General features: G+C 32.2%; 42 protein-coding genes (1 of these 42 running past the window's edge). 19 read left to right on the top strand and 23 right to left on the bottom strand.

Features of this window, described 5'->3' with window-relative positions:
- From BLU40_RS12360 to BLU40_RS12390, 6 genes are all read right to left on the bottom strand, one after another.
- Nucleotides 1-3,320 (bottom strand): Ig-like domain-containing protein (locus BLU40_RS12360; protein ID WP_217633397.1); only part of this gene is annotated, 3,320 nt, incomplete at its 3' end.
- Nucleotides 3,321-3,803: 483 nt separating this feature from the next.
- A complete protein-coding gene (locus tag BLU40_RS12370) occupies nucleotides 3,804-5,390 on the bottom strand; it encodes an OmpA family protein (RefSeq protein ID WP_090123972.1) in 1,587 nt (528 codons plus the stop codon).
- A gap of 12 nt (nucleotides 5,391-5,402) precedes the next feature.
- A complete protein-coding gene (locus BLU40_RS12375) occupies nucleotides 5,403-6,305 on the bottom strand; it encodes a PorP/SprF family type IX secretion system membrane protein (RefSeq protein ID WP_090123974.1) in 903 nt (300 codons plus the stop codon).
- Between the two features lie 75 nt (nucleotides 6,306-6,380).
- Nucleotides 6,381-19,766 (bottom strand): T9SS type B sorting domain-containing protein, encoded by a 13,386-nt coding sequence (locus BLU40_RS12380; protein ID WP_175454788.1) that lies wholly within the window; start codon nucleotides 19,764-19,766, stop codon nucleotides 6,381-6,383.
- Nucleotides 19,767-20,163: 397 nt separating this feature from the next.
- A complete protein-coding gene (locus BLU40_RS12385; RefSeq protein ID WP_245729947.1) occupies nucleotides 20,164-20,904 on the bottom strand; it encodes a helix-turn-helix transcriptional regulator in 741 nt (246 codons plus the stop codon).
- A gap of 117 nt (nucleotides 20,905-21,021) precedes the next feature.
- Nucleotides 21,022-22,362 carry a serine hydrolase domain-containing protein gene (locus tag BLU40_RS12390; protein WP_090123978.1) on the bottom strand — a complete coding sequence of 447 codons (1,341 nt, stop codon included), beginning with the start codon at nucleotides 22,360-22,362 and terminating at the stop codon, nucleotides 21,022-21,024.
- Nucleotides 22,363-22,458: 96 nt separating this feature from the next.
- Here BLU40_RS12390 and BLU40_RS12395 point away from each other — a divergent pair, with 96 nt between their 5' ends.
- Nucleotides 22,459-23,673, top strand: coding sequence for an aminotransferase class V-fold PLP-dependent enzyme (locus tag BLU40_RS12395; protein ID WP_090123980.1), 1,215 nt, complete (start codon nucleotides 22,459-22,461; stop codon nucleotides 23,671-23,673).
- Nucleotides 23,674-23,747: 74 nt separating this feature from the next.
- Here BLU40_RS12395 and BLU40_RS12400 read toward each other — a convergent pair whose 3' ends face one another.
- The gene (locus tag BLU40_RS12400; RefSeq protein WP_090123982.1) at nucleotides 23,748-24,380 is read right to left on the bottom strand and encodes a ribonuclease H1 domain-containing protein; all 633 of its coding nucleotides are present in this window, start codon (nucleotides 24,378-24,380) and stop codon (nucleotides 23,748-23,750) included.
- Nucleotides 24,373-24,942, bottom strand: a complete 570-nt coding sequence (gene purN, locus BLU40_RS12405; RefSeq protein ID WP_090123984.1) for a phosphoribosylglycinamide formyltransferase — start codon at nucleotides 24,940-24,942, stop codon at nucleotides 24,373-24,375. Before purN ends, BLU40_RS12400 begins: the two co-directional genes overlap by 8 nt.
- A 171-nt stretch (nucleotides 24,943-25,113) precedes the next feature.
- Here purN and BLU40_RS12410 point away from each other — a divergent pair, with 171 nt between their 5' ends.
- From BLU40_RS12410 to pyk, 5 genes are all read left to right on the top strand, one after another.
- Nucleotides 25,114-25,350, top strand: coding sequence for an acyl carrier protein (locus BLU40_RS12410; RefSeq protein ID WP_089380648.1), 237 nt, complete (start codon nucleotides 25,114-25,116; stop codon nucleotides 25,348-25,350).
- Nucleotides 25,351-25,357: 7 nt separating this feature from the next.
- Nucleotides 25,358-26,608, top strand: coding sequence for a beta-ketoacyl-ACP synthase II (gene fabF, locus BLU40_RS12415; protein WP_090123987.1), 1,251 nt, complete (start codon nucleotides 25,358-25,360; stop codon nucleotides 26,606-26,608).
- Between the two features lie 14 nt (nucleotides 26,609-26,622).
- The gene (gene rnc, locus BLU40_RS12420; protein WP_090123989.1) at nucleotides 26,623-27,363 is read left to right on the top strand and encodes a ribonuclease III; all 741 of its coding nucleotides are present in this window, start codon (nucleotides 26,623-26,625) and stop codon (nucleotides 27,361-27,363) included.
- Between the two features lie 82 nt (nucleotides 27,364-27,445).
- Nucleotides 27,446-27,901 carry an IPExxxVDY family protein gene (locus tag BLU40_RS12425; protein ID WP_090123992.1) on the top strand — a complete coding sequence of 152 codons (456 nt, stop codon included), beginning with the start codon at nucleotides 27,446-27,448 and terminating at the stop codon, nucleotides 27,899-27,901.
- Nucleotides 27,902-27,903: 2 nt separating this feature from the next.
- Nucleotides 27,904-29,340 (top strand): pyruvate kinase, encoded by a 1,437-nt coding sequence (gene pyk, locus BLU40_RS12430; protein ID WP_090123995.1) that lies wholly within the window; start codon nucleotides 27,904-27,906, stop codon nucleotides 29,338-29,340.
- Nucleotide 29,341: 1 nt separating this feature from the next.
- On the opposite strand, the gene BLU40_RS12435 is transcribed toward pyk, so the two are convergent.
- The 3 genes from BLU40_RS12435 to BLU40_RS12445 form a co-directional block, all read right to left on the bottom strand.
- The gene (locus BLU40_RS12435; RefSeq protein ID WP_090123998.1) at nucleotides 29,342-30,427 is read right to left on the bottom strand and encodes a DUF2891 domain-containing protein; all 1,086 of its coding nucleotides are present in this window, start codon (nucleotides 30,425-30,427) and stop codon (nucleotides 29,342-29,344) included.
- Nucleotides 30,428-30,431: 4 nt separating this feature from the next.
- Nucleotides 30,432-30,779, bottom strand: a complete 348-nt coding sequence (locus BLU40_RS12440) for a hypothetical protein (protein ID WP_090124001.1) — start codon at nucleotides 30,777-30,779, stop codon at nucleotides 30,432-30,434.
- A 91-nt stretch (nucleotides 30,780-30,870) separates the two neighbouring features.
- Nucleotides 30,871-31,425, bottom strand: a complete 555-nt coding sequence (locus BLU40_RS12445) for an HNH endonuclease (RefSeq protein ID WP_090124004.1) — start codon at nucleotides 31,423-31,425, stop codon at nucleotides 30,871-30,873.
- A 189-nt stretch (nucleotides 31,426-31,614) separates the two neighbouring features.
- On the opposite strand from BLU40_RS12445, the gene BLU40_RS12450 reads away from it, so the two are divergent.
- Nucleotides 31,615-31,956: a single-stranded DNA-binding protein gene (locus tag BLU40_RS12450; protein WP_090124273.1), complete on the top strand. Its 342-nt coding sequence runs from the start codon at nucleotides 31,615-31,617 to the stop codon at nucleotides 31,954-31,956.
- Between the two features lie 65 nt (nucleotides 31,957-32,021).
- Here BLU40_RS12450 and BLU40_RS12455 read toward each other — a convergent pair whose 3' ends face one another.
- From BLU40_RS12455 to BLU40_RS12465, 3 genes are all read right to left on the bottom strand, one after another.
- Nucleotides 32,022-32,555 (bottom strand): hypothetical protein, encoded by a 534-nt coding sequence (locus tag BLU40_RS12455; RefSeq protein WP_090124007.1) that lies wholly within the window; start codon nucleotides 32,553-32,555, stop codon nucleotides 32,022-32,024.
- A 1-nt stretch (nucleotide 32,556) separates the two neighbouring features.
- Nucleotides 32,557-33,249: a peptide chain release factor H gene (prfH, locus tag BLU40_RS12460; RefSeq protein ID WP_090124009.1), complete on the bottom strand. Its 693-nt coding sequence runs from the start codon at nucleotides 33,247-33,249 to the stop codon at nucleotides 32,557-32,559.
- Between the two features lie 110 nt (nucleotides 33,250-33,359).
- Nucleotides 33,360-34,751 carry an RtcB family protein gene (locus BLU40_RS12465; RefSeq protein WP_090124012.1) on the bottom strand — a complete coding sequence of 464 codons (1,392 nt, stop codon included), beginning with the start codon at nucleotides 34,749-34,751 and terminating at the stop codon, nucleotides 33,360-33,362.
- A gap of 902 nt (nucleotides 34,752-35,653) precedes the next feature.
- Between BLU40_RS12465 and BLU40_RS12470 the strand changes: the two genes are divergently transcribed.
- From BLU40_RS12470 to ppnP, 8 genes are all read left to right on the top strand, one after another.
- On the top strand, nucleotides 35,654-37,384 hold the full coding sequence (locus BLU40_RS12470) for an OmpA family protein (protein WP_090124276.1): 1,731 nt from the start codon (nucleotides 35,654-35,656) through the stop codon (nucleotides 37,382-37,384).
- A gap of 68 nt (nucleotides 37,385-37,452) precedes the next feature.
- Entirely contained in the window at nucleotides 37,453-38,298 is an 846-nt protein-coding gene (locus BLU40_RS12475) for a vWA domain-containing protein (protein WP_139170962.1), read from the top strand.
- Nucleotides 38,299-38,362: 64 nt separating this feature from the next.
- Complete coding sequence (locus BLU40_RS12480) at nucleotides 38,363-39,058, top strand: hypothetical protein (protein ID WP_090124019.1); 696 nt, start codon at nucleotides 38,363-38,365, stop codon at nucleotides 39,056-39,058.
- A gap of 53 nt (nucleotides 39,059-39,111) precedes the next feature.
- Complete coding sequence (locus BLU40_RS12485; protein WP_090124021.1) at nucleotides 39,112-39,585, top strand: hypothetical protein; 474 nt, start codon at nucleotides 39,112-39,114, stop codon at nucleotides 39,583-39,585.
- 5 nt (nucleotides 39,586-39,590) lie between these two features.
- On the top strand, nucleotides 39,591-40,211 hold the full coding sequence (locus BLU40_RS12490) for a hypothetical protein (protein WP_090124024.1): 621 nt from the start codon (nucleotides 39,591-39,593) through the stop codon (nucleotides 40,209-40,211).
- Complete coding sequence (locus tag BLU40_RS12495) at nucleotides 40,193-40,990, top strand: sensor histidine kinase (RefSeq protein ID WP_090124026.1); 798 nt, start codon at nucleotides 40,193-40,195, stop codon at nucleotides 40,988-40,990. The genes BLU40_RS12490 and BLU40_RS12495 overlap by 19 nt, the downstream gene beginning before the upstream one ends.
- 1 nt (nucleotide 40,991) lies before the next feature.
- The gene (locus BLU40_RS12500) at nucleotides 40,992-41,735 is read left to right on the top strand and encodes a LytR/AlgR family response regulator transcription factor (RefSeq protein ID WP_090124029.1); all 744 of its coding nucleotides are present in this window, start codon (nucleotides 40,992-40,994) and stop codon (nucleotides 41,733-41,735) included.
- A 58-nt stretch (nucleotides 41,736-41,793) separates the two neighbouring features.
- Nucleotides 41,794-42,075: a pyrimidine/purine nucleoside phosphorylase gene (gene ppnP, locus BLU40_RS12505; protein WP_090124032.1), complete on the top strand. Its 282-nt coding sequence runs from the start codon at nucleotides 41,794-41,796 to the stop codon at nucleotides 42,073-42,075.
- Nucleotides 42,076-42,108: 33 nt separating this feature from the next.
- Here ppnP and BLU40_RS12510 read toward each other — a convergent pair whose 3' ends face one another.
- From BLU40_RS12510 to metG, 3 genes are all read right to left on the bottom strand, one after another.
- Entirely contained in the window at nucleotides 42,109-44,202 is a 2,094-nt protein-coding gene (locus tag BLU40_RS12510; protein ID WP_090124035.1) for an ATP-binding protein, read from the bottom strand.
- Nucleotides 44,203-44,419: 217 nt separating this feature from the next.
- Nucleotides 44,420-46,573: a Tex family protein gene (locus tag BLU40_RS12515; protein ID WP_090124036.1), complete on the bottom strand. Its 2,154-nt coding sequence runs from the start codon at nucleotides 46,571-46,573 to the stop codon at nucleotides 44,420-44,422.
- Between the two features lie 233 nt (nucleotides 46,574-46,806).
- Nucleotides 46,807-48,918, bottom strand: coding sequence for a methionine--tRNA ligase (gene metG / locus BLU40_RS12520; RefSeq protein ID WP_090124037.1), 2,112 nt, complete (start codon nucleotides 48,916-48,918; stop codon nucleotides 46,807-46,809).
- A gap of 102 nt (nucleotides 48,919-49,020) precedes the next feature.
- Between metG and BLU40_RS12525 the strand changes: the two genes are divergently transcribed.
- Both BLU40_RS12525 and BLU40_RS12530 read left to right on the top strand, forming a co-directional pair.
- Nucleotides 49,021-49,917, top strand: a complete 897-nt coding sequence (locus BLU40_RS12525) for a S66 peptidase family protein (RefSeq protein WP_090124038.1) — start codon at nucleotides 49,021-49,023, stop codon at nucleotides 49,915-49,917.
- A 97-nt stretch (nucleotides 49,918-50,014) separates the two neighbouring features.
- A complete protein-coding gene (locus BLU40_RS12530; RefSeq protein ID WP_090124039.1) occupies nucleotides 50,015-50,374 on the top strand; it encodes a YraN family protein in 360 nt (119 codons plus the stop codon).
- Here the strand turns inward: BLU40_RS12530 and BLU40_RS12535 are convergent, their stop codons facing one another.
- From BLU40_RS12535 to BLU40_RS12545, 3 genes are all read right to left on the bottom strand, one after another.
- A complete protein-coding gene (locus BLU40_RS12535; RefSeq protein WP_090124040.1) occupies nucleotides 50,375-50,863 on the bottom strand; it encodes a TlpA family protein disulfide reductase in 489 nt (162 codons plus the stop codon).
- 2 nt (nucleotides 50,864-50,865) lie between these two features.
- The gene (locus tag BLU40_RS17790) at nucleotides 50,866-52,488 is read right to left on the bottom strand and encodes a LysM peptidoglycan-binding domain-containing protein (RefSeq protein ID WP_245729948.1); all 1,623 of its coding nucleotides are present in this window, start codon (nucleotides 52,486-52,488) and stop codon (nucleotides 50,866-50,868) included.
- A gap of 64 nt (nucleotides 52,489-52,552) precedes the next feature.
- Nucleotides 52,553-52,906 carry a hypothetical protein gene (locus tag BLU40_RS12545; protein ID WP_090124041.1) on the bottom strand — a complete coding sequence of 118 codons (354 nt, stop codon included), beginning with the start codon at nucleotides 52,904-52,906 and terminating at the stop codon, nucleotides 52,553-52,555.
- 127 nt (nucleotides 52,907-53,033) lie between these two features.
- Here BLU40_RS12545 and BLU40_RS12550 point away from each other — a divergent pair, with 127 nt between their 5' ends.
- The gene (locus tag BLU40_RS12550; RefSeq protein WP_090124042.1) at nucleotides 53,034-53,552 is read left to right on the top strand and encodes a CvpA family protein; all 519 of its coding nucleotides are present in this window, start codon (nucleotides 53,034-53,036) and stop codon (nucleotides 53,550-53,552) included.
- Between the two features lie 48 nt (nucleotides 53,553-53,600).
- Nucleotides 53,601-54,707 carry a TlpA family protein disulfide reductase gene (locus BLU40_RS12555; protein ID WP_090124043.1) on the top strand — a complete coding sequence of 369 codons (1,107 nt, stop codon included), beginning with the start codon at nucleotides 53,601-53,603 and terminating at the stop codon, nucleotides 54,705-54,707.
- Here the strand turns inward: BLU40_RS12555 and BLU40_RS12560 are convergent.
- The 3 genes in view from BLU40_RS12560 to BLU40_RS12570 are tightly spaced (at most 4 nt apart) and all read right to left on the bottom strand, a layout consistent with a single transcriptional unit that may run on beyond the window.
- Nucleotides 54,704-55,456, bottom strand: a complete 753-nt coding sequence (locus tag BLU40_RS12560; RefSeq protein WP_090124044.1) for an SH3 domain-containing protein — start codon at nucleotides 55,454-55,456, stop codon at nucleotides 54,704-54,706. The two genes, BLU40_RS12555 and BLU40_RS12560, sit on opposite strands and share 4 nt — an antisense overlap.
- Nucleotide 55,457: 1 nt before the next feature.
- Entirely contained in the window at nucleotides 55,458-57,242 is a 1,785-nt protein-coding gene (locus BLU40_RS12565; protein WP_090124045.1) for a BatD family protein, read from the bottom strand.
- A 4-nt stretch (nucleotides 57,243-57,246) separates the two neighbouring features.
- Nucleotides 57,247-57,671, bottom strand: partial view of a tetratricopeptide repeat protein gene (locus BLU40_RS12570; RefSeq protein ID WP_090124048.1) — the 3' portion only. The gene runs 391 nt beyond the window's last position; the window shows 425 of its 816 coding nt (coding positions 392-816); the start codon falls outside the window, past its right edge — the gene reads right to left on this strand; the stop codon is at nucleotides 57,247-57,249.

A 57,671-nucleotide genomic window follows, 5' to 3' on the forward strand; every position in this document is an offset into this window, starting at 1 on the left:
TCTACTGTTACTGGNGTATTGATTGTTGTTACTGCTGTTTCATCATCTGCAACTGGTGGCTCTTGTGTCAATGTAATATCAACTTGTCCTTCATCAGTTAATCCGTCTTCATCTTCTACAGTATATACAAAACTAATTGGATCTGTACTGTCTGCTGGGGGTGTTACTACCAACTCTCCTGATGTTAAAGTAACTTCTGTTCCATCTGCTAATGTTACTGTTGCTCCTTCTGTAATTGGTGTTCCATTTACTTCTGTGATCACTAAGTTTGAATCGTCTCCATCTGGATCTACATCTCCTTCTAATACATCTACGGTTACTGGTGTATTGATTGTTGTTACTGCTGTTTCATCATCTGCAACTGGTGGCTCTTGTGTCAATGTAATATCAACTTGTCCTTCATCGGTTAATCCATCTTCATCTTCTACAGTATATACAAAACTAATTGGATCTGTACTGTCTGCTGGTGGTGTTACTACCAACTCTCCTGATGTTAAAGTAACTTCTGTTCCATCTGCTAATGTTACTGTTGCTCCTTCTGTAATTGGTGTTCCATTTACTTCTGTGATCACTAAGTTTGAATCGTCTCCATCTGGATCTACATCTCCTTCTAATACATCTACTGTTACTGGTGTATTGATTGTTGTTACTGCTGTTTCATCATCTGCAACTGGTGGCTCTTGTGTCAATGTAATATCAACTTGTCCTTCATCAGTTAATCCGTCTTCATCTTCTACAGTATATACAAAACTAATTGGATCTGTACTGTCTGCTGGGGGTGTTACTACCAACTCTCCCGATGTTAAGGTAACTTCTGTTCCATCTGCTAATGTTACTGTTGCTCCTTCTGTAATTGGTGTTCCATTTACTTCTGTGATGACTAAGTTTGAATCGTCTCCATCTGGATCTACATCTCCTTCTAATACATCTACTGTTACTGGTGTATTGATTGTTGTCACTGCTGTTTCATCATCTGCAACTGGTGGTATTTGTTCATAAGTTATTGTTACTGTTGCTTCATTAGAAACTGTCCCGTCATCATCTTCAATAGTATAATTTATTGGAGTTGGGTTTCCAATATAACCATCAACAGGGTCGAAAGTTATATTACCTGCTTCATCTAACGTCCAAGTTCCTTGGCCTGAAACAACTAAAGTATCAAAATCTCCATCTCCAGTTGTATCAACTGCTCCAGTTGTAGTAATAGAAACTGTACTAGCATCTAGCGTTCCATTTGGATCTGAATCAACACCTGAACCATTATCTTCAAGAACATTTATGGTAACATTTTCTGTAGTATCATTATTTAAGCTTTCATCGTTTTGAGCAACTGGAGTACATTCTGAACTAGCAACATCATCATCTGTTGAACTTACATCATTTTGACCTCCAGAAACTAAACTTGGAACTCCGTTTGAATCAACACCTCCTGTAATTTGACCTAAACCATCTAATTGTGCTGTTGTTACACTTGCATTACCTTCCAAAGCATCAGGACAACCATCGTTATCACTATCGTTATCAAATTTATCTGGAATTGAATCTCCATCAGAATCTTGGCAAACTAAAGGGTCGGTATAAATAAATACTTTTCCATCAGCTGCATCTCCAGTAGAGTTACTAATAACTTTTAAAGATGCAATACTTGAACCTACTGGTCCTAATTCTGAAATATTATATACGGCAATTTTTATTTCTTGACCATTTTCTGCGAAAACATTTGTTGATAAATAATTTGCTGAATTAGCCACCAAAACAATTTGAGAACCTAAATAAGCTCCACTTGGATCATAAGCTTCAATTATTGTATTGTTATTTCCACCTCTTTCAGAAATAAATAAAAATGTATCCCCTCCAATTAAAAGTGGGTTATTATAATAAAGGTTATAATAATCAGAAGCTACAATACCTCCATCTTGTTTTTGAAAATGATTTACATTTCTATCTTGAAAAGCATCAAGTATTAAATTATTCCAATCAGGATTTGAAATATTATCTCCTGTTGGGCCTGTATTACCGTTTACATTGTTTGTTACTTCATATACATGATTTTGGTTAGCAGTTGCAAAACCTTCAGCATAACCATCTGGAACAACAAAATCTGTATAAGATTTTCCATCTATTGTTATTGCGTCTAAAATTGCTGAATTATTCCATCCAGTTCCTGTAAAAGAAAATTGAGTGTTTGTTGTTGTAAAAGGTCCAGTATTTCCTATAGTAGCGTTACATTCTTCAGTATCCAAAATACCATCATTATCATCATCTAAATCACATCCGTCAGGAATATTATCATTATCATTATCTGCATTATCATCAAATCCATTACAAATATCATATTCATTAATAACTCCATCTCCATCATCATCTAAAGGGTCAAAACCTGTAGCAGTTACAATTGTACCTAAACCACCGTGAACATCTGCACCAGTAGTAGTAGTACTAGGGAAAGAATTATAATCTACTAAGTCATAACTATCATTAACATCATCTCCAAAAAAAGAAACACCATAAAACGGTTGATTTGGTAAAATACCTAAATCTGAAAAAGTAATTATAGAAACTCCCATTCTTTCCGTGGAACTTCTAACATACGTTGGATAGTTATCGCTATTGGTATCTTCATAAAAAGCATATTTTCTCCCTGGGTTATATGACGAAACGTTAGGATTTCCATATGATGAAGAATTTATTGTTTTTAAAGGTCCAAAAGAACTAGGGTTTCCATTACTATCTACACTTAAGATAGCTGCAACTTTATATGGATTATTACCACTTTTTTCTGTTGCTAAAAACCCATTCAAATCTAAATCAGCACTATTGCCAATTGTTAACGCCTGGTAAATAACATCAATTCTTTCTATATTCTGAGGCCCTTCATCTCCACTATTATTTCCTGTGTTTTTAAATACATCAAGAGCTCCAAGATTGACATCCGAATCTCTTAATAATGATGTTAAATCAATATTACCCGGAACTCCAGGTAATCCAGGAAGCAACACACTTGTATTTCCAGAATGCTCAATAAAAAAACTTGCTTTATTTCCTACAACATTAACTCCGCTACTATTTGGAGTTAGATCTCTCCTTCTAATAGTATAACTTTGACTTGGAAAAGGTATTGTAAAAACACGCCCACTATACGTCACTGTTTCAATACTAACATTATCACCTTGACCAAAATTGTATGTACTATAAGAGTCAACATCACCAATTGACTGAGAACTAATTGTCCAACTCTCTACAGGACTCTGTGCTTTTATTCCTACAAAAGAAACTCCAAGTAAAAAAATAATTGCTATTACTAATTTATTATTCATCATATAAAAAATTATATTTCTATCTTCTTAATTTTATTTTTACTAACTACTTTTTGACACATAGTTATTCTAATTAGTCACATTATTAACAATAATAAAATGATTATTACGTTTAGAGTTTACTCTAAAATTTTTACTATAAAAATGGTCTGCTACAAATTACTTAATATTTAAATTTTTGAATTTTTTTAATTCTTTTTAGAAATCATTTAAACTCATAATTTGTTTAATTGGATTAGTATTGCAAAAATATATTTTTTTTGATTTTATTATTATTAAATAAACAAATGGATGATAAAATTTAACCTTTAACACCATTTTAACACTAACTTGTACTTTTGAAATTAATACTAATATTTTTACGTTTTTTTCGGATAAAATATGCATTCATATCTTATTTCACGCTCTTTATAAATAAAAAGAGTCTTACTTGTACAAGTAAGACTCTTTTTATTTATAAAGAAAATTAAATCTTTAAAAGTATATCTATTTAATCACATCTGGATTTAATATCACAAATTCTGTTCGTCTATTTAATTGATGTGCAGCTTCTGAACATTTTACATCATTTGAACATTTATTTACCAATTGTGTTTCTCCATATCCTTTTCCTGAGATATTTGCTGCATCTACTCCTCGATCTATTAACCACGCTAATGATGATTGTGCTCTTCTGTCTGATAATGCCCAATTATACTTGTCTGGTGCTCTACTATCGGTATGTGAACCTAATTCTACCTTCAAACCTGGATACTTCTTCATTATACGTGCTACTTTCTCCAACTCTATAGCGGCATCTTCTCTAATAAATGATTTGTCTAAATCAAAGTAAATTGGATTGATATTAATCATCATTAAGCCTCTAATCTTCACAAATTCACTTGGCGCTAATGTTAAACCTAAACTTAACTCTAAATCTTGTACTTCTGAGGTTGTAAATTGCTCGGTATCTTCTGTATAATCTTTCTTACTTCCTATTATCTTATATGCTTCTCTACAATCTACATTAAATTTAAATGTTGCAAAATCGTCTGCTATTACACTTTCTATAACTTCTCCTTGAGCATTGTATAAATCTACTTTTGCTCCTGGTAATAACGCTTTGGTTCCGCGCTCTCTTACTACTCCTTGGGCTATTTGATTACACTCAAATGATATTGGCTCTAATTCTTTAAAGTAATAAATATCATCATCGCCTTTTCCCCCTTTTCGGTTCGATGAAAAATGCCCATCTCGTTTTCCTTCTCTAAATACTAAACTAAAATCATCTTTCTCTGTATTGATTGGGAATCCTAAATTTCTAGATTCTTCTATACCTTCACCTCCTAATATCTTAGTTACATAAATATCTAAGCCTCCTTTTCCGTCTTCATATCCATTGGATGAAAAATACAATACATCATTCGCATCTATATATGGAAACATCTCTTTTTTTCTTGTATTTACATTTGGACCTAAATTCTTAGGCGTTCCAAAACTACCATCGCTATGGATATCAACAACATAAATATCTGTTTGACCTAATGATCCTGGCATATCTGATGTAAAATACAACTTGTCTTCCTTTGCATTTAATACCGGATGTCCTGTTTGATAATTATCACTATTAAATGGCATAGCCTCAATATCAGTCCACTCTCCTTCATCTCCTATCTGTGCTCTATACAACTGAATCAAGTTCATTCCTGTTGTATCTTTCTTAAACTTCTTATCTAAATAATTGTTTCTTGAAAAGTAAACTGTCTTTAAATCTTTTGTAAATGTTACATTAGATTCATGATACTTGGTATTCAAAGTCTTAGAAAATCGCTCTATCTCTGTAAGTTCTCCTTCTGAAGTTACAGCTCCTTTATACAACTCTAAAAAAGGTTGCTTGTTAAAAACCCATACGCGTTTGCGTACAGCTTTATCTCGTCTACTTGATGCAAAAACAGCTTCATTCTCTCCATAATAAGAAACTCCAAAATCAGAGTACTTTGTGTTTTGATCAATATTCTTTATTGTATAATTAGCCTCTTGCGCGGTTACCATTCCAACACAAAAAACAAGTAATATAAGGGTAAGTTTTCTCATCTTTATCGCTTTTTAGAAGAATCTTGGACTCTTTAAGTTCTTTCTATTAAAATTAAATAATAACATAATCTCATGACTTCCTGAGTTAAAATCTCCAAAACGTGTAATCGTATGGTCATAGGCATAACCTATTCTAAAATCTTCATTTACTTGAAATCCAACCATACCACTTATAGAATCATCTAATCGGTGTGATAGCCCTACTTCAAACTTCTCATCTACTAATAAATTTGCCGAAAGATCTACTGATAATGGTGCGCCTGCTGTAGCTTTTATCATAGTTGATGGCTTTAACTTTAAATTATGAGCTATATTAAACACATAACCTGATGTTAAAAAGTAGTGCATCTTCTCTGATGCTGAACTAATAACTCCTCCATCTTTTTCTAAATGACGGGTCTCTAAAAAGTTGGGTGCAGATAATCCTAAGTAAAACTTATCTGTATAATAATAGATACCTGCTCCAAAGTTTGGTGATGTTTCGTTTATTGGAACATTCAACGGATCTGGATCAACCATAATGGTTTCTCTTACGTCTAAAAGAGTTACACCGGCTTTAAGTCCAAAGGCTAACCTTCCTTCTTCTGATGTGTGTATCGTGTAAGATAAATCTACATAAATGTTGTCTTCCTTTACGGGACCAATCTCATCGTGGATAATTGACAATCCTCCTCCTAAATTATTACCCAATGGTGTGTGTGCATTTAAAGTAACCGTTTGAGGAGCGCCTTCAACTCCTACCCATTGTGTTCTCCCCAATAATCCTATACTCCCTATTCCCATAGAACCAGCATAGGCTGGGTTCAATACATTCATATTGTACATGTATTGTGTGTATTGCGGATCTTGCTGTCCGAAAACCGTGCTCGCGGACATCAAAACTAAAACGCTTAAAAGTATTTTTATTTTTTTCATAAACCTAGTTTAAAATATGATTTAGAAGAGAGAAAAGAGTTTTTACAGCTCTTTCCTCTCTGTTTTTTACTGTTTTTATTTTCTTAAATATATCCAACCTGTTTGAGGCTTACGCTCATCGTTGTTAAAGTAAATCGTATAGAAATATGTTCCTGCTGGTAACATATCTGAACTTAAGTTCCAACGACCATCTGAATATCCATCCCACCAAGTAGGTGTCGTATTCTCATTTCCATTGTGCTTATATTCATAAACTATATTTCCATATCTATTTACAATCTCCATACTAAAGTTTGGATACAATACTTCTAAATGTTCTATCTCAAACACATCATTAATACCATCTCCATCTGGTGTAAACCCTTCTGGAATAGTTAATAGTACTATTGGAGCTGTTGCAATCTCTGCCATATCGTCTTCGTAGATATCTCCATTACCTGGTGTAGAGTCTATATCTAACTCATTGGCTGCTGTTACTTCTGCTTGGTTTAACCAATCTCCATATGGCTTCACATACGCCGTTACAACTAACGTTTCTGTGTCTCCATTTAATACTGTACCTACATTCCATAATCCTGTAGTAGCATCATAAGTTCCTACCGTAGTAGTGGCACTTACAAAGTCATATCCTGATGGTAACAAGTCTAGCACTTGAACCCCTGTTGCCGTACTTGGACCTACATTCATTAAATTGATTGTAAAGTCTACATTTGTTTCAGCTACTGGCTCTAAATTGTCAACATCTTTTGTTAACTCTAAATCTGCTACTTGAACTGGAGCTAATGTAATACAAGATTCATCATTTGTGGCATCAATATCTACCTGATGAACACCCGCTACTAATGCACAGTTGGTATAGCTTGTTGCATCGCCGTCTGCTTCTACAATAACATCTATTAATAACACTTCTGTATCATTAGACTCAATCTCGCCTACATTCCAAATTCCTGTAATCTCATCATATGTTCCTACTGTTGAACTGTAGTTTACAAATGTGTATGATAATGGTAATAAATTATCTAATACCGTTACCTCTGTTCCATCTAATGGTCCATTATTTGTTAACTGTATTTCAAATGTAATTACATCTCCTACATTAGGTGTCATATTACCATCTACAACTGTTTTTACAATTGCTAAGTCTAACTCTGCTACTGGTACCGTTGCTGCACAGTCATAATCGTCTTCTGTTGCATCTCCATTACCCGGTGTAGAATCTACATCGTCTTCATTGGCTGCAATAATCTCTGCACAGTTTTCATATTCTCCACTTTCTAAAACTAAAACATCTACTAATAAGACAGCTGTATTACCAACTTCTACATTTCCAATGTTCCATAATCCTGTTGGTGGATCATAAGTTCCTATTGTTGAACTATAGTTTACAAAGTCATATCCTGATGGTATTAACTCTGTTACCTGAACGCCTGTTGCCGTAGTTGGCCCTTCATTTATTACTCTTATTTCAAAAGTAATTTGATCTCCTACTAATGGTGCCGTTACATCATCAACAATTGTTTTTGTTAAACTTAAGTCGATAACTGCTACTGGTACTACACTTACACTTCCTACGTTGTTCGATGGGTCTGGATCTTCTTGATCTGATAGCACCGGACTTGTTGTATTGGTAATTGTTGCTCCAACAGTTCCATCATCAATGCTTGCCATAATTGTTAAGCTTGCCGTTGCTCCTGATGAAAGCGTACCGATCATCCATTCTCCTGATCCACTATTAAAAGCCCCGTATGCTGTTGTTGAACTTACATAAGTAACCCCTACTGGTAAATTATCTACCAAACTAACACCTGTTGCTGTATCTGGTCCATTGTTTACAACCTCGATAACATAAGTAATGACATTTCCTTCATTTGGAGTGGCATCATCTACCGTTTTTGTAACTGCTAAATCTGCACTTGTTACATAAACTGTTTCTTCTAAATCATCTCCATCTGTTGTTGGATCTGCTTCATTTCCTGCTGCTGGAGTAGTAACATTGGTAATGTTATTTCCTGCCTGAGCTGCATCAACTTCAGCATTTAATATCAACACTGCTGAACCGTTTATTGCTACATCTCCTATACTCCAAACTCCAGATGTATCTGAATATGTATTTACTGTTCCGCCTGTTGCTATATGACTTACATAAGTTAACCCTGCTGGTAATTGATCTGCTAACATAACTCCTGTTGCTGGACTTGGCCCATTGTTTACAACTGTTAATGTAAACTGAACTACATCTCCAACATTTGCCGTGGTTTGATCAACTACTTTCGTTGTTACTAAATCTGCAATCGCTACTGGTGTAGTTGTTGCCTCATCATAATCATCTTCACTTGGATCATTATTTCCTGGTGTTGATGTTGGATCTTCTTGATCTACTGAGGTTACTTCTGCTGTATTTGTATAATCTCCTGTGGCATTTACAATTGCTGAAATAACCAAGGTCTCATTCATTGTTGCCACTACCGATCCTACATTCCAAGATCCTGTAAACGCATCATATGTTCCTACTGATGCTGTTGCACTTACAAAGGTATATCCTGATGGTAATTGATCTACAACATTTACTCCTGTTGCATCGTTCAATCCATTATTGGTTAACGTAATAGTAAAGTTTACAGTATCTCCAACATTTGGTGTAGCTACATCAACTTCTTTTAATAGCGTTAAATCTGCACTTTCATTTACTTCTACAGTAACTATAGCTGTATCACAATTTGTAGGGTTCAACTCCTCACAAATTTGATATTCGATATCATAACTTCCGCCTGGTGTTCCCGGTGGTACACTTATAATCCCTGTTACTGGATCTATAACTGGAACTGGTGCTCCTGGTGTTACTGGTACTGCTGGTGTTACCACTGCAATTGTTACATCATCTATCAATACTGGAACACCATTTAAAGTGTCTGATCCACTTCCATTGTCTGAAAGTACGTTTCCTACATCTGGATCTCCATTATAACCATCTATATCTGTTACTAAGTCATTTACAGCATCTATTGGTGCTGGTTCTACAACTACAGTTACTAATGCATCATCACAGTTTGTTGGATTCAACTCCTCACAAATACTATACGTAATTGTATAAACTCCTGCCGGTGTGCCTGCTGGAACACTTACTGTTCCCGTTGTTACATCAATCTCTGGAACTGTTGCTCCTGGTGTTAATGGTACCGCTGGTGTTGTTACTGTTAAATCAACAGCATCTATATCAACCGGTACTCCATTCAACGTGTCTGCTCCAACTCCATTGTCTGAAAGTACATTTCCTACATTAGAACTTCCATCTAAACTATTTACTGGACTTGCACTGTAATCATCATCTTCTGCTAAAATCTCTGCAGCTTCTACAATCACTGTTACAGTAGCAATAGAACAATTTGTTGGGTTTAATACCTCACATATTTCATAGTCTAACTCATATGTTCCTGCTGGTGTACCTGGCGCTACATCAACTGTTCCATCTCCATTTAAAGTCAATGCCCCTTCTGGATCTGCTGTTACCAATGTTAAAGTAACATCTGATGGTACTACTGGAGCTCCATTCAACGTATCATTATCAAATACATTGACAACTCCAACTTCTCCCTCTAATCCATTTACTGGACTTGCTGGTGCATCATCTACCGCATCTATTACTGGCGCTTCTACTTCTACCGTTATAATAGCTGTATCACAATTTGTTGGATTTAAATTCTCACAAATCGTATACTCAATAGTATAAGTGTCTGCTGGCGTACCTACTGGTACACTTACAATTCCTGTTACCGGATCTAATAACGGCACCGGTGCTCCTGCAATTGAAGCTGCTGGTGTGTCAATGGTAATAGCTACATCTGATAATACTACTGATACTCCATTTAACGTATCATTGTCTAAGGCATTTCCTACGTTTGGCTCTCCATCCAATCCATTTACTGGACTCGAACTGTAATCATCATCTACCGCATCAATTACTGGTACATCTACCGCAATAGTTACAACTGCTGTATCACAATTTGTTGGATTTAACTGCTCACAAATTGTATACTCTATCTCATAATCTCCTGCTGGTGTACCTGCTGGCACACTTACATCTCCTGTTACTGGATCTAAACTTGGTACTGGGTCTCCTGGATTAATAGGCGTTGCTGGTGTATCAACTGTTATATCAACCTCTGTAATATCTGTTGGTACTCCATTTAACGTATCCTCTCCATCGCCATTGTCAGACAATACATTTCCGGCAACTGGTGTGCCATCTAATCCATTTCCGCCATCTATTAAATCATCCTCTGCAACTATAGGTGCTGCATCAACAGTGATTGTTACTGTCGCTGGATCACAATTTGTTGGATTTAATAACTCACAAATCGTATAATCAACAATGTAGTCTCCTGCTGGTGTACCTGGTGGAATACTTACAATTCCTGTTGATTCATCTATTAATGGTACAATACCCGTCACTGGAACTGCGCCTGTTCCATCATCAAATAACATAGATGTATCTGAAACATCTATAACTACTTCTGAAACATCTGTTGCTACTCCGTTTAAAGTATCATATCCATTGTCATTATCTCCTAAAATATTTCCTGCATCTGGTGTTCCGTCTAATCCATTTCCTCCTGCTATTACATCATCCTCTGCAACTATTGGAGCTGCCTCCACAACTACCGTTACAACTGCTGAATCACAATTACCTGGTGGTGTCGGTGTTAAATTATCACAAATCGTATAATCTATCGTATAAGTTCCTGCAGGGGTTCCCGCTGGTACACTTACATTTCCTGTTGCTGGATCAACCTCTGGTACTGGTGCTCCTCCTATCGAAACTGCTGGTGTGTCAACTGTAATGGTTACATCACTCGCTAAAGCTTGAACTCCATTTAACGTGTCAACACCATCTCCTGTATCACTTGTTAAAATATTTCCTACTAAAGACTCCCCTTCTAATCCATTTACCGGACTTGAACTAAAGTCGTCATCTTGTGCTAAGATCTCTGATGGTTCTACAACTACAGTTACTAATGCATCATCACAGTTTGTTGGATTCAACTCCTCACAAATACTATACGTAATTGTATAAACTCCTGCCGGTGTGCCTGCTGGAACACTTACTGTTCCCGTTGTTACATCAATCTCTGGAACTGTTGCTCCTGGTGTTAATGGTACCGCTGGTGTTGTTACTGTTAAATCAACAGCATCTATATCAACCGGTACTCCATTCAACGTGTCTGCTCCAACTCCATTGTCTGAAAGTACATTTCCTACATTAGAACTTCCATCTAAACTATTTACTGGACTTGCACTGTAATCATCATCTTCTGCTAAAATCTCTGCAGCTTCTACAATCACTGTTACAGTAGCAATAGAACAATTTGTTGGGTTTAATACCTCACATATTTCATAGTCTAACTCATATGTTCCTGCTGGTGTACCTGGCGCTACATCAACTGTTCCATCTCCATTTAAAGTCAATGCCCCTTCTGGATCTGCTGTTACCAATGTTAAAGTAACATCTGATGGTACTACTGGAGCTCCATTCAACGTATCATTATCAAATACATTGACAACTCCAACTTCTCCCTCTAATCCATTTACTGGACTTGCTGGTGCATCATCTACCGCATCAATTGGATCTGCTTCTACAACTACGGTTACTGTAGCATCATCACAATTTGTTGGTGTTGAATCTTCACAAATGGTATAAGCAATTGTATATGTACCTGCTGGTGTACCTGCTGGTACACTTACATCTCCTGTTACTGGATCTAATACTGGTACTGGTGCTCCTCCTATTGAAACTGCTGGTGTATCTATTGTAATATCTACTGCTGCTACTGTTGCTACAACTCCATTTACTGTATCATCTCCCGATGGCATTAAACTGTTATCTAATACATTTCCTACTGCTCCTCCTAAATAACCTAGAACTGGTGAACCACTAAAATCATCATCTGTAGCTTCAATAGTTGCCTCTACAACTACCGTTACTGTTGCCGTATCACAATTTGTTGGGTTTAATACCTCACAAATTGTGTAATCTATCATATAACTACCTGATGGTGTATTTGCCGCTACACTTACTGTACCGTCTGCATTAACTGTTAATGGACCTGTTGGTGTGCTGGTAATTGCAACATCTGCTGTTGTAATACCGCCTACATTATTTAACGTATCATCATCTAAAACATTTGCACCTGGCACTAATCCTCCTACTAAACCATCTACAGGTGTTGATGAATAATCATCATCTTCTGCATTTATTACTGCTGCTTCTACAACTACCGTTATTGTTGCTGTATCACAATTGCCTGGTGGCGGTGGATTTGGTGTTAAATCATCACAAATCGTATAATCTATAGTATACGTTCCTGCTGGTGTACCCGCTGGTACCGATACATTTCCGGTTGCTGTATCTACTACTGGAACTGTTCCCATTGCTGGTACTGCTCCTGTTCCATCATCAAACATCATAGTACCTGTAGTAATCGTTACATCACTCGCTAAAGCTTGTGAACCATTTAAGGTATCAACACCATCTCCTGTATCACTTGTTAAAATATTTCCTACTAAAGACTCCCCTTCCAATCCATTTACTGGAGTTGAACTAAAGTCGTCATCTTGTGCCTCTATTGTTGCTGGTACTACTGTGATTGTAGCTATTGCTGTTTCACAGTTCCCTGGCGTTGGTGGGCTTACAGTATTTAAATTCTCACAAATAGTATATGGATATGAATAAACTCCTGGTGTTGTTCCTGGTGCTATGCTTATAGTTCCATCTGCATTCATTGTAATGCTTCCATCTGTTGGTGTTGGCGCAGTTCCTGGTGTCAACGTAATATCTGATGGGTTGATTGAACTTCCATTCAATGTATCATTGTCTAATACACTTGTGGTTAGTCCTCCATCTATACTGTTAATTGGTCCAAATGGATCATCCGTAGCAACTATCGTTGCTTCTTCCACAACAACCGTTACTCTTGCTGGATCACAATTTGTTGGATTTAACTCCTCACATAAATTATAATCTATCGTGTAAGTTCCCGCAGGTGTGCCTGCTGGCACACTTACAACTCCTGTTGTCGCATCTAAACTAGGTACTGGCCCTCCATTAATAGAAGTAGCGGCTGCTGTTACCGTAATATCTACCTCATCTAATTCTGCTTGCTCCCCATTTAATGTATCTGCATTTGCTCCATTGTCTACTAAAACATTTCCTACATTTGAATCTCCTACTGCTCCATCTACTGGCGTTGACGTATAATCATCATCCTCTGCTAAAATTACTGCTGCTGTTACTCGTACAAAAACACTTGCCGATGTACAATTTGTTGGGTTTGCAATCTCACATATAGTATATGGTATCGTGTAATCTCCTGCTGGTGTTCCCGCTGGGACACTTACAGCACCAGTTGCTGGGTCAACTAAAGGTGCTAAACTACCTGCTGGAATTGCTCCTCCATCTACCGTTGGTGCTACTGGGAAACTTACTGTTACCAATCCTATTGCTACTGGCGTGCCATTTAAACTATCAGCACCCAAACCATTATTTGGTAAAATATTTCCTAATGTAGGATTACCTTCATATCCATTTACTGGTGTACCTGTAAAATCATCATCTCTTGCTAAAATTACTAAGTCTGCTACAACTATAGTCGCATCCAAAATATCCCCTGTAGTATCAGTCGTATCGGTATAAGTCCCTGCTGCTGCTGTTGTACTATTTGTTACTGAACTTGCTGCTGCACTTGTGTCAACAGTTGCCGTAATATTTAATGTCGCTGTCGCTCCATTTGCTAAATCTCCTATCAACCATTCTCCTGTTGAATCGGTATAAGCTCCTGATGAATCATCACTCACATAACTTACTCCTGATGGTAAAACATCTGTCAAAGTAACTTCTTGATCTCCACTTGGACCATCATTTCTTACTGTAATTGTATAAATAATGGTATCTCCTACTGATGGAGATGCTACATCTACAACCTTAGTAGTTACCAAGTCCGTTACACAATCTGTTGATGTATATGGAATTAATAATACATCTGATCTACATCCCGTAACAGTATTTTCTACCGTAGCATATAAAGTTCCTGTTCCTGCTGGAAATAATTCCGTTGATGTCCAAATACCACTCGTATTAGGTGCATTCGCCTCTGTGGTTAATGCTGCGTTTTTCCAAACTTTGATAACTTCATTGGCTGCTAAACTGTTGCCAAATGTTACCGTCATATATTCATTTGAACATACATCTACCTCACTTGAATCTATTACTGGCGCTTCTGGTGATGGGTTTACAGTTACATCAACTGTATCAACTGATGTACAACCGCCCGGACGCGTAATGGTTACCGTATAACTAAACGTAGTTACAGATGCTAAAGATGCTCCCGAATACGTAAAGTTTGGTTGTGCTGTATTTAAATTGTCTAAATATGCTTCTTCTACTGCACTTGCTCCTGTCCAAGAATATGTGTAATCAGGATTACTTACTGCTCCCAACTCTACACTATCATAGGTCTCACATACTGGAATGTCTGATCCTGCAACGCCCTCTAAAACACTTGGAGAACCCATATCTACACTTGCTGGTAAACAAATACAAGGATTATCATCCACATTCATAACCAATAAAATGTTACAAGCTTGACTTGGTGTTGCTGTAAACTGAATACTTTCTGTTACTGAACCTCCTGCTGGAATTGTTGCTGTTATATCATGACTTCCTAATTCTAAATCACCAATATCATAAACTCCATCTCCATTTGCATCATAAAATGCTTTTATAACTGATGGTGGCGTTACATCTACTGCTGAACTATTATCTATTGTAAAACTAGCAGTTATTAATTCATTTGCAAAACTAACACTTGCAAGTGCCGAATCTAAATTAATTGCAACTGCTGCTTTGTTAATATCTAAATTTTCTCTTGTACTTCCTGTAGAAATTAAACTTGTTCCACAAGCTGTACCTCCACATGTACCTCCAGGAGTTTGATCTACATAATTAGTAAAACTAACTTCTGCATTCTCTGCACAATAGCCAGCATCTGGTATTATATCAAAATTAAACTCTGTAATTTCAGTATCTCCTAACCCTGCTGGATATTGTATAACTAATTCTGAATCTGTAGAACTTACTAAAGTTACCACGTTTACACCAACATTTACAAAACTTCCACCTACGTAAGTAACTCCTGTAGGTAAATTAACTCTACCATAATCATTCGCACCTGTTGTTGCTCCTGGTACTGCAGGCAACTCAGAAATTGTAGTTAGAATATTTATTGTTTCCTGCGCTGAGCAACCGTCAATATGTCCTCCATTAGGATCAGCTAATCCTGGTAATGTTATTGTTGCTAAAGCATCATAAGTTGCTGACAATCCATTTACTTGAATTCCATTTGTTAAAGATCTACTTCCATTTCCAACACTTGGTTCTCCACAAGTTCTATCTCCATTTACAATAAATGACAATGCAGAATTTGAAACGTAATCACAAGTTGTTTGTAAAGTGAAACGAACATTTGCTGATCTATCACTTGGTGTTGCACCAACTGCTCCTGTTCCTGGTATTCCTCCAAATGGAGTTAAGGCTGAATGTGTAATGTTTACAGAGTATGTATCTGTTCCTGTTACAACAGAAGAAGTAACATCCTCCCAATTTCCAGATCCCGAAGGATATTCAACTTGAACTTGATTAACATCTAAAGCCGCTACCCCATTAAATACTTGAACTGAAGCAACAGCGTCAACTACCGTACCTGGTTGTGCACTTAGATATTCAACATCTACTACAAACGGATCACACATATTTACTGCACCCATTGGTTGAGCTGTAATACTTTGCTGAATTTGCGCTAAAGCAGGCTGCAATGTTAACTGAGTTGAGTTATCATAACAAGCTGCAGTAACTGAAGAATAATCTGTTGGGTAAGCATCGCAATTCCAACCTAAACTAAAGTCTACAGGAATATCTGTACAACTCGTATACGTTGCTTTTACTCTAATATTTTTAGATTGAGAAACATTTAAGCCTCCAATTTCAATATATGAATTCCCATTTATTTCAACTACGTTTAATGCTACAGGACTTAAAGGCGCTGTAATATCATCAGCACCTGTTACAGTAATATTTGTTGTTTGTGGAACATAAATCCAATTAAAACCAACATCACCACCTATTGCACTTGTATTTGCAACATTTATATCAAATTCAGCTTCAGGACTATGCCCAACTACTGTTGAACTTATCATTGGTTGAATAATATATGTAGGTTTTAAATAATCTAAATTAACAGAAGGTGTTCTTGTTAATAATTGACTTGGAATTGGTGTATCTGTATATGCTAAATGCTGAACTATTGTTGTTGCTTCAACCGCAGGTAACGGAGAACCACCTTCTTGCAACTCACAACTTCCTTTAACCGTTACATGCATTCTATAAGACCCCCCAGACCTTTGGTCCATATCTATATAACCATTTGCTCTGTTTGGTGTTATAGTATACGTATTTACGCCTACTGTACCTAGAGCTGGTGAAATATCTAACTGTCCGGCACTTAAAGAAAAAGTACCCATATTAGTATATTGGTCAATAGCACTAATACTTAATCCATCTGGTATTGTTAACACCGTAGATTGTATCATACTTACTGGTCTATACTCTCCTGGATGTAATTTACCTGCATTTTCCTGAATATAATCATTATACAATGATAGTTTCGGTTCTTCACAATATTTAAAAGTTTCATTATAACTACCATATGGGTGATTTCTTGGTTTTAAATACCCTACTTGATCTCCCCAATCAAAACAACTTATTGTCTCATTTGCAACACCATCATTATCATTATCATTTGCTAAACCAGAAGTTGTACCTGTTAGCGTCTCTTCAACTTGATATCTTCCTCTAAACCCAGCAAGTATATGATAGTTTTGATTATAAGGTTTATCTGTGTTAAAACGATACACAAAATTCACTTCAAAAGTATCAGTATCATTTAAGTTACTTGCAAGTGCAAAAGACAAATTATACCTTAAACTATGATTAGTTGCCGAACCAGTAATAACTGGGGGATGTGAAACATTATCAAAAGGAATTTCGGTTCCTCCATTTATTTTCACAGTACCTCTCAAAAATTCAATATCATCAACCCCTGTTCCTGCTGTACCATCTGTTATATATGTTTGAACAAAATACAAATTATCTGATTCTAAATTACTCATAAAACCAGTAGTTTCAACCATCATTTCATCACCTGCTAAATATTTATCTAATTCATACATTGGTGAACCGTCAATATTTGTAGCTGTTAAATCAACCTTTGAAGTCATAGAAGGATCTGCCCAACCTGCTGTAATTCTATAAGCGTCAAGTCCTGTAATATTTGGACCTTGACAAGGGGGATTACATGAATGTTCTATTATAGGTTCAAAATCACCACAATGGATATCATATTCAAGTAAAGGATTAGTAGCCCCACCTGTAAGTCTTAATTTTGTTTCGTAACTTATATTAATAACGGTTTGAGTACCTCCAAATAACAATTCAGTACAATCCATCACCAATGGAAAAGGAAAATTACCTGAGTAATAACCACTAGCATGCGATAAATCTGTTGTTGTATAGGTAATAATATTAGTACCTGTACCATTATCAACCCCTGGCACATATGAATCACTTGGATCTATAACTTGACTAAAGCCAGGAGGCATAGTTCCTGTATCAAATCCCACAACACTAATACCCCTTGGAGCAATAATTGAAACTTCAAACTCACTATCTGTATTATTATTAAAGAAAGCATGTCCATTATGAGTAAAATTTGAAAACATTTTCGGTTGTAAAGTTACATTAAAAGGAACCCCTTCTAATATATCTGTATCTTGTTCAAAAGTAGTAGCTACTCCTCTATCTCTCATAAAGTTATTGTAACCTAAATCATCACCTACTGTTGGTCTTGGTGTATTACATTGGTCTTTTACAAGCGCATCTACATACACATGTTGCCAATACATAAATTGCTTACTACCAATACTACAATTCATTTTTGAAGTTGGATCTGGCGTATAATCAAACTCTATTACAACAGAACCTCCCGGAGCAATATCATCAAAAAAGCCATCACCATCAATATCTTCTAAACCTGTACCCAAATCATCTGGATCAGTTCCAAAAGTATCAGGAGCAATCGTAAGTGTTGACCCCCAAGTTCCTGAAACTGTAGGAACTGTACCTCCTCTATTTGAAGCCCAAGGTACTGGAGTAAATGCTACCTGTGCATTTCCAAGTGTAAAATTTGTAAACGACCTAGTATCATATGCTTCTGGACCTGTATGTGGATTTGTAGTATATGTTGTTCCACCCACTTCTCCATTTCTACCCAATCCTAAATTGAATAAAAAATCTTGTGCCCAAGCCGCAGCTCCTGTACCATTATTGGTTATTGTTAATTTAACATGATTTGTTTGCCCTAAATTTATAGAATTAACATTTTTTGTAATTGACAAGTTTGGACTTTGAACTCCAAACAACACATTACCTGTTGTAATTTGTGAAGCTTGACAGGTCCATTGCGTAATATGATTAATAGTCGTATCAACACAGTCTGTTAACTCAAAACTTTCTTCAAAGGTTAATTTTTCTCCACCTTCAAATAAGCCATCACCATCTTCATCTGTAGTAGCAACATTATATGGCGCTACATTTAAATCATAATTATATACTAAATGTGTAGCTGTAGATGAGCCAGCATCTGGAGTTAATAAATTACCATTATATGATAAGGTATAATTTAAAATACTTGAACCAACATCTACAATATGTTGTCCTTGAGAAATACTTGCATTACCACCATTTATGTCTGAAACATTTCTAGTATGAACATTACCTCCACCAACTATTCCATTGACAGGAGTTATGGCTTCTATAGACAATGAAGCTGCTAACAAATCATAATTTCCAATTAATGGGTTTATGTCTGTTGCTGTTTGTGGACCTACTAATGTCTTCTCATAAGTTATTTCTACATTATCTTTAAATGAATTACCTGCTTCTTTATAAGTAACAGCATCACAATTTGCAGTTCGTTCAAAAGTAAAGTTAACATAATCACCTGCATCCCAAATATCTGTTTCATTTCCATTGTTGAAAATTGAAAAAATTGGAGCGTTTAAATCAGTTATATCATCCTCAGCTAATACAAATGTACCAACACCTGCATTATTATCTGTAATAAGAATAGATGAAGCCGTATATAACACCCCTGGAGGTAACTGTACCTGCACCCTTAAGGAATGTAATTGTTGCGGTGCTCCTTTTAAAGATTGTACCGAAATTTCATTAGTTGTTCCAGTAGCGCTCAACGCTTCAATATGATTCTGATTTAAATAAACCAATCTCACATCTCCATTATTATTATCTGCTCCTCCAACACCAAACTGGGCAAAAACAGACGTGAGTGTAAACATAAAAAAAGTCAAAAACAACATAGTTGTCCTTGCTTTTTTCAGATTTATCTCACCAAATTTTGAAATAAAGTAATTGTTTTTCATATTTATTTGATTAATTAATATTTTTAATTTTACTATATACACAAAAACTCTTAAAATTTAATTTAAGATTTTTACATGTTTTTATTCTAGAAATACCAGCTAAAAAAGTTGATTTTCAGTTTGGGTTAGTAATAATTTTATTGATTCTCATGTTGAATTACAATCCAACGCTTCATTAGTCGTAGTGTAAAAATATATTTTTTTTTTATTCCTCCAATAAAAACATTCAGTTATTTTAAAAAAAACAACCTTTTCTTAATAAAATGCTACCATTTATTAACTTTAACATTAAGTAAATACTGATTTATCAGTATTAAATCAAATTTATTAGAGAAGCTGTATTTTTCACTCCATGTTTTTTAATCAAATTCTGCCTATGAGTATTAACAGTTTTTGGAGAAATATTAAGAATATTTGCTATTGCGCTACTTGTTTCTCCTTTGGCAATTAAACCTAATATTTGACGTTCTCTTTTAGTTAGTTTCAATTCCGGTGTTAAAATTTCATCCAACTCAGTTTTCAACCTCTTTACCGTATCGTCTAATTCTCCATTAGCAACAATTGTATTTTTGGGATATGGAAGCATACCATAAATATCACTTACATCGGTAATTGAAGTTACTACAAGTTCTGGAATTTTATTAACATCTTCAGTTAACACCATAACCGATCTTTCAAAAGTTTTTTTAACCCCTTTTTTTAACTCAGCATTAAAAACAACTTTTAAAACCTCACGCCTTGGTACAATTTTATTTTTTAATGAAAAACTTATTACATGCTGGTCAGCTTCAACCATTTTTTCAAGATGACTAGGCTCTATTTTTTCTAAAAACTTTTCTATTGTTTCTTCATCTCCTTCAGCAAATTCAAGGTTAAAATTTTTAGAATACAGTATTGGAGAAAAATCTTTAATATTTAAAATTGCAATTAAATCAGGCTTTACAATATCTACATAAAATTTAATCCAATTGTTATAATCATTTAGGTCTATTTTTCTAGAAAGATCACTTTCATTATAGACTTCAAACATTTTATCTACATTATATACTTGCATTAAGTAAGGTATTGCTAGTTGGTTAGATTAATTGCTCAAAAATAACCAATACATTTACAATTCAAAAAACTATCATATTTTTTTGTTCTAAAACACCAAATCACTGTTCTTTAATTACTATTCTATTGATTGACAAATTTGATGCAGAAATTCATCTACATTAAAAACAGGATTAGAAACCAAACCAAAACGTACAACCACTATTTTTTTTGAAGGAATAATAAATACATATTGACCTTGATATCCATTACAAGAAAATAAGTCTTTTGGAGTATTTGGATACACGCCACCTGCGTTTAACCAAAACTGTGCGCCATACTCTCCTTTTGAAGTATTTGTAGGTGTTTTTGTATAATTTACCCAATCTTCGTTTAAAATTTGTTCACCATTCCAATTTCCGTTGTTTAAATACAATAAACCAAATTTTACCCAATCTCTTGCCGTTGCCCAACTATAGCTAGAGCCTACATAATTTCCTTCAATATCCGTTTCTAAAACCATAGAGCGCATTCCTATTTTATCTATTAACTCCGCATACCAAAAATCTAAATATTCTTGATGTGTTTTAAATTGATTTCTTATATATCTAGATAATAAATTTGTTGTTCCTGAAGAATAATTCCATGTTTCATTTGGCTTTCCTACAAAAGCTTTTTGTAATTGAACACTAGTCATATCTTTCTCAAGAAAAAGCATTTTTGTTACATCTGATATTTTATTATAATCCTCCTCCCATTCTAAACCACTATTCATTTGCAGTAAATTGTTTAAAGTAATTTTAGAACGCTCATCGTTCTTCCATTCATCAAACAAGTTTGATTCATTTACATCTATCTTACCCTGTTTTTCTAAAACTCCAACTACAGCACTTGTAATACTTTTTGTCATAGACCAACCTAAAAACTTGGAGTTTTTATTAAAACCTTCTTCATATTTTTCAGCAATTATTTGATTGTTATGAATTACTAGTACAGCACGTGTTTTATTTACAGAATCACCAGGCTTATCAAATGCATTTTCAACAGCACTATTTAAAGCTTTATAGTCCACATTACTAAATACAGTGTCTTTTTGCGGCAGTATACCATACGGATACCGTAAAGCAACTTTAGTTACATAACGGTTTGGTTTAAACACAACATTATTATTGAAATTCTCAGGAACCAAAACGCAACCCAATCCTTCTTTATAAATAGCCTTTCTTTTTTTTAATCCAAAAACACTTGAAGTAACTGATTTATCTTCAAAATTTATTTCATTTTTTGCAAGATTAATTGGGCTAAATCCGTTATCTCCCTTTTCAATAGACTCTAAACTTCTATTTGCCTCAAACGTACAAGAACAAACACTTTTCGCCGCAAATCCAGTAATAATATTTAAACGAGGGTATTGTTTCCAAACAACAGCAATTAATATAATTATCAAAGGAAACAAACCATACTTAGCTATTTTTTTCATTGAAAGTAGTTTTTATTACAAACAAATATAAATAATTAAGTGAAAGGTTTATTTTCTTTGTTACTTTTGTATTTAGAATCATTCTAAAAAGAGCACATGATAGATATTAATAAAGTTAGAAACGATTTTCCAATACTTAAAGAAACCGTAAACGGAAAACCTTTAGTTTACTTTGACAATGCTGCTACAAGTCAAAAACCACAAGTTGTTATTGACAGTATAGTGAATTATTACACAACTATTAATTCTAATATTCATAGAGGCGTACATACTCTTAGCCAATTAGCTACTGATGCTTATGAAGAGGCAAGAATAAAAATTCAAAAGCATTTTAACGCTAAAAAAAGTTATGAAATTATACTTACTGCGGGTACAACGCACAGTATAAATATTGTTGCTACTGGATTTACTTCTTTATTAAATAAAGGTGATGAAATTATAGTTTCAGCCTTAGAACATCATTCAAACATAGTTCCTTGGCAAATGCTTTGCGAACGAACTGGTGCTATTTTAAACGTAATTCCAATGAATGAAGATGGGGAATTAGTAATGAGTGAATTCGACAACATGCTATCTTCTAAAACTAAGTTAGTTTTTTTAAACCATGTTTCAAATGCTTTAGGAACTATTAATCCTATTGAAGAAATTATTGAAAAAGCACATAAATTTGACGCTGCAGTACTAATTGATGGTGCGCAAAGTTGCCCACACATTAAACCAGACGTTCAAGAGTTAGATGTTGATTTTTATGTTGCATCTGCTCATAAATTATGTGGACCAACTGGTGTTGGTATTTTATACGGAAAAGAAGAATGGCTAAATAAACTACCTCCATACCAAGGTGGTGGAGAAATGATTGAGAAAGTTACTTTTGAAAAAACTACGTATGCCGGCTTACCTCATAAATTTGAAGCAGGAACACCAAACATTGCTGGCGGAATTGCTTTTGGAGTTGCAATAGATTATATGAACGAGATTGGTTTTGACAATATTGCTGCTTACGAGAATGAATTGTTAGAATACGCGACAAAAAAACTATTAACTATTGAAGGCCTTAAAATTTATGGTACGTCAAAAAACAAAACAGCTGTAATTTCATTCAACATAGGTACAATTCACCCATTTGATATTGGTTCAATTATAGATAAATTAGGAATTGCTGTTAGAACAGGGCATCATTGCGCACAACCAATTATGGATTTTTACAACATTCCAGGAACTATCAGAGCTTCATTCTCTTTTTACAATACTTTTAAAGAAATTGATTTACTAGTTGAAGCTCTAAAAAAAGCAAAAATGATGCTTAGCTAATAATATTGAAAAATTCTACTGGTATTTTATTACAATATTTTTTTTAAAATAGATGTTAATTGTTTTAGTGGTATTTATTTTCTACCAAAATCGGCAGGAATTTCACCCCAAGCTTTTGTTTCCCATTTTAAAATTTTGGTAGAATAGGTATTGTCTTTCAGCCATTTTTCTGCACGCTTTACAAAATCGAACAACGCTTTGTTTTTTGCAGTTATTTGTAAATTAGTTCTACACTGCCCTCTTTTTACCCAACTTATTGCAATTTTAGAATCGGAATAAATGGGTAATTGACTATTGTTGTTTTTCAAAAAACCCAAACCGTGAACTAGGGCTAAAAATTCACCAATATTATTGGTACCTTGTTCAAAAGGGCCTTGAATAAAATATTGCTTTTTAGATTTTGAATCTACTCCTCTATACTCCATTTTACCCGGATTGCCACTGCAAGCAGCATCCACAGACAAGGAAGGGTAAATAGGTTTTCCTATTTTTTTTAATTCTTCAGCAGAAAGCTTTATACGTTTTGTGTCTTTACCAACATAATCTTCATACCTACCTTTTGAGGCTTTTTCAGCCTCATCTTTAGAAGCAAAAGATTTATATTGTGCACCTTTAAAATCAGTTATTTGTTTTTTACACACATTCCAAGAAGTAAAAACTCCTTTTTTATGTCCGTTCCAAACAACGTAAAACTTTTTTTTAGCCATTTTGTAAAATTACTTCTTCTATAACCTTTGGAAAATGAGCATATTCCAATTCATGTATTTTTTGCGCAACATCTTCAGGAGAGTCAGAAGGTTCTAACGCAACTTTAGCTTGAAAAATAATTGCTCCTTCATCATAATTCTCATTTACATAGTGAATTGTAATACCAGATTCTTTTTCTTTATTTTCAACAACAGATTTATGAACATTCATTCCATACATACCTTTTCCACCATATTTTGGTAATAAAGCAGGATGAATGTTAATTATTTTATTTGGAAAGGCATCGATTAAATTTTGAGGAACTTTCCATAAAAAACCGGCCAATATTATATAATCTGCATTTTTTTTGAATTCCTCAACCAACTTATCAGATTTATAAAAATCATCTCTACTAAAATGCACACCGCTAACTTTCAGTCGCTTAGCTCTTTCCAAAACTTTGGCATCCTTCTTGTTAGTTAAAATTTGAATAACAGAAATTAAATTGCTATTTTCAAAGTGCTTTATTATGTTTTCGGCATTACTTCCAGAACCTGAAGCAAGTATTATAATACGTTTCATAGAATAAAAATGTTATTCACAAAAAAACAAAATAATTAGTAACATTAACCGTTAATTATAAAAAACTTTGCATTTATTATGCGTGCCTAACATCTTTTCTAGGTTAAAAGATTTCGGTTTAAAGAAAGTTTTATATTTTTGCCGAGTAATTAAATTTAAAATTAAGAAATTATGTCAGACATTGCATCAAGAGTAAAAGCCATTATCGTTGATAAATTAGGCGTTGACGAGAATGAAGTAACAACTGAAGCAAGCTTCACAAACGATTTAGGAGCAGATTCACTTGACACTGTTGAGTTAATTATGGAATTCGAAAAAGAATTCGATATTCAAATTCCAGATGATCAAGCTGAGAACATTGGAACAGTTGGTCAAGCAATAAGCTATATAGAAGACGCGAAAAAGTAATTTTTATATGGAATTAAAACGAGTAGTAGTAACTGGACTTGGAGCATTGACTCCAATAGGAAATAATATTGAAGAATATTGGAATAGCCTTGTTAACGGCGTTAGCGGAGCTGCTCCAATAACACATTTTGATGCATCCAAGTTCAAAACTCGTTTTGCTTGCGAGGTTAAAAATTTCGATGTACGAGATTATATAGACCGAAAGGAAGCACGTAAAATGGATAAATTCTCTCAGTATGCCATGGTTGCTTCTGATGAAGCCATTAGCGATGCTAACTTTGATTTAGAAAACATTGATAAAGATAGAGTTGGAGTTATTTGGGGAGCTGGTATTGGAGGTTTAGAAACTTTCCAAAACGAATGTATAAACTTTGCCAATGGTAATGGATCTCCAAGATTCAACCCTTTCTTTATTCCAAAAATGATTGCTGATATTGCACCAGGTCAAATATCTATTAAATATGGATTTAGAGGACCTAACTTTGCAACTGTATCAGCATGTGCATCATCATCAAATGCATTGATTGATGCAATGAATTATATTCGATTAGGATACGCAGACGTTATGGTTTCTGGTGGTTCTGAAGCTGCCGTAGCTATTGCTGGTATGGGTGGTTTTAACGCACTACAAGCACTTTCTACAAGAAACGATGATCCTGCAACAGCATCTAGACCTTTTGATAAAGACCGTGAAGGTTTTGTTTTAGGTGAAGGAGCTGGAGCACTTATTTTAGAAGAATATGAACATGCAAAAGCGAGAGGAGCTAAAATCTATGCAGAAATAGGTGGTGGTGGACTTTCAGCAGATGCACATCATATTACAGCACCACATCCAGAAGGATTAGGAGCCAGAAATGTAATGCTTAACTGTTTAAAAGATGCTGGATTAAAACCAGAAGATGTGGATGCTATTAACATGCACGGTACTTCTACTCCACTTGGAGATATTGCTGAATCTAAAGCAATTGTTGAAGTTTTTGGTGAACACGCATACAATTTAAACATTAACTCAACCAAGTCAATGACTGGTCACTTATTAGGTGCAGCTGGAGCTGTAGAAGCTATTGCATCTATACTTGCCATTAAAAATGGAATTGTACCACCTACAATTAACCATTTTACTGATGACGATCAAATTGACAGTAAATTAAATTTTACGTTTAATAAAGCTCAAAAACGTACTGTAAATGTTGCAATGAGCAACACATTTGGTTTTGGAGGACACAATGCTTGTGTACTTTTCAAAAAACTAGACTAACAATAACTCACTGAATGAAGTTCATTCGAAAAATTATTGAAACTCGCTCTAAAAAAGACGAGGACTTTATTGCTGATTTAAAAAAAATAATAGGGTTTACGCCAAAAAAGGTAGAGTTTTATAAAAAAGCCTTTATACATAGGTCTATAAAAAAATTTAATAAAGAAACAGGACACCCAATTAATTATGAGCGTCTTGAATTTTTAGGAGATGCTATGTTAAGTGCTGTTATTGCTTCCTATTTATTCCAAGAGGTTCCAACAGGAGATGAAGGATATTTAACACAAATGCGATCTAAAATTGTTAGTAGAGAGCATTTAAATGAATTAGGGAGAGATTTTGGCCTTATTCGATTTGTGCAAAGTAATGTTGCCAAATCTAAATTTGGAGAAAACATTCACGGTAACATTTTCGAAGCCCTTATAGGGGCAATATATTTAGATAGAGGATATTTAGCTTGTAAAAAATTTATTTTCAAAAGAGTTATCGACCCTTATGTTGATGTTCCAAAACTTGAGGGAAAAATAACAAGCTATAAAAGTTTATTTATTGAATGGTGTCAAAAAAACAAAAAAGATTTCGAATATAATTTTTACGAAGACACAGGTAACGACAGTCTAAAACACTTTAGTGTTAAACTTAAACTAGACGGTAAAATTATAGCTAAAGGCCGTGCAACCTCGAAGAAAAAAGCAGAAGAAATAGCTTCAAAAAGAGCTTATTACGCATTTCAAAAACAAATTACCGATAATTAAATAAAGCGAATACGATTTCGTAAAATAATTAGTATCTATACTTAAACAATAGTATTTTTGCGCAAGTTGACATCATAAATATATGGCAGTTTTAACCTTTGATTTAGACGATGATTACACCTTAATTGGCATTCATTCTACGGAAGAAGACTATAAGTTAGCATATATTTTAAACAAACATTTGAATTTTAGATTTACCAGATATAAAGAAAATCTAGATTTTAAAACCTCAAAAGCTGAGTATCCTTTGTTTGAATTTAAAGATGATTGCAGCCTTATTAATTATTATTTAATTAATAATAAATATAAATTGGTTATTGAAAATAAAGATAACGAAGGTTTATTTGGTGGTAACTATTCTACATTAGAATATTTATTACCAGAAAAAAAAAGAGTTGATTATTTTTTGAAAATTGAAGGATCTTGTAATGCTTCAACCTTCAAATTAGTAAATGATTTAAATAAAATAAATCAGATAATTACCTCATATACAATTAATATAAATGATTTAAAATCTAAAGACCACTTAATATTTTAATTATGGCCAACGTAAGAAAGAGAACGAAGATTGTTGCTACATTAGGACCAGCAACTGATAATAAAGACATTATAGAGAGAATGATGGATTGCGGAACTAATGTTTTTCGTATTAACTTTTCTCATGCCGAATTTGATGATGTTAAAAGACGAGTAAATTACATTAGAGAACTAAACGAAGAGAAAGGATACAATGTTGCTGTTTTAGCCGATTTACAAGGACCAAAACTTAGAGTTGGTGTTATGGGCGAAAACGTAATGCTAAGTCCTGGTGATGTTTTTACTTTTACCACTGAAAAATGTGAAGGAACCAACGAAAAAGCTTTTATGACCTACCAAAATTTCCCTATGGATGTTGAAGTAGGTGAAAACATTTTGGTTGATGACGGAAAACTAATGTTTGAAGTTACTGGAACAGATAGAAAAAGTAACGTAACTACTAAAGTTATTCGTGGTGGACAATTAAATTCTAAAAAAGGTGTAAACCTTCCAAACACTAATATTTCTTTACCAGCATTAACTGATAAAGATAAAAAAGATGTTGTTTTTGCAATTGGTTTAGAAGTAGACTGGATTGCTTTATCTTTTGTAAGAACTCCTGAAGATATTGTTGAGTTACAAGAAATTATTAAGAAGCATTCAGATCATAAAATTCCAATTATTGCAAAAATTGAAAAACCTGAAGCTCTTTCAAATATTGACAAAATTACATCGGCGTGTGATGCCTTAATGGTTGCTCGTGGAGATCTAGGTGTTGAAATTCCAATGGAAAGAGTTCCTCTTATTCAAAAGAGATTAGTTCTTGCAGCTAAAAAAGCACACATACCAGTAATTATTGCAACTCAAATGATGGAAACTATGATTGATAATCAAGTGCCTACTAGAGCTGAAGTTAATGATGTTGCAAATTCAATTATGGATGGTGCAGATGCGGTAATGCTTTCTGGAGAAACAGCAATGGGTAAATTTCCTATTGAAGTAATTCAACAAATGCGTAGAATTATTGAAAACGTTGAAAACTCTCCATTAATTTCTATTCCTGAAGAATATATTCAATGTGTTAATGAACGTTTTGTTTCTAAAACTATTTGTCACCAAGCTTCATTAATGGCAAATTCAATTGGTGCTGAAGTTATTACTACTTTAACTGATACTGGATATACAGCTTTTCAAATTTCATCTTGGAGACCAGAATCTAACATTTTAGTATTCTCTTCAAACAAAAGAATTTTAGCTATGTTAAATTTATTATGGGGTGTTAAAGGTGTTTACTATGATAGATTTGTAAGTACAGATCAAACAATTGAAGATATAAACAACCTTGCATCTGAACGTGGTTATTTAAAAGAAGGTGATTTTTCAATCAACATTACTTCAATGCCTGTAAAGGAAAGAGGTATGGCAAATACAATGAAAATTACTGAATACAAAAAAAAGTAAGCTAATTACTTTTTAATACAGCATATAGCGCAAAAGACGCTAACCAATGGGCTCCTGCATATTCGCCGGAGTCCATTTTTTTATAGCTATAATTAAAATGTTTATTAGCTAAGTTTAACATTTTTGTGTTTTCTAATGCATTTCCTATTTCATACAAACACCAAGCTCTACTAAAATTTAAACCATCTAAATGTGCTAACTTACCATCGCTCCTATCCGAAACTTTAGCAACCGATAGGTATTTAGCTGGATTTTCTCTAAAACCTGGTAAAAACGCATCTAACCAAGTTTTAAACTCGTTTTTTGGTAATACCTTCATCATTAATAAAGCTTCTTGTAAACAAGGTGATAAAAAATCGAATCCACCAGGCTCCCAAGTAATTGGACAACCTTTATCGTTTAAGTAATATTCTTTAGATTTTGAAATAATTATTTCTTCTAATTCTGGTGAATATTTTTTTGCATAATCTAATGCAAACGACATTCCGAATGCTGTATTAGGGTGCTCACCTACTCTAATTGGGTACGTTAATTTTGGAAGAAACTCTATATACTTTTGCGTTATTAACTTTACTAAAGGTTCTAGATTTTTGTGCATAAGCTTTGCTTCTTCAGTATTCCAATCTTGTAATGTTTCTGAAACTTTTAACAGCCAAGCCCAACCATACGTTCGTTCGAAACTTTTATTGTGTTTATCATCAAAATAGGCAACTTCTTTTAAAATATTTTCCTTAGTTAAGTTAATTTTAAGCTTCTCAAGTACTTCTTCTTTATGTTCAAAATTTGGCATTTCTTTTATAATATTTAACAAAGTCCAATGTCCGTGAACTGAAGAATGCCAATCGAAACAACCATAAAAAGCTGGATGTAATTCCGATGGTTCTTTTAAGTAAGAACCATTGCCTAAAACTTGTCCTAATTTATTTGGGTATTCTTGATCTATACAATCAAAAGCAAAATGATACAAATAATTTGCACTTTTTACATTTAAACTAGGTTTTTTAGTTGGTACTATTTCAACGTCTTTTTTAGTAGTTGGCGTACAAGCAATTAATAATAAAGATATTATTACACAAAACTTTTTCATAGTTCTACTCTTTTTTTATTAATAAGAAAAAATCATTATCTAATGGCAAGTAACCCTGATCGTACAAATAATAATACGTATTTCCAGTTTTGGTAGTGTATATAGATGTAAAATGATTAAAATCGAAATTATTATCTAGCAACTTACGTTTAGTAACTTTTGTTTTACCAGTATTGTTAAGTTCTGTAAGAAGTTTGTAATTTTTTCGAAGTCTATTATTTGTATTTCTAACAAGGTTATTAGCATCCTTATTAATTTTATTATTATAGGCATTTCTACAATAATCGGAACAAAATTTTTTGTCAACACGACCGACTAGTGGTTCCCCACATTCCAAGCAATTTTTTTTCATTTTCAATTTTTTATTCAATTAAAATGAAATTTGTTAAAGCAGGTATCTTTTTCATTTTACCTACTTTTTTAAAACAAATTTCATTGGTATTTTAATCTATTGTTACACTTCCCCAGTTTTCACCAGACTTAATTCTGTATAGTTGCATTTCAGAAATACCAAATTGTTTGGCAATAATACGCATTCTAGTTTTTCTATTGGGATCAAATATCTTCTTTTTTATCAATTTAACTCTTCCTTCAGTTAATTTAGAATAGGTTCTTTTACCTTTTCTTTTTTTAACATACGGACTATTTAATTGATGCGCTGTAAGCTCTGCTCTATTCATCCACTTTAAATTTGAAGCTTCATTATTTAGCTTATCAAAATCTAAATGCGTTACATATATCTGATCTTCTCGTTTTTCGGCAAATAGTTTGGCTACAATTCTATGCACATAACAAGATGTAGTACTTTTTAAATGCTTTTTTGAAATCCAAAAACTATCGTATCCACTTATCAACGATGTTTTGGACAACTTCCAATTTTCATCTGTTATTTTTTTTCGTTTGACTCTCCCATAGTTAGAAATCAAATACTCGTCTTCTTCAACCCAATCTTCACCTCTATAAGGTTTCCATTCTTCATTTCTAAAATCAACAATCATCTTAAGTTATTTTTATATTAATAGTAGTAGTATTTCAAATATAATAATAAAATTAACCGTGTGCAAACGACTACAAATGTTTACACACGAAAGTAAGCAAATAACAACCGCCTAATTTTAGGTTTTGTAAGACATTTGCCTTGTTGAATTGAACGAATGAAATTTAACATAACACTAAAAACTTATCTTATGAATACGTTAAGAAACAAAGTACAATTAATTGGAAATCTTGGTGGTAACCCAGAAATTATTACATTAGAATCTGGAAAAAAATTAGCTAAATTTACACTTGCAACTAATGAAACTTATAAAAATGCGCAAGGCGAAAAAGTTACAGACACGCAATGGCATAATTTAGTTGCTTGGAATAAAACAGCTGAAATAGCAGAACGTTTTTTAGAAAAAGGTAAAGAAGTTGCCATTGAAGGAAGACTAACAAGCAGAAGTTATGATGATAAACAGGGTAATAAACGATACATTACAGAAGTTGTAGTTAGTGAATTATTGCTTTTAGGTTTTAAACAAGACTAACACAAACTAAAAAACCACCAAAATATTGGTGGTTTTTTGTTTTAAAACAACTTAAGAAACTTCATTTAATTAATTTGTTTTTCAGCTCTCTTTTTAGCTACTTTATTTTTTTTCTTTTTCTTTGGCATTTTCCCCTTTACACGATCTTTTTGTTCGTTTAATAGACTTAAATGATCATTATTATATGAATATTCTTTGGCCGTTTTTATAAACAACAATGATTTTTTATATTCTTTTAACTGCTCAAACAATACAGCTTTTTTTGAATACAACATTGCTTTATCCGATCCCTTTACTGTTAATGCAAAATCAATAAAGCTTTCTACATCATTATAATCTTCATTCCATAATAAAACATTTATATAATGTTCATACACTTCAAAGGCATTAACTTTTATCGCCAATACTTCTTTAAAATATAAGATTCCTTCAGTATAATTATATAATTTTTCAGTAAAAACACGTCCCATTAATGTTAATGCCATTGTATTTTTATGGTCGTATGATAAGGCATAATTTAAAGCTTCCATTGTTTCCTCTAAATCGTAATGATAAGATTCTAATGCTTTAAACACATAGCTACTTGTTAAATTTCCCATTTTATTTTAATTGTTTACGCAACTCACTCTTTAATGTATTGCGTTTTGTTTTATAGTTTTTTTCCTTTTTATAATATTTAAAATCGGATCCCGTAAATACTTTTACTGGATTACCTCTTTCTAAACTTAAATGGTTTTCCCATTCGTTTTTTACAGCCGTTTTTAACTCTTGAGTATTATGGTTTTTTACTTTTTCTTTTAACCGTTGTATCGCTGTTTTTTTATTTTGATGTTGCGATCTACTATCCATTACCAATACTTGAATATTTGTAGGAATGTGTTTTGCCCTAATTGCTGAACTTACTTTATTTACGTGTTGACCACCTGCTCCTGAACTTCGAATAGCTTGAAACTGAATCTCACTTTCGCAAATGGTTTTTTGTTGAATTTGGTTTAACTCATAACAACCAATAAACCAATTTTTACGTTTATGAAACGTTCTAAATGTTGAAGTACCAATCCATTGAATTGTACCCAACCAACTTTTTAAAAACTCAGTTAATTCTAATCCCTTAATTTCGATAGTTACAGATTGTACAGTGCCATTTTCCATTCCGTTTTCTTTATGAAGAATTTGATACGTAAACTTATTAGTTACCAATTCTTTTAAAAATAGTTTTAACACTTTAGCAACCACCCAAGCACATTCTGCTGGACCTTTTGCCGCTGTAAATTGTATTATTTTAGTTTTCATTTTTATTATTTTTTGATACAAACCCGCGTTAGGGATTGAGGTAATTGTTGGAGCTCCTCGCAGAGAGCGACTACCGAAAGCCCGACCCAAAGGGTAACGCCCAACAAATGTTATTTATCCATTCGCACAATTTTTGGTGTAAATGTTCCTAAAACCTCGACCAACTCTTGCTGATTTGCCATTACTTTTTTAATGTTTTTATAAGCCATTGGTGCTTCATCTATTCCACCACCAATTAAGCTTACATCATTCATTTTTAATTGATTTTTAATTTCACTCTTTGTAAATTTTTCTTTACACTTTCTACGCGAAAACAACCGTCCTGCTCCGTGTGATGCAGAATTTAAGCTTTCGCTGTTTCCTAACCCACGAACTATATAGCCTGGAGCCGTCATAGAACCTGGAATTATACCCAATTGACCTTTGTTTGCTGGTGTTGCTCCTTTTCTATGCACAATTAATTCTTGGTTGTTAACTTGTTCTTTCCAAGCAAAATTGTGATGGTTTTCTATTTTAGCAATTGCTTTTGTGCCTAATAATTTACCAATTCGTTTATGTATATTATCGTGACAAGCTTTGGCATAATCACCGGCTAAATTCATTGCCATCCAATATTCTTGTCCATCGTGCATATTTAAATCTAACCAAGCTAAATGCTGTACATTTTTTGGCAACGGACATTGTTTTGCCGCCAAGTATGTGTAATGTTTTGCAATATTTGCGCCTAAACCTCTACTTCCGCTATGGGTTAGTAAACCAATGTACTCGCCAATTGGTAAATTAAACTCGTTGTTTTCTTCGGAAATGTTTACAATTCCAAATTCTACGAAATGATTTCCACCACCTGAAGTTCCTAATTGTTGATATGCTTTTGTTTTTAATTTTTTCAACAATGGAATATCATTAAACTCGGTACGTTCAAACAGTTCGTGATCGTGTTTTATGGCGTGGGTTTCTCGCATTCCAAATTTGGTATGCTCGCTTAACATATTTTCTAATTGATGCCTTTTACCTTTTAAATAAGAAGCTTTTATTGGGTAAATTGTTAAACACATTCTACAACCAATATCTACTCCAACTCCGTATGGAATTACGGCATTTTCTGTTGCTAAAACACCTCCAATTGGTAATCCGTAACCCGCGTGAGCATCGGGCATTAAAGCGCCCTGCACTGCAATTGGTAATTTTAAAGCATCGTACAATTGAAATTTTGCTTGTTCATCTATTTCATTTTCGCCATAAATACTAAACGGAACTCGTGTTGTTTTTAACTTATGCATTTGAATTTCTACTGGCTTTACTAATCCTTCGGCCACTTTGCCCCAAATTGCATTTCCTTGAAATTTTTCTGGTGTTAATAAAACTTCTTTTGCTTCTTCTAAAATGCGTTCTTTTTTCTCTTTTTTTCGGTATCTATTAATTTGCCCCAAAGCAATATTGATACTATTATTTTTTGGAAAGCCTAATTTTATTAGGTCTCTACCTTTTAATTTATTTCCCATAATTTAATTTTGAGCTGTATAATTTTAAGAACCTCAACTTTTGCTGATTTCTTAACTGAAAATTTTACTTCGGAAAATATTTAGGTATTAAGCCATAAAAAAGTCCGAAATTTTAAAACTTCGGACTACTTTTCATATTATATAATTTTAGAATCTATGTATAATAAAGAAAGTCGCGAAGTAAACATGCAAAAGAACCTGGTTCTTTTTGAATGTTATTGTTAATTTGATAATTGAACATTGTACTTCGTTTTTAATTTTGTTTTAGTGCTTTATTGCGATGCAAATATGAGTGTATTTTTTTAATTACACAAATACAAATATGATTTTAACTACTGATTATCAGTATTTTAAATCAATAGAATTCCTATCCGCTATTATGCAGAAAATGAAAGTTTAAGTAACTTTTTGATTGCTTGATATGTAGCTAAACTTTACACGTTGTATTGGCATTTATTAATTTTTTAAAAAAATTATAAAAAAAGCGTCCAAAAATTAAATTTTGGACGCTTTTACTATTTTTTAAAAGTTTTTTACCTAGAACATTAACGTAAAAAGTCGCTGTTCGGCGTCCGTTTTATGTGTTTTAAATATATTCATAGGTTAAATTCTTTGTGTTTTTTACTTATTTATTGCTGCAAAGATGCATAAAAATACTTCAACACTCTAGTTTTTAAGCATTTTATTCCATTTAGACTGTCGATTACCGTTTATCAAATCAAAACACCGTTTCATAAATCCAATGTTCTTTAATAAGTAGTTAAAAATCATATTTGCTAAGAATAAAGCTCTTGAATTATTAACTCTCGTATAAAAAAAATTGAAAAACAGGGTAACAAAAATTTGTTGCAGTTTATATACTAGTGTAAATGATTAAAACTATGAAATTTAAAAACAATATTATGAAAACACTATTTAAAACCTTAATGCTGTTTGTTATGTTTATTTCAATAACAAGCATACAGGCACAACAAAACAAAAATTATTTTCAAATTAGTCCACGCGTTGGCTATGATTTTCCAACTTTTAACAACAATACACCTTATATAGATTATAAAGGTGGTTTAGAAGCTGGTATATCTCTAGATTACTACTGGAAATGGTTTGGTATTGGTGCCGACTTTGATTACATAAAAAACAAACCAGAAAGCACGTATCCTTTAGCTAGTATTTCACCAGCTATTACAACAAGTAACTTAACTGAGGCCAAAATAACGCGTACTTTTTACGGAATTGGACCTAGTTTTAAACACGAAAGTACTTCTGGTAAATTTATGGCTGAATTAAATACCAGGGCAGGTTTTGGTTCTATTAAAGGTGGAAGAACTTTATTAACTGGCTCAACAGCTAATACGTTAAACTTTCACGCTGGTTACAATTCAAAAAACTTATTTTCACTTAAAGGACAAATGCGTTTTACATACTTCTTTAAAGAAAACCTTGGTGTACACTTTGGTGCTTATTATTTAAGACATTTTGATGCTACCGAAGAGTTAGATTCATCCTTAGGCTATTCAGCAGGTTACCACCCAATTAACACAGATGCTTCTGGTAATATGACACTAGATGCTAATGGTCCAATTTTAAGAAGTGAACCTTGTGATTGTGATATTTCATCAGTTGGAGTATTTGCAGGTTTAACTATAAAATTACCTAAAAAAGCAAAAGGTTGTAGCGTTTGTGGAGAAGATCATTACCCACGTTGTTGTTCAAGTTGTGGTTGTGGAATAACAGTTACAGCTAAAGATAAATTTAGTAAAGAGGTATTACCTAACACAGATGTTGTTTTAGTTGATTTGGCTGGTAACATAACACAATCTGGTACAACAAACTCATATGGTGTAGTAGTTTTTAACGATGTAGATCCTAATGATTATGTTGTAAAAGGAAAATTATACAATGTAAATTTAGATGAAACAACAATTGCTAAAAAGGAATTTAAAAATTGTTTAAAAGATGGTTCTCAAATTCAGAAATTAATAGAATACGGCGACCTAAACTTTATTTTAAAAGGAACTGTTGTTGAATGTAATACTCCAAACGGAATTGAAGGTGTAAATGTTATTTTAAGTGATAAAATTAACGCTGGACAAAAAAATACATTATCTAATGCTTCAGGTAACTTTATATTTCACCTAAAACAAGCTTCAACATATGCTTTAAAAGGAAATAAAGATGGATATTTCTCTAATGAAGTTGAAGTAACAACTACACAATACGACAGAAACAAATCATTATTTATAGATTTTGAAATGTGTGTAGATCCTTGTGGAAAAGCAATTAGATTAGACAATATTATTTTTAATCTAGACAAATGGGATATTTTACCAGCTGCAATTCCAGATTTACAAAAAGTTGTAAAACTAATGCAAGATAATCCAGAAATAAGTGTTGAAATGTCTTCACATACAGATTCTAGAGGAAGCCACGAGTACAACCAAAACTTATCACAAAAAAGAGCACAATCTACGGTTAACTATTTAGTTTCTGAAGGTATTGCTTTAAGCAGATTAATTGCAAGAGGTGCAGGAGAAACAGAGTTACTAAATAAATGTGCCGACAATATAGAATGTTCAGAAGATGCACACAGAATAAACAGACGTACTGAGTTTAAAGTAGTTTGTACACAATAATTTGAGTTGATTGTTAATTAAAAGTCAAGACAATTTAAAAGTTGACTTGGCTTTTTAAAAAAGAAATTATGAAAACAAAAACATTAAAATTTTCGATAAAAATATTCCTATTAACCTTATTAACGGTTATAACATTTAGTTGTGATGATGAAAAAGAATCTTGCGGCTATGATACAGAACAAGATGGTTTTCCTTTCTCCTGCTCAGAAGGAATGGATGTAGCCTTTTTAATTGACTACACTGGAAGTATGGGAGGCGCAATTGACGATATTAAAAGCTCGGTAAGTTCAATTGCTACAACAATTGTAACACAATCTGGAGGAAATTACAGATTGGCATTATCAATTTTTGATGAAACTCCAAAAGGAAGTTCACCAACATACTTAGGTCAAACAGATTATGTTAGTTTACCCGCTGCACAAAAAACAATTATATCAACTGGTGCTTCTACAGATCAATATTTAACAATGATGGAAACATTTAGCCTAGCAAACCAAACAACTTTTGGTACACAATTAGCTAAACTTAATGGCCCTATGGCTTTAGGTAGTGGTAGTGGTTTTGCAGAACCTGGAGGCTTATTATTTGATGAAATTTTGAATAACAATTTTGCAGGTGCTTGGAGAAGTGGTATTACTAAACTAGCTATTATTATTACTGATGCTCCTGCAGGAGGAGACGATGATATTAATAACGCTACAGATGATACTTATTTAGCTGGTTTAGCTGCTACAGCAAACACTTTAGGTGTGCAATGTATTTTAGTTACTTCTTTGGCAACATCTAACTACCAAGTACAATTAGTAGATAATAATACTGGAGGATTAAAACTAATGTCTGCAGATTTAAATAATGTAGCTGCCGATATTATTAGCCTAATCGAAAACATTTGTATTAATAATGATGAAATGTAAGCTTTAAAAGGTAACAAAACACAGGTTGAGTTTATCTATACATATAAACTAAAAAACAACAAAAATGAAAAATTTAAAAACACTTACGTTACTACTTGTTTTTACACTAACTATTGCTTGTAATAATGAGAATGAAGAGTGTAGTTATACTCAACCTTGTGAACCTTATTGCGATCTTTTTGAAGATTTTGAAGATAAAGAGCTTGGAACTTTTGGTAACTGGCAAGGATTAGCTATTGACGATATACAATTTCAAACATTTGGAGCTTCAAAAACGCTTTATGTTGAAGATGGTTCTGGAGCTTCTTGGGCCTACAATGCAGTTGACTTTCCTAAAAAATTACTAGAACAAGGTTGTGCCTTAAATTATGATACAGCATATTTAGCAGGTTCATCAAACTCAAGTACAACAGACAACGGAATTGTAATTTATAAAGGAACATCGCCTGCTGCAAGTACTAGCAGGGCTACTTTTAAATTAAATTTAGCTAGTTTAATAACATCTGGAGACCCTTTAACTACTATTGAAGTGCCTTTAGAATTAGCTACTGGAACAACTTTACCATCTAACAGCTATGGTGAATGGGTTCTTAGCGGAATACCTTCACCTTATTCAGCCGCAGATATAATCACTTTTAATACGTTAATACAAGATATTGATGGTGTTGCCTTTTTTATTGATGAAGGTGGAAATCCTGCTGAAAAATGGTGGTTCGATAACTTTTGTTTCCAACAATGTTGTCCTGATTCTACCATCTAATTAATTGACTATTAATTTTTAGCTATATTTAAAAAAAATCAAAAACTAACAATATGAAATTTACGTACCTTAAACTAGTTGCATTAGTTGCAATTATTACGCTTACTTCTTGTAATTGTTCTTCAAAAAAAGAATTTAAAAAACCAAACGGTTTAATCACAAATAAACAAGCAGACAAGTTGGAAGAGGCTTACAAAGCAAACCAACATAAAGCTATTAATAATTTTTTAAGTCAAAACGGTATTAATGTTATAGATAATAGAGAAGTTTGGTTTAGTTTAGAAGAATTAGAAAACTATATTGAATACGTTAAACAAGAATCTAAAAAACAAAACCTAGAAGATTTAGGTATACGCGTTTATTTTGGTGCTAAAATGAATGAGAAAAAAGAAATGAAATCTACCATTTTCTTTTACCCAACACATAACTCAGCAACTAGAGCAGCTGCCGAAAACTTTAATTCATATGGTATTCAAGGGTTAAATTACGGAAGTTCTGGAGATCCTGTTGACGAATTTCGACCTTAAAAACAATGCTGTTAAAGCTAAAAATAATATTATGGATTTTTCAACTAGCAGCATTTATAGCTGCTAGTATAACTTGGAATAAATATAAAAACACCACGCAAAGGTATTTTCTATTCTTCTTAGGTTTCGTATTAATTGTAGAATTTTTAGGTTACAATATTCCAAAAATATATGGTATTAAAAGTCAATTTGTATACAATATATTCACTGTTATTTCTTTTTACTTTTACCTATATTGGTTTAATTCTATTTTAAATAAAAAACTAATTATTAAAGTTTTTGCTGTAGCATTCTCTATTTCAATAGTTATTTCAATATTTTTTGAAGATTTTATGGGCGCATTATGGAGAGTACCTCTAACAACAGGAACTTTTTTAGTGTTAGTATGTTCTGGTATATTTTATTATAATTTATTAAATAGTAATGATATTTTTAGATATCAAAAATCACAAAAATTTTGGATAGTTACGGGGCTACTAATTTTTTACATTGCTTTTTTACCTATTCAATTATTTCAACCATATTTAAAAGTTAGTTCTTTATCATATGGTATTCCACTAACCGTTTTAAATATTTTAATGTATGGTTTAATAGCCACAAGTTTTTTATGCTTAAAGAAGGATTAGAAATAAATATAATTTTTATCATAGTTTTTGGTGCTATACTACTTGTAATTACAACGTTGGTAATTTTGTTTGTAACATTTAACAATAGGCGAAATAAATTAATTCAAGAAAAATTAGAACATGCATTAGAGCATCAACAAAAATTACACGATTTAGAATTATCTGCTTTACGTAATCAAATGAATCCGCATTTTATACATAATTCATTAAACGCAATTCAATACTACGTGCAACGAAATGATGTTGAAACCTCTGAATTTTACTTAACAAAGTTTTCTAAATTAATGCGCTTATTTTTTGATTATTCTAGCAGGCAAAGCATTACTTTAAAAGAAGAAATTGCCTTGCTAAAAAACTATTTACAAATTGAAAAATTACGTTTTGAAGAAAATTTAACATATACTATTAACGTAGACAAAAACTTAACTACTGAAGTTACAGAAATACCTTCTATGATTTTACAACCGCTTGTTGAAAATGCAATTAACCACGGTTTGTTTCATAAAAAAGGTATTGGAACATTGGCTATTGAATTTAAAGAAATCAATAACAAATGTTTTCTGGTATTAATAGTTGACAATGGTATTGGTATCAATAAATCATTAGCAAAAAATACTTCAATAAAAAAGAACAAGCATTCTTCATCGGTAATTGAAGAGCGTTTAAATTTATTAAAAGAAAGCAATAATTGGGATATTGATTTTAAAATAGTTGACAGATCTATTAATGAAAACACAAGTGGAACCATAGTTACCCTAACTTTTAACCAAATGGAATAACATGAAAATTAAAACAATTATAATAGATGATGAACGAAAAGCAATTGCTATTCTTAAAAATAAGATTGAACGTGTATGCCCTTTTATTGAAATAATTGCTGAAACACAAGATCCAAAAGAAGGTTTAAAACTTATAAAAAAGTTAGAGCCTCAATTAGTGTTTTTAGATATTGCAATGCCAGAAATGAATGGATTTGAATTACTTTCGAAAATAGAAAACCCAAATTTTGAAATAATTTTTGCTACTGCTTTTGATAATTATGCTATTGAAGCTATTAAAAATTGTGCCATTGGATATTTAGTAAAACCAATAGACAATCAAGACTTATTGGAAGCTGTAAATAAGGCCAAACAAAACATTGAAGACAAAACTGCTTTAGCCAAAAACAAACTACTTATTGAAAATTTAAGCGTACAAACATTTCAGAAAAAAAAGATTGTAATTCCTACTCAAGAAGGATTAGAATTTGCCAAAATAGCAGATATTATTTGTTGCGAAGGAAATAACGGTTACACCAATATTCATTTTTCTAACAGAAAAACAATGTTAAGTTCAAATAGTATTGGACACTTTAAAAAGTTACTTGAAAACCAAGGTTTTTACTTAGTGCACAAGTCGCACTTAATAAATTTAAACCATATAAATAAATACCTAAACGAAGGTTATGTTATATTAACCAACAACATTAAAATTCCAGTTTCTAGAACCAAAAGAAGCGAGTTTTTAAACAATTTAAAAAGCTAACGTTTTGTAATGTTTCTTAGTTTAAGGTATATTTACCAAAACTATCAAAAACATTATTATGATTTCAGCAAACGAATATTTTAACGGAACAGTAAAAAGTTTAGGCTACACAACAGCTAACGGAAAATCTACTGTTGGAGTTATGGAAGAAGGAGATTACGAATTTGGAACTTCGAGCCACGAAACTATGACTGTAATTGAAGGTGAACTTATTGCTCAGTTACCAAATAATGCTGAATGGAAATTATACAAAGCTGGTGAAAGTTTTGAAATTGAAGCCAACGCTCGATTTAAAGTAAAATCGGTTGGACAAACGTCTTATTTATGCACTTATAAATAATATTGGAAAAGCCTCTTTAAAAAGAGGCTTTTTTTATTGTGTAGGTAAAGAAACACAGAATTTACTTCCTTCATTCTCTTTACTTTCAACCTTTATATTTCCATTATTTTTTTTGATAAATTCTTCGCAAAGAATTAAACCGAGGCCAGTACCTCTTTCATTTAAAGTACCGTCTCTTTTTACGCTAGTTTCAACTTTAAATAGACCATCAATAATTGTTTTGTCCATTCCTATTCCAACATCTTTAAAACAAATTTCAACCAAATTACCTTTTACTTTTGAAGTAACAACCACTTCGCTATTTTTATGACTAAATTTAATAGCGTTACTTATTAAGTTCGAAAAAACTACTTTTATAGTTTCTGAATCCACAAACACACTAGTTTCTGGATTTACGTTATTAATTACAGTAATTTGTTTAATTGTAGCAGAACTTAAATATGGGTTTATACCACTATCTAAAAGCTCTTTTAAATTGGTGTTTTCTTTATTTAATTGAATAACTCCACGTTGAGATCTTGCCCAATCCAATAAGTTATCTAACAAATTTAATGTAGACTTCGTACTTTTTTCAATATGATTTAACATATTTAATCGCTGATTATCATTTAGAATTTTATAATCTTCTACTAACAGATTACTAAATCCTAAAATAGCATTAAACGGGCTTTTTAAATCGTGCCCAATAATTGAAAACAACTTGTCTTTTGTAGCATTTAGTTTTTTTAATTTTTTTTCATTTAACTCTAAGCTTTCAATATTACTTTCTAATAATGCTTTTTGCTCTTTTATTAATTTATGCTGGTTTTTAAGTATGTTATTTTTTTTTCTAACTTTAAAAAAGTAATACAAAACAATACCTATAATAATTAATAAAATTAGAATTGTAACTGCAGATCTACCTAATAATATTTTCTTTTTTATAGTTTCATTTTCTAACTGATGTTCTTTTAATTGCTGCTCGAACTTCAGTTTTTCTAATTCTGTTTTTCTTTTTTGATCTTCAAAATCTATTAATAAATTGGCAACACTATTATTTTTTAAAGAATCTATAGCAGTATTAGACTTTTGTAATGATTCTAAAGATTTTTTAAATAAACCAAGTTTAGAATATGCTATAGATTGTTTTTTATAAATTTCTGGAAACTCTTCATAAACACCTATTGATTTTGAATAATCGATGCATTTATCAAATTGCTTAATACTCTCTTTGTATTTATTTTGATAATAAAACCATTCTGCTTTTTTTCTATAAGCTCTAGATTTAATAGGTTTAAAATCATTGGCTTCGCAAATAACAGTTGCAGAATCTATATATTTTTTAGCTAATTTAAAGTTTTTTGTTCCATTATTATAGCTAGCTAAAGACAAGTGTAAATACGCCTTTAAGTAGATACTTTTTACATTAGGTATTATTTCGACAAGATTTTTATAGTCGTCTTTTGCTTCATCTACTCTATTGTTTTCAACCTTAAGTACTCCAATATTGGAATAGGAAACTGCTAAATCTTCTGGTAAAGAACTACTTGTAGAAAGCTCAATATTTAACGACTTTGTAAAGTATAACAATGACAATTTATAATTATCTAGCTTTTTGTAAATAGACCCTAAATTATTATAAATAATAGACATACTTATTGTGTCTTTTAAAGCTTCGGCATAATTTAAAGCCTTTAAATTATAGTCTAAACTACTTAATTGACTAGAACTATAAGAGGCAACATAGCTCATACCTCTATAGCTATCTAGAATATTTATGGAGTCTTGTTGTTCTTTAAAAAGTTCAATAGCCTTATCAAAATTTTCTAGTGAAGATTTAATATTCCCTTTTTCAATCATTCCCCTAGCTATATAAGAATAGGAAACTGCTAAACCTTTATTAAAGTTTATTTTTTTAGCAACAGTCATTGCTTTATTACTATAAAACAAAGAACTATCTAAATTAATTGCACCGTACAAATACGATAATTTATTATAGTTGCTAACAAGTATTTTTTGGTTACTTTCTGATAAGTTATAACTTTTTATTGAATCAATTTTTTTTTGATCCTGGGCATTTAATTCAACAAAACATAAAAGTAAGAGTAGGGAATTAAACAAAGCTATTTGACGTAGGGGGCTTCTCATAATCAAATTGTATTATTATATAAAATTAATGCTTTTTTAAAGATTAACTACTATAATTAATACTAAATTATCTTAAAATAAAGCAATTACAACTTGCGTTAGAGATAGAACGGTGTGTTTGAGCTCTTTTTTAGTTTTTTCAACTAAAAAAAGCGAGTAGAGATAGCGCGACCTGAAAGGAAACGCCCAAAATATTTAATCGTTTAATTATCAACAGTTATTTTACATCTTTCATTGAAAGTTGAATACGTTTACGAGCTACATCAACCTCTAAAACTTTTACAATAACTTGCTCGTGTAAACTTACAATTTCGGTAACATCACTAATAAATTTATCGGCTAAATTAGAAACATGTACCAAACCACTTTCTTTAATTCCAATATCTACAAAACAGCCAAAATTGGTGATGTTGTTTACAATTCCTGGCAATAATTGACCTTCACGCAGATCGTTAATTGTTCTAATATTTTGATTGAATGTAAACACTTTTGCTTTTTCTCGAGGATCTAAACCTGGTTTTTCAAGCTCTTCTACAATATCTTTTAACGTAGGTAAACCAACGGTTGCAGACGTATATTTTTCTAAATCTATTTTTTGAAGAACCGCTTTATTTCCAATTAAATTGGCAACAGTAGTTTTTTCATCCTTTGCCATTTTTGTGACAATGGAATAACTTTCTGGATGCACTGCCGAATCATCTAACGGATTTTTCGCGTTTTTAATTCGTAAAAAACCTGCACCTTGTTCAAAAGCTTTGTTTCCTAAACGAGCAACTTTTTTAATATCATTTCTTGAAGTAAAAGCACCGTTTTCATCTCTATAATTCACAATATTTTCGGCCAATTTTGGACCAATTCCTGAAACGTAACTCAATAACGAAGTACTCGCTGTATTTACGTTTACTCCTACTGAATTTACACAACTTTCTACAACGGTATCTAACGATGTTTTTAGCTTGGTTTGATCAACATCGTGCTGATATTGTCCAACTCCAATAGATTTTGCGTCAATTTTCACCAATTCAGCTAAAGGATCGGCTAAACGACGACCAATTGAAACAGAACCACGAACAGTAACATCGTAATTTGGAAATTCGTCTCGTGCAATTTTAGATGCTGAATAAATACTCGCTCCAGCTTCACTTACCACAAAAACCTCCACGTCTTTACTAAATCGCATTTTTCTAATTAAATGCTCTGTTTCACGCGATGCTGTTCCGTTTCCAATGGCAATAGCTTCAATTTTATAAGCATCAACCAATGAGCTTATTTTTTTCATTGCTCCTTTTGAATCGTTTTTTGGAGCGTGCGGATAAATAGTTTCGTTATACTCCAAACCGCCTTGCGCATTTAAACAAACCACTTTACAACCAGTTCTAAAACCTGGATCTATTGCCAAAATAGTTTTTTCGCCCAACGGAGAACCCAACAATAATTGCTTTAAATTTTTGGCAAAAACTTGTATAGCGCTATCATCTGCTTTTTCTTTAGCAATGCTCATTGCCTCATTAGCCAATGACGGAAACAACAAACGCTTGTACGAATCTTCTATAGCCAAACTAATATGCTCACTACATTCGTTTTGAGAACGAATAATTCTGTCTTCCATTTTATCCAGTGCACGTTCATTATCAATTTCAACTTTAACACGAATAAAGCCTTCTTTTTCGGCACGTAAAATTGCTAATAATCTATGCGAAGGAATTCTATTTAAACTCTCTGACCAATCGAAATAATCTCTAAATTTTTGAGCTTTTTCACTTGCGCTGAGCGGAGTCGAAGCGTCGTCCTTTTTTGTTTTTACAACCTTCGTATTTATGGTTGCAAAACGTTCTAATTGATAACGAATATTGTTTCTAATATCAGTACGTTCATTCACCCATTCTGCAATAATAAATCGAGCGCCTTCTAATGCTTTTTCTTCATTCTCAACTTCGTTGTTTATATATTTTGAAGCTGTATACTCCAAATCATTTACACGTTGACTCATAATCATTTTTGCCAACGGCTCCAAACCATTTTTTCGAGCGGTTTCAGCCTTTGTCTTGCGTTTTTTCTTAAAAGGAAGGTAAATGTCTTCTAAAACAGTTAAATCGGTTGTAGCTTCAATTTTTTGTTTTAGTTCAGCTGTTAAAACTTCTTGTTCAGTTAAAGCTTTTAAAATGGCTAATTTTCGCTTTTCTAACTCTTCAAACTGTGTTTTATACTTTACAATTTCTCCAATTTGTACTTCATCTAAATTTCCCGTTCGCTCTTTTCTATAGCGCGAAATAAATGGTATGGTACAATCTTCGTTTAATAATTGAATGGTATTTTCAATTCCTTTTGAAGGAAGATTTGTTTTGGACTGTATGAAGTTTTGTAATTGCATTATTTTAATTTAATTCTTTTTTATTGAATATAGATTAGATTCTTCATTTCCTTTCAGTTATTTAGAATAACAGGTTTTATTTGTCATTCTGAACGATAGTGAAGAATCTCATATAAAACTAGAGATTTAGATTCTTCAATTCGTTACCACTCATTTCAGAATGACACTAAATATTAAAATTAACAAAAAACCCCGAAACAAGTTCAGGGCTTTCATTTATTTTATGGTTGGTTTTAACTTACCTGCTCCCCATTTTTTACTGAATCATTTCCTGGCTCTACAAAAGCAAGTTTGCCATCAGGCGTGTCAGTCATTAAAATCATTCCTTGACTTTCTACACCACGTAGTTTTCTTGGAGCTAGATTTACTAAAACTGTTACTTTTTGCCCAATAATATCTTCTGGTTTAAAGCTTTCAGCAATTCCTGAAACAATTGTTCTTGTATCAATACCAACATCAACTTTAAGTTGTAACAACTTCTTCGTTTTTGGGACTTTTACAGCTTCAATAATAGTTCCCACACGCATATCTAATTTAGTAAAATCATCAAATTCTATTGTTTCTTTTTGAGGCTCTACAACTTTATTTTCTGCTTCGTTAGCTAATTTAGTAGCTTCTAATTTATCTAACTGAACTTGAATGTCTTTATCTTCAATTTTAGCAAATAATAATTCAGCTTTTCCAATTGTGTGGTTAGCAGGAATAAGTTCAGATTTTTCTTCAACATCATTCCAAGATAGTTGGTGATTGAGCGGAGTCGAAATCACATTTTCATCGACACTTCGACTACGCTCAGTGTCCGCCATATTCAAAATTCCTTTTAATTTTTCAGCAGAAAAAGGTAAAAATGGCTCAGCAACAACCGATAATCCAGCAGCAATTTGTAAAGCTACGTACATAATAGTTTTTACACGTTCCGGATCTGTTTTTACTTGTTTCCAAGGTTCTTCATCAGCTAAATATTTATTTCCTAAACGCGCTAAATTCATTAATTCTTGAGACGCTTCTCTAAAACGGTAACGCTCAATTGAATTTGCTATAATTCCAGGATATTTTTGAAGTTTTTCTAAGGTTTCATTATCAACATCAGTAAACTCATTTGGTTCTGGAATTACACCTTCGTAATATTTATTTGTAAGTACTACTACTCTATTTATAAAGTTTCCAAAAATAGCAACCAACTCGTTATTATTTCTTGCTTGGAAATCTTTCCAAGTAAAGTCGTTATCTTTTGTTTCTGGTGCATTTGCAGTTAATGTATAACGCAAAACATCTTGTTTTCCTGGGAAATCTTCTAAATATTCGTGTAACCAAACTGCCCAATTTTTTGAAGTCGAAATTTTATCTCCTTCAAGATTCAAAAACTCGTTTGCTGGCACATTTTCTGGTAAAATATAACTTCCTTCAGCCTTTAACATTGCCGGGAAAATAATACAGTGAAATACAATATTATCTTTTCCTATAAAGTGAACTAGTTTCGTATTTTCATCTTTCCAATATGGCTCCCAATCTTTTCCGTTTTGTTCTGCCCATTCTTTAGTTGATGAAATATAACCAATAGGAGCATCGAACCAAACGTACAACACTTTTCCTTCTCCACCTTCAACAGGAACTGGAATTCCCCAATCTAAATCACGTGTTACAGCTCTTGGTTTTAAACCATCATCTAGCCAAGATTTTACTTGACCTAACACGTTTGTTTTCCAATCATTTTTATGACCTTCAACAATCCATTCACGTAACCATTGCTCGTATTTATCTAAAGGTAAATACCAGTGTTTTGTTACTTTGGTTGTTGGCACATTACCCGTAATTGCAGATTTTGGATTGATTAAATCTGTTGCATTATGACTTGTTCCACAGCTTTCGCATTGATCTCCATAACTTTCTTCGTTTCCACATTTTGGACACGTTCCAATTACAAATCTATCTGCTAAAAATTGATTTGCTTCTGCATCATACAATTGCTCAGTAGATTCTTCAATAAACTTACCTTCATTGTATAATTTTTTAAAGAATTCTGAAGCAGTATCGTGATGTACTTTTGCTGAAGTACGTGAGTAATTATCAAAAGAAATACCAAAATCACTAAAAGATTGCTTAATAATAGCGTGGTATTTATCTACAATATCTTGCGGAGTTACACCTTCTTTTTTTGCTTTAATAGTAATTGGCACACCGTGCTCATCTGATCCACAAATGTACAATACATCGTTTCCTGTGTTTCGTAAATAACGTGCGTAAATATCAGCTGGCACATAAACTCCTGCTAAATGGCCAATATGAACTGGTCCGTTAGTATAAGGTAAAGCCGCTGTAATGGTATATCTTTTCGAATTGCTCATCAACATAAAATTTTGAAAGTGCAAAAATACGGATTGTTTATTAGAAAAGTGAATAGTTGTTTGGGTTTTCGTAATTTGCAATTAGATTTAAAATAAAAAAAATTGATTCAACCTGCTTTTTTACAAAAAAATGACACTGTTGCTATTGTTTCAACAGCTCGAAAAATTACTTTAGAAGAAATTCAACCAGCTATTAATTTATTAAAAAGTTGGGGTTTGAATGTTGAAATTGGAAAAACTATTGGTTTAGAAGAAAATCAGTTTGCTGGTAGTGATGCAGAACGTGTTACCGATTTTCAGAAAATGGTTGACAATCCTAAGATTAAAGCAATTTGGTGTGCTCGTGGTGGTTATGGAACTGTTAGAATTATTGATAAACTAGATTTTACGGAATTTAAAAAAAATCCAAAATGGATTATTGGATATTCTGATGTTACAGTGCTGCACAGTCACGTTCATAATTTAGGTTTTCAAACCTTACACGCAACAATGCCTATAAATGTTGAATCTAATTCTGAAAATGCTCTTTCTTCTTTGAAATCTGCTTTATTTGGAGAGTCAATTTCTTATAAAATAACTTCTTCCAAAGAAAACAAAATTGGCAATACTAAAGGTGTTTTAGTTGGCGGAAATTTATCCATGTTTTATAGCCTATTAGGAAGTAATTCGAGTGTAAATACTAATGGAAAAATATTATTTATTGAAGACTTAGATGAATATTTATATCATATCGATAGAATGCTAATGAATTTAAAACGAAATGGTTATTTCAACAATTTAAAAGGATTAATTGTTGGCGGAATGACTGATATGCACGATAATGCTATTCCGTTTGGGAAAAATGCTAAAGAAATAATTTTAGATGCAGTTTCAGAGTATCATTTTCCAATAGTTTTTGATTTTCCCGCTGGGCATTTAAATGATAATAGAGCTTTGGTTTTAGGGAGGAAGGTTGAGTTGGAGGTTAGCACAAATAAAACTCAACTTAAATATATTTAAACTAACGTCACCCTGAACTTGTTTCAGGGTCTCATTACAAATTACAAAAGGATGAGATGCTGAAACAAGTTCAGCATGACGATTATAATGAAAAAAAATGGCTACACACAACGAATTAGGAGAGAAAGGAGAACAACTAGCTGTAGAATTTCTTCAAAAAAAAGGATATAAAATTTTAGAACGAAACTGGCGTTTTAAAAAGGCCGAAGTTGATATTATAGCTTTAAAAGATGATATTTTAATTCCTGTTGAAGTAAAAACAAGAACATCAAACTATTTTGGAAATCCACAAGATTTTGTAAATCAAAAAAAGATTCAATTACTAGTTGAAGCTATTAATGAATATATAATTTCTAAAGATTTAGATGTAGAAGTACGGTTTGATATCGTGGCTATTATTCAAAATAAAAACATCACTAAAATTGAGCATTTAGAAGATGCTTTTTTACATTTTTAATTATAAAACCTTTTCAATTTCTGTTGTTAAAATTTCATCTATATTTTCTGAAGAACCTTCTAAAACAAACGAAACAACACCTTTTTTATCTATAATCACATGAGATGGATATCGTCTAACAGGATTGTAAACTTTCAACATTTCATAAGAGCCAGACATTACTTCGTAATCGAAATCTGCTTTTCGTAGAAATTTTTTAAGTGTTTTTTTGCTATTAGGTGCTGGAGCAAGAAATACTATATCTTCTCTGTTTTTATATTTTTCTACAACCTTATTTACTTTAGATATTTCTTGTATACAAGGCGCACAGGTAGTAAACCACATTTTTATTACTACAACTTTGTTAGAATAGGTTTTTAATGTAGATGAATTTCCTTTTAAATTATATAATTTAAAATCGGGTGCTTTTACGCCTTTATGAACCACTTGCGAGTTTGCACTTAAAACTATAAAAACAGTAACTAAAAAAAAGACTAACCTTTTAAACATAACTAACCCTTTATTTTTATAATCTGACCTATACTTAAATTATTTGAGCTCAAATTATTCAATGTTTTAAGCTGCTCAACAGACAAGTTGTATGTTTTTGCAATAGAATACAACGTATCACCTTTTTTTACTTTGTATTTTACAACTTGTACTTTTGGCTTAGACTCAACAACCTGCTTTTTTTTATCTACTTTAGGTTTCGATTCTACCTTTGGTTTTTTAACCTCATTTTTTACTTCTTTTGGTTTGCTCTCCTTTTCTTTAACAATAGGCTTTAGAGCATTAAAGTAGTTTTGTACATCGGTATAAAACTCTGGTTTTGCTACTATTTTTTTATTACTATCTAAAATAAAGTATGATGGTGTTGCATTAACATCGTACTTTCTAGCAATTGGATTTTTCCATTTACTTAACCCTAAAACATTGGTCCATTTTGTAAAACCTTCTGTATGATGATTAAATCCTAACTCGTCATCTTCAAGTGCAATTGCTAATACTTCAACATCTTCTCTATCTTTAATATACTTGTATAATTTTGGCACTTCAACCAAACAATGCGAACAGGTTGTACTCCAAAAAATTAGCACATATCTTCTTGCTGAATCTAACTCATATAAATTAACCAACTCTTTTCCTTTTTCAAAAGAAAAATCTGGAGCTGGTTTTCCTATTGCTAAACGAACTTTTTCTAACGCGTTATCAATTGTTTTTTTATCTTTTAAATCTTCTGGAAGTTTATTGTAAAAGTTAGATATACAATAATCTACAAGCTCACTGTTTTCTTCACTAGAAAACTTATGTAAAACAGATGTTAATACATCTTTTCTAACAACAGGACTTTTTATTAAATCCATTACTTTGTTCATAGAGTTTTTATACAACCCATTTTGAACAACAATATCATCTGAAGAATTTAAATAAAACACATATTCTAACACTCTTTCACTTAAAAATGACGATTTTATTAGCCTTTCATCTTCAAAATTTATAAAATCGAAATAATGACTGTTTATACTATTTAAATACTCTTGAGGTGTTTTAAATGGCGCTTCTGTGTAAAATCTTTTAGAAGATTTTATAAAATTATTTGCAAAACTATTATCAGTTTTAGATTCAAAACTCTCTTGATTTTTTAAATACTCCTTTCTTTTTAGAGTGAATTGTTTTGCAATTTTCTTTAAACTTTTTTCGCTTTTTTCATTGAAATAAATAAGCTGAAGCGAATCCATTTTTTGTTGAATTTGAGCCGTTTTACTCAAATACAAATTGTAATTTTTATTTTGTTCAGAATTTATAAATTCAGTAGTTCCAGAAGGAAATGTTGGGTCGAAATTAAATTGAACATCTTCATTCTCATAAATAAAATCTACATAGCCATTAGCTTCAAAATCATACATCATTCTATACATTCCTTCTGAAGAATTATCTGGTAATTCAACCTTAAAATCTCCGGTAGCTTTATCTATTGGCCCGTAATTTACGTACACCTGCTTAGCTCCTTTTAATTTATATACAACAACGCTCTCGTAAGTTGGCATTATTGGATCCATAGTTCCTTTAACAATGTTTTGGGCAAAAACAGTACAAGGAATTAGTATTGTAATAAAAAATATTTTTCTTAACATATTTATTTCTTTTTCAAAGTTAGTTCAATAATCAGACCAAAATTCTTGGTGAAATATAAAACAATTAAATCATTTCTTTTTCTTTGAAGTAAAGTACAATTGCTTCTTTCATTAAAACAGTTTGCTCACCAGCTTTAAGTACAGGTAATTCTTCTAATGTTTTGTAGTGTGGCCAGCCATCATCATCATAAAATTCAAACTCATAATATCCAAAAGGCTCTAACAATCTACAAATAGCAATATGCATTAAATTTACCTTGTCATCTTTTTTAAATTCAATTGCTCCTTTACCTAACTCTTGAACGCCTATTAAATAAATAATAGCATCTAAATTTAATATATCTCCTTCTCCAAATTTATTAGATAATAGTTGAAGTAATGTATCCCAATCTTCTTTTAATTTTTGATCTCTTGACATCTTATTCTTTAGTTAGGTTGCAAATATAGTTATTAGATTTTAGTGTCTTATTTTAGTATTTATAAACTTTTAACTTTATAGCTTTTAAACTTTTAAACTTAAAACTATATTTACAAAAAACTATTGTATGAATACTTTTGACATTATTATTGCCGTAATTTTAGTATTTGGGTTTATTAGAGGAATTTTAAAAGGACTTTTTGTTGAAGTCGCTTCGCTAATTTCTTTAATTGCCGGTATTTATGGCGCCATTCATTTCTCGTATTTTGTAGGTGAATTTTTAGCTCAAAAAGTTGATTGGGATGAGCAATACATAACTATAGTTTCATTTGCTATAACATTTGCTATAATAGTTTTAGTAATATCGCTACTAGGAAAACTATTTACTAAAATGGCCGATTTTGCTTCGCTTGGAATTTTAAATAAAATTCTAGGTGGTGTTTTTGGAGCTTTAAAATTAGGGCTAATTTTAAGCATTGTACTATTGGTTTTTAACAAGTTAAACAACACATTACCTTTTATTTCTGAAGATCAAACGGAAGAATCTATTTTATACAAACCAATTAAAAACTTAGCTCCAACACTGTTTCCTAACTTTATAAAAGTGGCAGAAAAAGAAGCCGATTTTCAAATTACTGAAGATTAATTGTTAGGTACACTTTTTAATTGCGTCAAAAGGCATAAATACTTTATTATGTTTAAAAAACTAGTTTTTTTTTGTACGTTAACGTTAACAATTGTTGGTTGTACTAAACAACCTAAAAGCTTTAGTATTTCTGGTGAAATTACTTCAGAAAAAAATAGCTACGCAGTGCTTTCTAAAATTGATAATATTTACGAAAACTCTCAAACAATTATAGATACTTTGCACATAAACAAAAAAGGCGAATTTAATGCTGTATACTTTTTACCTTCAGCAATTTATAATCTAAAATTTCAAAACAAAACAATTCAACTTGCTTTAAACAACAATCAGCATCTTAAAATTACAGGAAAAAATACTGATAATTTAAAATTTAAAGGCTCTAAAGACACGCAACTACTAGTTGATTATGAAGCTTTTAGAATTGAATCATTAAATAGGTTAGTAAAATCGGTTAGAAAACAAGTTGCTTCTCTTTCAAAAACAGAAGAAAACGCCAATAAAATTATTGAGTTAAGAGCTCTAGAAATTGAAAATTACACGAAACATATAAATGAGTTAACCGAATTTGTAAAAGAAAAAATGGGAACATCAATTGCTGTTTACCCAACTTCAACAAGATGGAAAGGCGAAAATAATTTAGACTTTTATAAACAATTGGTTTCTAATTTTGAAGATGAACACCCAACTTCTGAAATTACACAACAACTAAATAATAAAGTTAATATACTCGAAAAAACTACTGTTGGCTCAACATTTTCTACAATAGATTTACCAAATAACAACGGTGAAATTATTTCTTTAGCAAATGTTAAAAAAACGTACACATTAATTGATTTTTGGGCAAGTTGGTGTCCGCCTTGTAGAGCAGAAAGCAAATTATTAAATCAAACGTATTTAACGTATAAATCTAAAGGTTTTGAAATTTACGGAGTATCACTAGACAAAAACAAAGAAAGATGGTTAAAAGCCTTAAAAAAGGACAATAGAGTATGGCCAAACGTTTCTAATTTAAAAGGTTTTAAAACAAGTATTGCCAAAGAATATGGCATAACAGCTTTACCAACAAATTATTTAATTGACAGCAGTGGGAAAATTATTGCGGTTGATATTCATGGTAAAAAGTTGAAACAAAAAATAGAAGAACTATTAAATTAAATTTCTTTTAAATCTTTTGAAGAAATCCATCCAATTTTTCCATCATTTATTTTAATTTTTTTCCAGTTATCTAACTCATCAATAATGGTAACTTTTGTTCCTTCGTGTAATTCAAAAACTTCTTCACCACTAGCTGTTGGTGCATTTTTAATTTCTGCTTTTGAAGAAAATATAATAGCTGCTTTGTTATTTTTAACAAACGAGTAATTCGAATACGCAAAAAACACAGTTATTAACACAATAAAAAATGATAAAATAGCAGTATTAAAAAACAGCAGTTTAGATTTTGTTCCTCCAGAAAAGTAGTACAATAAAAATAATAGTGCCATAGTAAATGAAGCTACAACAGCAATTACTGCCCAAGTATCAAAAGACCATTTTTGAATTATATTTTTAGAAAAACGTTGTAAAAAGGTTTTTGGCAACTCTTCTATAACATCAATTGTCATACGTTTTGCAAACGCCAAATTAGTGGTTGCTTCTGCGTGTGCTGGATCTAATTTTAACGCTTTTTCGTAATAATAAATAGATGGTGCAACTTTGTTTAGTTTATAATAACAATTGGCTATGTTAAAATATAAATTCGACGATTCTAACCCTTGTTCTTCAATAGATAAATAAACACCTAAAGATCGCTCAAAATTTTCTTCTTTATAAAACGTATTTGCTTCAGCAAATAACTTATTGGCCTCTTGCGAATAAGCTACCAAACTAAAAAGTAAAACTACTATGCTAATTAACTTTTTCATACTATAAATGCTTGTCAATTTTGGTAATTACTTCTTTTGCTTTTTCAAACTCTTGCTCCATCATAACATTTGTTGTTGGTGTATAACGCGCAAAATCACAATCGTTTAAAACATCAATAAACTCTTTAATTGTTGTTGTTTCAACACCTTTATCCCTCAAGATTTCAGAAATTTTTTCTTTTGAAATATCTGAAGTTTCTACAAGAAGTTTAGCCTTTAAAAAGTTGTGTAATGCTTTTTCTAATGCAATATAAAATTGCTCTTGATTACCTAATTGTTTTTTTGCTTGAGACAAGTACTTTTTAGCTAATTTATCAGCTTTTCTAATTCTATTTCCAAACACATCTCCAGCTCTTTCTGCATTTTTTCTACCAATAAAAATTCCTATTGGAATAACTAAAAATGGTAATAACAATAGTAAATAAAACGATTTTGTTTTAAAAAACACACTATTTTCCTTAGGCTGTAAAGTAGTATCTAAAGCTATAAACCTAAAGTTATTATCTTTTGCAACTACAACTTGTTTATTTACATTAGTAGTTTCATCATTATCAGTATTTGTAACCGCTGCATTAGGTAATTCTTTTCCTTCAGTAACATTTACGTACATATCTTCTGAAGTAATTGTATTATATTTCTTTTCTTTTGGGTTGAAATATGTAAACGAAACTTTTGGTATTTTATACTTTCCTTTATATTGTGGAACCACCGTATAAGAGTCGGAGATTGACCCTCGTAAACCACTTAAAGATGTTGAAACTCGCTCTTTATGTTCTGGTGTATATACTTCTAACTCTGAAGGAGTCGTAATTTTTGGAATTTCAAATAGCTTTAAATTTCCTTTTCCTGAAACTTCAACCTTTATAGTTGCAGCATCATTTGCTTTTAATACGTTTTTATTAGCCACAACTTTAAAATCAAACTCTCCAACAGCTCCAGTAAAATCGATAGGTTTACCTTCTTCTGGTAATGCTTTAACATTTACACTTTTTAAACTTGATTGCGCCGAATAGTTAATATTATGTGTAATTGGATTTCCAAAAAAGTCTCCTCTACCTGTTGGAATTCCTACTGAAAAATCCATTTTTATTGGTTCAATTTTAAGCTTTCCATTACGTTGTGGTATTAAAACTGCACGCTTTAAAATAAGGTATCTATAATCTTCTCCGTTATATTTTCCTTTTCTAACATTGCTGTCTTTTACATCTATATCTTGATTCCAAAAACCGTTGTATTGTGGAGATTCTGTAACTCTAAAATCGTGCACGCTAATGTTTTCACTAACATATAATTTATAAACCACATAAATACCTTCGCCAACATATGGTTTGGTATTAGAAATTTCGGCTACTAAATGAATGTTTTGCTGCGCAACATATAGCGGATTGTTAGGATCTTTTGGAATTTCAACAGCTTTTGTGACTGTTATTTTAATTGGGTTTGAAGTTTCAATTTTCCCATCGTACTCTATACTTGCAGGCTGAATAGTAAACTCTCCAACTTTAGTAGGTTGCACAATATAAATATACGATTGCGTGTATGTTGTTTTACCGTTAATCCACGATTGATTTACTGATGAACTTGGACCTGCCAAAACTTTAAAGTTTGTAAAAGCTGGAGGTTTAAAGTTATCTGCACCTTGTTTGTTAACCGAAAACTGAACTTTAAAGCGTTGGTTAACACCTAATTTATTTTTACTAACGGCTGTTGTAAACTCAATTTGAGCTAACAACGTTTGCGTAGTAAAAAGTAAAAAACCGAGTATGTAAATTTTTAAAAATCTCATTTGTTTACCAGTCTTTTTCTTGTTTTATTTTTTTGCCTTTTGCCTTTTTAGCATTCAGCTTTTTTTGAGTTTTATTTTCCTCATTATTCATAGCTTCAAGCAACTGTTTCATTTGCTCTGGTGAAAGCTGATTTGGACGTGGCTGTTGTTTTTCCTTTTCTTTATCCTTTTCATCTTTTTTAGGCTCTCCTTTATCGTCTTTCTTATCTTTCTCCTTATCCTTGTCTTTATCTTTTTGATCCTTTTGATCTTTGTCCTTATCCTTGTCGCCCTTGTCTTTATCTTTATTCTTATCGTCTTTCTTATCCTTATTGTCTTTGTTGTCTTTGTTGTCTTTATTCTTATCGTTTTTATTTTGGTCGTTTTTTTGCTTCTCTAGAAGTTCTTTTGCCATTGCCAAATTATAACGAGTTTCATCATCATTAGGAT

It is taken from the genome of Lutibacter oricola, from assembly GCF_900106565.1.
Classification (GTDB): domain Bacteria; phylum Bacteroidota; class Bacteroidia; order Flavobacteriales; family Flavobacteriaceae; genus Lutibacter; species Lutibacter oricola.

What these genes read in the sequence shown, in the direction of transcription:
- BLU40_RS12495 (WP_090124026.1), top strand. Translation starts at nt 40,193, where the DNA reads ATGCTTAAAGAAGGATTAGAAATAAATATAATTTTTATCATAGTTTTT.
- BLU40_RS12545 (WP_090124041.1), bottom strand. Translation starts at nt 52,906, where the DNA reads ATGTCAAGAGATCAAAAATTAAAAGAAGATTGGGATACATTACTTCAA.
- BLU40_RS12385 (WP_245729947.1), bottom strand. Translation starts at nt 20,904, where the DNA reads ATGCAAGTATATAATGTAGATAAAATGTTTGAAGTCTATAATGAAAGT.
- pyk (WP_090123995.1), top strand. Translation starts at nt 27,904, where the DNA reads ATGGCCAACGTAAGAAAGAGAACGAAGATTGTTGCTACATTAGGACCA.
- BLU40_RS12510 (WP_090124035.1), bottom strand. Translation starts at nt 44,202, where the DNA reads ATGAGAAGCCCCCTACGTCAAATAGCTTTGTTTAATTCCCTACTCTTA.
- BLU40_RS12455 (WP_090124007.1), bottom strand. Translation starts at nt 32,555, where the DNA reads ATGGGAAATTTAACAAGTAGCTATGTGTTTAAAGCATTAGAATCTTAT.
- BLU40_RS12490 (WP_090124024.1), top strand. Translation starts at nt 39,591, where the DNA reads ATGCTGTTAAAGCTAAAAATAATATTATGGATTTTTCAACTAGCAGCA.
- prfH (WP_090124009.1), bottom strand. Translation starts at nt 33,249, where the DNA reads ATGAAAACTAAAATAATACAATTTACAGCGGCAAAAGGTCCAGCAGAA.
- BLU40_RS12485 (WP_090124021.1), top strand. Translation starts at nt 39,112, where the DNA reads ATGAAATTTACGTACCTTAAACTAGTTGCATTAGTTGCAATTATTACG.
- BLU40_RS12380 (WP_175454788.1), bottom strand. Translation starts at nt 19,766, where the DNA reads ATGTTTACACTCACGTCTGTTTTTGCCCAGTTTGGTGTTGGAGGAGCA.
- BLU40_RS17790 (WP_245729948.1), bottom strand. Translation starts at nt 52,488, where the DNA reads ATGTTAAGAAAAATATTTTTTATTACAATACTAATTCCTTGTACTGTT.
- BLU40_RS12435 (WP_090123998.1), bottom strand. Translation starts at nt 30,427, where the DNA reads ATGAAAAAGTTTTGTGTAATAATATCTTTATTATTAATTGCTTGTACG.
- BLU40_RS12535 (WP_090124040.1), bottom strand. Translation starts at nt 50,863, where the DNA reads ATGTTTAAAAGGTTAGTCTTTTTTTTAGTTACTGTTTTTATAGTTTTA.
- BLU40_RS12450 (WP_090124273.1), top strand. Translation starts at nt 31,615, where the DNA reads ATGAATACGTTAAGAAACAAAGTACAATTAATTGGAAATCTTGGTGGT.
- BLU40_RS12550 (WP_090124042.1), top strand. Translation starts at nt 53,034, where the DNA reads ATGAATACTTTTGACATTATTATTGCCGTAATTTTAGTATTTGGGTTT.
- BLU40_RS12425 (WP_090123992.1), top strand. Translation starts at nt 27,446, where the DNA reads ATGGCAGTTTTAACCTTTGATTTAGACGATGATTACACCTTAATTGGC.
- BLU40_RS12400 (WP_090123982.1), bottom strand. Translation starts at nt 24,380, where the DNA reads ATGGCTAAAAAAAAGTTTTACGTTGTTTGGAACGGACATAAAAAAGGA.
- BLU40_RS12500 (WP_090124029.1), top strand. Translation starts at nt 40,992, where the DNA reads ATGAAAATTAAAACAATTATAATAGATGATGAACGAAAAGCAATTGCT.
- metG (WP_090124037.1), bottom strand. Translation starts at nt 48,918, where the DNA reads ATGAGCAATTCGAAAAGATATACCATTACAGCGGCTTTACCTTATACT.
- BLU40_RS12445 (WP_090124004.1), bottom strand. Translation starts at nt 31,425, where the DNA reads ATGATTGTTGATTTTAGAAATGAAGAATGGAAACCTTATAGAGGTGAA.
- BLU40_RS12370 (WP_090123972.1), bottom strand. Translation starts at nt 5,390, where the DNA reads ATGAGAAAACTTACCCTTATATTACTTGTTTTTTGTGTTGGAATGGTA.
- BLU40_RS12565 (WP_090124045.1), bottom strand. Translation starts at nt 57,242, where the DNA reads ATGAGATTTTTAAAAATTTACATACTCGGTTTTTTACTTTTTACTACG.
- BLU40_RS12480 (WP_090124019.1), top strand. Translation starts at nt 38,363, where the DNA reads ATGAAAAATTTAAAAACACTTACGTTACTACTTGTTTTTACACTAACT.
- BLU40_RS12555 (WP_090124043.1), top strand. Translation starts at nt 53,601, where the DNA reads ATGTTTAAAAAACTAGTTTTTTTTTGTACGTTAACGTTAACAATTGTT.
- BLU40_RS12515 (WP_090124036.1), bottom strand. Translation starts at nt 46,573, where the DNA reads ATGCAATTACAAAACTTCATACAGTCCAAAACAAATCTTCCTTCAAAA.
- BLU40_RS12465 (WP_090124012.1), bottom strand. Translation starts at nt 34,751, where the DNA reads ATGGGAAATAAATTAAAAGGTAGAGACCTAATAAAATTAGGCTTTCCA.
- fabF (WP_090123987.1), top strand. Translation starts at nt 25,358, where the DNA reads ATGGAATTAAAACGAGTAGTAGTAACTGGACTTGGAGCATTGACTCCA.
- BLU40_RS12395 (WP_090123980.1), top strand. Translation starts at nt 22,459, where the DNA reads ATGATAGATATTAATAAAGTTAGAAACGATTTTCCAATACTTAAAGAA.
- BLU40_RS12410 (WP_089380648.1), top strand. Translation starts at nt 25,114, where the DNA reads ATGTCAGACATTGCATCAAGAGTAAAAGCCATTATCGTTGATAAATTA.
- rnc (WP_090123989.1), top strand. Translation starts at nt 26,623, where the DNA reads ATGAAGTTCATTCGAAAAATTATTGAAACTCGCTCTAAAAAAGACGAG.
- BLU40_RS12375 (WP_090123974.1), bottom strand. Translation starts at nt 6,305, where the DNA reads ATGAAAAAAATAAAAATACTTTTAAGCGTTTTAGTTTTGATGTCCGCG.
- purN (WP_090123984.1), bottom strand. Translation starts at nt 24,942, where the DNA reads ATGAAACGTATTATAATACTTGCTTCAGGTTCTGGAAGTAATGCCGAA.
- BLU40_RS12560 (WP_090124044.1), bottom strand. Translation starts at nt 55,456, where the DNA reads ATGAAAAAGTTAATTAGCATAGTAGTTTTACTTTTTAGTTTGGTAGCT.
- BLU40_RS12530 (WP_090124039.1), top strand. Translation starts at nt 50,015, where the DNA reads ATGGCTACACACAACGAATTAGGAGAGAAAGGAGAACAACTAGCTGTA.
- ppnP (WP_090124032.1), top strand. Translation starts at nt 41,794, where the DNA reads ATGATTTCAGCAAACGAATATTTTAACGGAACAGTAAAAAGTTTAGGC.
- BLU40_RS12440 (WP_090124001.1), bottom strand. Translation starts at nt 30,779, where the DNA reads ATGAAAAAAAATTGCTTGGAATGTGGGGAACCACTAGTCGGTCGTGTT.
- BLU40_RS12470 (WP_090124276.1), top strand. Translation starts at nt 35,654, where the DNA reads ATGAAAACACTATTTAAAACCTTAATGCTGTTTGTTATGTTTATTTCA.
- BLU40_RS12390 (WP_090123978.1), bottom strand. Translation starts at nt 22,362, where the DNA reads ATGAAAAAAATAGCTAAGTATGGTTTGTTTCCTTTGATAATTATATTA.
- BLU40_RS12475 (WP_139170962.1), top strand. Translation starts at nt 37,453, where the DNA reads ATGAAAACAAAAACATTAAAATTTTCGATAAAAATATTCCTATTAACC.